The 56,797-nt window shown below is 52.3% G+C and carries 58 protein-coding genes and 1 other RNA gene (2 of these 59 only partly in view); 27 read left to right on the forward strand and 32 right to left on the reverse strand.

Annotated features, from left to right (window positions below):
* The 7 genes from truB to mtr all read left to right on the forward strand — a co-directional run.
* Positions 1–442 carry the 3' portion of a tRNA pseudouridine(55) synthase TruB gene (gene truB, locus ACLJQD_RS00565; protein WP_000089678.1) on the forward strand. The gene continues 503 nt to the left of window position 1, outside the view, so 442 of the gene's 945 nt are visible here — the last part of the coding sequence; its start codon lies off the left edge, out of view; its stop codon occupies positions 440–442.
* A gap of 150 nt (positions 443–592) precedes the next feature.
* Positions 593–862 carry a 30S ribosomal protein S15 gene (gene rpsO / locus ACLJQD_RS00570; RefSeq protein ID WP_000059465.1) on the forward strand — a complete coding sequence of 90 codons (270 nt, stop codon included), beginning with the start codon at positions 593–595 and terminating at the stop codon, positions 860–862.
* Positions 863–1,103: 241 nt separating this feature from the next.
* Entirely contained in the window at positions 1,104–3,239 is a 2,136-nt protein-coding gene (gene pnp / locus ACLJQD_RS00575; RefSeq protein ID WP_001670767.1) for a polyribonucleotide nucleotidyltransferase, read from the forward strand.
* A gap of 109 nt (positions 3,240–3,348) precedes the next feature.
* The gene (gene nlpI, locus ACLJQD_RS00580; protein ID WP_000802069.1) at positions 3,349–4,233 is read left to right on the forward strand and encodes a lipoprotein NlpI; all 885 of its coding nucleotides are present in this window, start codon (positions 3,349–3,351) and stop codon (positions 4,231–4,233) included.
* A gap of 105 nt (positions 4,234–4,338) precedes the next feature.
* Complete coding sequence (yrbN, locus tag ACLJQD_RS00585) at positions 4,339–4,419, forward strand: protein YrbN (protein WP_010723222.1); 81 nt, start codon at positions 4,339–4,341, stop codon at positions 4,417–4,419.
* Positions 4,412–6,301 carry an ATP-dependent RNA helicase DeaD gene (gene deaD / locus ACLJQD_RS00590; RefSeq protein ID WP_000807244.1) on the forward strand — a complete coding sequence of 630 codons (1,890 nt, stop codon included), beginning with the start codon at positions 4,412–4,414 and terminating at the stop codon, positions 6,299–6,301. Before yrbN ends, deaD begins: the two co-directional genes overlap by 8 nt.
* A gap of 153 nt (positions 6,302–6,454) precedes the next feature.
* Positions 6,455–7,699: a tryptophan permease gene (mtr, locus tag ACLJQD_RS00595; RefSeq protein WP_017441476.1), complete on the forward strand. Its 1,245-nt coding sequence runs from the start codon at positions 6,455–6,457 to the stop codon at positions 7,697–7,699.
* A gap of 90 nt (positions 7,700–7,789) precedes the next feature.
* Here the strand turns inward: mtr and ACLJQD_RS00600 are convergent, their stop codons facing one another.
* From ACLJQD_RS00600 to ACLJQD_RS00610, 3 genes are all read right to left on the reverse strand, one after another.
* The gene (locus ACLJQD_RS00600) at positions 7,790–8,797 is read right to left on the reverse strand and encodes a luciferase-like monooxygenase (protein ID WP_017441477.1); all 1,008 of its coding nucleotides are present in this window, start codon (positions 8,795–8,797) and stop codon (positions 7,790–7,792) included.
* 177 nt (positions 8,798–8,974) lie between these two features.
* The gene (locus ACLJQD_RS00605; protein WP_001540959.1) at positions 8,975–9,871 is read right to left on the reverse strand and encodes a U32 family peptidase; all 897 of its coding nucleotides are present in this window, start codon (positions 9,869–9,871) and stop codon (positions 8,975–8,977) included.
* A complete protein-coding gene (locus tag ACLJQD_RS00610; protein WP_000421309.1) occupies positions 9,862–10,857 on the reverse strand; it encodes a peptidase U32 family protein in 996 nt (331 codons plus the stop codon). The genes ACLJQD_RS00605 and ACLJQD_RS00610 overlap by 10 nt, the downstream gene beginning before the upstream one ends.
* Before the next feature lie 216 nt (positions 10,858–11,073).
* Between ACLJQD_RS00610 and ACLJQD_RS00615 the strand changes: the two genes are divergently transcribed.
* On the forward strand, positions 11,074–11,598 hold the full coding sequence (locus tag ACLJQD_RS00615; RefSeq protein ID WP_000884721.1) for an SCP2 domain-containing protein: 525 nt from the start codon (positions 11,074–11,076) through the stop codon (positions 11,596–11,598).
* Positions 11,592–12,095 carry a GNAT family N-acetyltransferase gene (locus ACLJQD_RS00620; RefSeq protein ID WP_000908562.1) on the forward strand — a complete coding sequence of 168 codons (504 nt, stop codon included), beginning with the start codon at positions 11,592–11,594 and terminating at the stop codon, positions 12,093–12,095. The genes ACLJQD_RS00615 and ACLJQD_RS00620 overlap by 7 nt, the downstream gene beginning before the upstream one ends.
* On the opposite strand, the gene ACLJQD_RS00625 is transcribed toward ACLJQD_RS00620, so the two are convergent.
* Positions 12,082–12,399 (reverse strand): GIY-YIG nuclease family protein, encoded by a 318-nt coding sequence (locus tag ACLJQD_RS00625; protein WP_000928379.1) that lies wholly within the window; start codon positions 12,397–12,399, stop codon positions 12,082–12,084. The two genes, ACLJQD_RS00620 and ACLJQD_RS00625, sit on opposite strands and share 14 nt — an antisense overlap.
* Before the next feature lie 37 nt (positions 12,400–12,436).
* Between ACLJQD_RS00625 and ACLJQD_RS00630 the strand changes: the two genes are divergently transcribed.
* On the forward strand, positions 12,437–12,880 hold the full coding sequence (locus tag ACLJQD_RS00630) for a YhbP family protein (protein ID WP_000380404.1): 444 nt from the start codon (positions 12,437–12,439) through the stop codon (positions 12,878–12,880).
* Here ACLJQD_RS00630 and yhbO read toward each other — a convergent pair.
* Complete coding sequence (gene yhbO / locus ACLJQD_RS00635; RefSeq protein ID WP_000037599.1) at positions 12,860–13,378, reverse strand: protein/nucleic acid deglycase; 519 nt, start codon at positions 13,376–13,378, stop codon at positions 12,860–12,862. The genes ACLJQD_RS00630 and yhbO overlap by 21 nt on opposite strands.
* 130 nt (positions 13,379–13,508) lie before the next feature.
* Between yhbO and ACLJQD_RS00640 the strand changes: the two genes are divergently transcribed.
* A complete protein-coding gene (locus tag ACLJQD_RS00640) occupies positions 13,509–14,144 on the forward strand; it encodes an NAD(P)H-binding protein (protein ID WP_001530791.1) in 636 nt (211 codons plus the stop codon).
* Between the two features lie 66 nt (positions 14,145–14,210).
* Here ACLJQD_RS00640 and dolP read toward each other — a convergent pair whose 3' ends face one another.
* From dolP to ACLJQD_RS00660, 4 genes are read right to left on the reverse strand one after another with little or no spacing between them, the layout of a single operon-like run.
* Positions 14,211–14,786: a division/outer membrane stress-associated lipid-binding lipoprotein gene (gene dolP / locus ACLJQD_RS00645; RefSeq protein ID WP_001650801.1), complete on the reverse strand. Its 576-nt coding sequence runs from the start codon at positions 14,784–14,786 to the stop codon at positions 14,211–14,213.
* A 9-nt stretch (positions 14,787–14,795) separates the two neighbouring features.
* Positions 14,796–15,386 (reverse strand): DnaA initiator-associating protein DiaA, encoded by a 591-nt coding sequence (gene diaA / locus ACLJQD_RS00650; protein ID WP_000893481.1) that lies wholly within the window; start codon positions 15,384–15,386, stop codon positions 14,796–14,798.
* Between the two features lie 21 nt (positions 15,387–15,407).
* On the reverse strand, positions 15,408–15,803 hold the full coding sequence (locus ACLJQD_RS00655) for a YraN family protein (RefSeq protein ID WP_000057285.1): 396 nt from the start codon (positions 15,801–15,803) through the stop codon (positions 15,408–15,410).
* Positions 15,761–17,803, reverse strand: a complete 2,043-nt coding sequence (locus tag ACLJQD_RS00660) for a penicillin-binding protein activator (protein WP_017441478.1) — start codon at positions 17,801–17,803, stop codon at positions 15,761–15,763. Before ACLJQD_RS00660 ends, ACLJQD_RS00655 begins: the two co-directional genes overlap by 43 nt.
* 63 nt (positions 17,804–17,866) lie before the next feature.
* On the opposite strand from ACLJQD_RS00660, the gene rsmI reads away from it, so the two are divergent.
* Positions 17,867–18,730: a 16S rRNA (cytidine(1402)-2'-O)-methyltransferase gene (gene rsmI, locus ACLJQD_RS00665; protein WP_000812290.1), complete on the forward strand. Its 864-nt coding sequence runs from the start codon at positions 17,867–17,869 to the stop codon at positions 18,728–18,730.
* Positions 18,731–18,887: 157 nt separating this feature from the next.
* Here rsmI and ACLJQD_RS00670 read toward each other — a convergent pair whose 3' ends face one another.
* The 8 genes from ACLJQD_RS00670 to garD form a co-directional block, all read right to left on the reverse strand.
* Positions 18,888–19,661: a DeoR/GlpR family DNA-binding transcription regulator gene (locus ACLJQD_RS00670; protein ID WP_001083899.1), complete on the reverse strand. Its 774-nt coding sequence runs from the start codon at positions 19,659–19,661 to the stop codon at positions 18,888–18,890.
* Positions 19,662–19,771: 110 nt separating this feature from the next.
* Entirely contained in the window at positions 19,772–20,815 is a 1,044-nt protein-coding gene (gene gatD, locus ACLJQD_RS00675) for a galactitol-1-phosphate 5-dehydrogenase (protein ID WP_000844174.1), read from the reverse strand.
* A gap of 46 nt (positions 20,816–20,861) precedes the next feature.
* Complete coding sequence (locus tag ACLJQD_RS00680; protein WP_017441479.1) at positions 20,862–22,235, reverse strand: galactitol-specific PTS transporter subunit IIC; 1,374 nt, start codon at positions 22,233–22,235, stop codon at positions 20,862–20,864.
* Positions 22,236–22,238: 3 nt separating this feature from the next.
* Complete coding sequence (gatB, locus tag ACLJQD_RS00685) at positions 22,239–22,523, reverse strand: PTS galactitol transporter subunit IIB (RefSeq protein ID WP_000824293.1); 285 nt, start codon at positions 22,521–22,523, stop codon at positions 22,239–22,241.
* Between the two features lie 30 nt (positions 22,524–22,553).
* Positions 22,554–23,018 carry a PTS galactitol transporter subunit IIA gene (gene gatA, locus ACLJQD_RS00690; RefSeq protein ID WP_000080445.1) on the reverse strand — a complete coding sequence of 155 codons (465 nt, stop codon included), beginning with the start codon at positions 23,016–23,018 and terminating at the stop codon, positions 22,554–22,556.
* 14 nt (positions 23,019–23,032) lie between these two features.
* Positions 23,033–24,304, reverse strand: a complete 1,272-nt coding sequence (gene gatZ, locus ACLJQD_RS00695; protein WP_023181568.1) for a tagatose-bisphosphate aldolase subunit GatZ — start codon at positions 24,302–24,304, stop codon at positions 23,033–23,035.
* A 119-nt stretch (positions 24,305–24,423) separates the two neighbouring features.
* Entirely contained in the window at positions 24,424–25,278 is an 855-nt protein-coding gene (locus tag ACLJQD_RS00700; RefSeq protein WP_000469979.1) for a tagatose bisphosphate family class II aldolase, read from the reverse strand.
* A 257-nt stretch (positions 25,279–25,535) separates the two neighbouring features.
* The gene (gene garD, locus ACLJQD_RS00705; RefSeq protein WP_001273722.1) at positions 25,536–27,107 is read right to left on the reverse strand and encodes a galactarate dehydratase; all 1,572 of its coding nucleotides are present in this window, start codon (positions 27,105–27,107) and stop codon (positions 25,536–25,538) included.
* Between the two features lie 529 nt (positions 27,108–27,636).
* Here garD and garL point away from each other — a divergent pair.
* The 4 genes from garL to rnpB all read left to right on the forward strand — a co-directional run bounded on the left by garL (position 27,637) and on the right by rnpB (position 30,973).
* Complete coding sequence (gene garL / locus ACLJQD_RS00710) at positions 27,637–28,407, forward strand: 2-dehydro-3-deoxyglucarate aldolase (RefSeq protein WP_001057715.1); 771 nt, start codon at positions 27,637–27,639, stop codon at positions 28,405–28,407.
* 25 nt (positions 28,408–28,432) lie between these two features.
* Complete coding sequence (garR, locus tag ACLJQD_RS00715) at positions 28,433–29,323, forward strand: 2-hydroxy-3-oxopropionate reductase (RefSeq protein WP_000178106.1); 891 nt, start codon at positions 28,433–28,435, stop codon at positions 29,321–29,323.
* Positions 29,324–29,420: 97 nt separating this feature from the next.
* Complete coding sequence (gene garK / locus ACLJQD_RS00720; RefSeq protein ID WP_000706459.1) at positions 29,421–30,566, forward strand: glycerate 2-kinase; 1,146 nt, start codon at positions 29,421–29,423, stop codon at positions 30,564–30,566.
* A gap of 32 nt (positions 30,567–30,598) precedes the next feature.
* Positions 30,599–30,973: RNase P RNA component class A (rnpB, locus tag ACLJQD_RS00725), an RNA gene on the forward strand.
* 683 nt (positions 30,974–31,656) lie between these two features.
* On the opposite strand, the gene ACLJQD_RS00730 is transcribed toward rnpB, so the two are convergent.
* Both ACLJQD_RS00730 and ACLJQD_RS00735 read right to left on the reverse strand, forming a co-directional pair.
* On the reverse strand, positions 31,657–33,126 hold the full coding sequence (locus ACLJQD_RS00730) for a HEPN domain-containing protein (protein ID WP_017441481.1): 1,470 nt from the start codon (positions 33,124–33,126) through the stop codon (positions 31,657–31,659).
* 128 nt (positions 33,127–33,254) lie between these two features.
* Positions 33,255–33,833 carry a recombinase family protein gene (locus tag ACLJQD_RS00735; protein WP_017441482.1) on the reverse strand — a complete coding sequence of 193 codons (579 nt, stop codon included), beginning with the start codon at positions 33,831–33,833 and terminating at the stop codon, positions 33,255–33,257.
* Between the two features lie 257 nt (positions 33,834–34,090).
* Here ACLJQD_RS00735 and ACLJQD_RS00740 point away from each other — a divergent pair, with 257 nt between their 5' ends.
* The gene (locus ACLJQD_RS00740) at positions 34,091–34,735 is read left to right on the forward strand and encodes a hypothetical protein (RefSeq protein WP_017441483.1); all 645 of its coding nucleotides are present in this window, start codon (positions 34,091–34,093) and stop codon (positions 34,733–34,735) included.
* Positions 34,736–34,942: 207 nt separating this feature from the next.
* Here the strand turns inward: ACLJQD_RS00740 and ACLJQD_RS00745 are convergent, their stop codons facing one another.
* Complete coding sequence (locus ACLJQD_RS00745; RefSeq protein ID WP_026080905.1) at positions 34,943–35,533, reverse strand: hypothetical protein; 591 nt, start codon at positions 35,531–35,533, stop codon at positions 34,943–34,945.
* Between the two features lie 214 nt (positions 35,534–35,747).
* On the opposite strand from ACLJQD_RS00745, the gene ACLJQD_RS00750 reads away from it, so the two are divergent.
* From ACLJQD_RS00750 to ACLJQD_RS00790, 9 genes are all read left to right on the forward strand, one after another.
* Positions 35,748–35,957, forward strand: a complete 210-nt coding sequence (locus ACLJQD_RS00750) for a hypothetical protein (protein WP_024137325.1) — start codon at positions 35,748–35,750, stop codon at positions 35,955–35,957.
* A 957-nt stretch (positions 35,958–36,914) separates the two neighbouring features.
* Positions 36,915–37,853 (forward strand): transcriptional regulator TdcA, encoded by a 939-nt coding sequence (gene tdcA / locus ACLJQD_RS00755; protein WP_001094907.1) that lies wholly within the window; start codon positions 36,915–36,917, stop codon positions 37,851–37,853.
* A gap of 97 nt (positions 37,854–37,950) precedes the next feature.
* A complete protein-coding gene (gene tdcB, locus ACLJQD_RS00760; RefSeq protein ID WP_000548366.1) occupies positions 37,951–38,940 on the forward strand; it encodes a bifunctional threonine ammonia-lyase/L-serine ammonia-lyase TdcB in 990 nt (329 codons plus the stop codon).
* Positions 38,941–38,960: 20 nt separating this feature from the next.
* Positions 38,961–40,292, forward strand: coding sequence for a threonine/serine transporter TdcC (gene tdcC / locus ACLJQD_RS00765; protein WP_000108129.1), 1,332 nt, complete (start codon positions 38,961–38,963; stop codon positions 40,290–40,292).
* Positions 40,293–40,358: 66 nt separating this feature from the next.
* Positions 40,359–41,567, forward strand: coding sequence for a propionate kinase (gene tdcD, locus ACLJQD_RS00770; RefSeq protein WP_001001855.1), 1,209 nt, complete (start codon positions 40,359–40,361; stop codon positions 41,565–41,567).
* 33 nt (positions 41,568–41,600) lie between these two features.
* Positions 41,601–43,895 carry a formate C-acetyltransferase gene (gene pflB, locus ACLJQD_RS00775; RefSeq protein ID WP_017441485.1) on the forward strand — a complete coding sequence of 765 codons (2,295 nt, stop codon included), beginning with the start codon at positions 41,601–41,603 and terminating at the stop codon, positions 43,893–43,895.
* Positions 43,896–43,964: 69 nt separating this feature from the next.
* A complete protein-coding gene (tdcG, locus tag ACLJQD_RS00780) occupies positions 43,965–45,329 on the forward strand; it encodes an L-serine ammonia-lyase (RefSeq protein ID WP_017441486.1) in 1,365 nt (454 codons plus the stop codon).
* A gap of 313 nt (positions 45,330–45,642) precedes the next feature.
* Positions 45,643–46,974, forward strand: a complete 1,332-nt coding sequence (locus ACLJQD_RS00785; RefSeq protein WP_000443189.1) for an amino acid permease — start codon at positions 45,643–45,645, stop codon at positions 46,972–46,974.
* A gap of 25 nt (positions 46,975–46,999) precedes the next feature.
* Positions 47,000–48,310, forward strand: coding sequence for a serine dehydratase subunit alpha family protein (locus ACLJQD_RS00790; protein WP_000463071.1), 1,311 nt, complete (start codon positions 47,000–47,002; stop codon positions 48,308–48,310).
* A gap of 112 nt (positions 48,311–48,422) precedes the next feature.
* Here the strand turns inward: ACLJQD_RS00790 and ACLJQD_RS00795 are convergent, their stop codons facing one another.
* Entirely contained in the window at positions 48,423–48,587 is a 165-nt protein-coding gene (locus ACLJQD_RS00795) for a hypothetical protein (protein WP_000039326.1), read from the reverse strand.
* Positions 48,588–48,610: 23 nt separating this feature from the next.
* Positions 48,611–49,312, reverse strand: a complete 702-nt coding sequence (locus tag ACLJQD_RS00800; protein ID WP_000633549.1) for a pirin family protein — start codon at positions 49,310–49,312, stop codon at positions 48,611–48,613.
* A gap of 104 nt (positions 49,313–49,416) precedes the next feature.
* Between ACLJQD_RS00800 and yhaJ the strand changes: the two genes are divergently transcribed.
* Positions 49,417–50,313, forward strand: coding sequence for a DNA-binding transcriptional regulator YhaJ (gene yhaJ / locus ACLJQD_RS00805; RefSeq protein ID WP_001041026.1), 897 nt, complete (start codon positions 49,417–49,419; stop codon positions 50,311–50,313).
* A gap of 38 nt (positions 50,314–50,351) precedes the next feature.
* Here the strand turns inward: yhaJ and ACLJQD_RS00810 are convergent, their stop codons facing one another.
* The 10 genes from ACLJQD_RS00810 to sstT all read right to left on the reverse strand — a co-directional run.
* Positions 50,352–50,717 carry a DUF805 domain-containing protein gene (locus ACLJQD_RS00810; RefSeq protein WP_000384139.1) on the reverse strand — a complete coding sequence of 122 codons (366 nt, stop codon included), beginning with the start codon at positions 50,715–50,717 and terminating at the stop codon, positions 50,352–50,354.
* Between the two features lie 123 nt (positions 50,718–50,840).
* Positions 50,841–51,827 (reverse strand): glutathione S-transferase family protein, encoded by a 987-nt coding sequence (locus ACLJQD_RS00815; RefSeq protein ID WP_000531160.1) that lies wholly within the window; start codon positions 51,825–51,827, stop codon positions 50,841–50,843.
* Between the two features lie 67 nt (positions 51,828–51,894).
* Positions 51,895–52,287: a DoxX family protein gene (locus ACLJQD_RS00820; RefSeq protein WP_001592732.1), complete on the reverse strand. Its 393-nt coding sequence runs from the start codon at positions 52,285–52,287 to the stop codon at positions 51,895–51,897.
* A 247-nt stretch (positions 52,288–52,534) separates the two neighbouring features.
* Entirely contained in the window at positions 52,535–52,834 is a 300-nt protein-coding gene (locus tag ACLJQD_RS00825) for a YqjK-like family protein (protein WP_000095496.1), read from the reverse strand.
* Positions 52,831–53,229, reverse strand: a complete 399-nt coding sequence (locus ACLJQD_RS00830; RefSeq protein WP_000785626.1) for a phage holin family protein — start codon at positions 53,227–53,229, stop codon at positions 52,831–52,833. The genes ACLJQD_RS00825 and ACLJQD_RS00830 overlap by 4 nt, the downstream gene beginning before the upstream one ends.
* Positions 53,230–53,231: 2 nt before the next feature.
* Positions 53,232–53,537, reverse strand: coding sequence for a YqjD family protein (locus ACLJQD_RS00835; protein WP_000031219.1), 306 nt, complete (start codon positions 53,535–53,537; stop codon positions 53,232–53,234).
* A 41-nt stretch (positions 53,538–53,578) separates the two neighbouring features.
* On the reverse strand, positions 53,579–53,947 hold the full coding sequence (locus tag ACLJQD_RS00840; RefSeq protein ID WP_000877297.1) for a DUF1090 domain-containing protein: 369 nt from the start codon (positions 53,945–53,947) through the stop codon (positions 53,579–53,581).
* Between the two features lie 144 nt (positions 53,948–54,091).
* Positions 54,092–54,475 carry an EnvZ/OmpR regulon moderator MzrA gene (mzrA, locus tag ACLJQD_RS00845; protein WP_000917516.1) on the reverse strand — a complete coding sequence of 128 codons (384 nt, stop codon included), beginning with the start codon at positions 54,473–54,475 and terminating at the stop codon, positions 54,092–54,094.
* A 3-nt stretch (positions 54,476–54,478) separates the two neighbouring features.
* Positions 54,479–55,141: a DedA family general envelope maintenance protein YqjA gene (gene yqjA, locus ACLJQD_RS00850; protein ID WP_000422141.1), complete on the reverse strand. Its 663-nt coding sequence runs from the start codon at positions 55,139–55,141 to the stop codon at positions 54,479–54,481.
* Between the two features lie 449 nt (positions 55,142–55,590).
* A protein-coding gene (gene sstT / locus ACLJQD_RS00855) for a serine/threonine transporter SstT (protein WP_000235363.1) crosses the window boundary here: on the reverse strand, positions 55,591–56,797 show its 3' portion. It continues 38 nt past the right edge of the window; 1,207 of the gene's 1,245 nt are visible here — the last part of the coding sequence; its start codon lies off the right edge, out of view; its stop codon occupies positions 55,591–55,593.

Below are 56,797 nucleotides of genomic sequence, written 5' to 3' on the forward strand. Positions count from 1 at the left end.
GGAGCTGGAAGTTCATTGCTCCAAAGGCACCTATATTCGTACCATTATTGATGATTTAGGTGAGAAACTGGGCTGTGGCGCGCACGTAACCTACCTGCGTCGTCTGACGGTCAGCAAGTATCCGGTGGATCGTATGGTGACGCTGGAGCACTTGCGCGAGCTGGTAGCACAGGCGGAGCAGCAGGGCGTTCCGGCGGCGCAGTTGCTCGATCCATTATTGATGCCAATGGACAGTCCAGCTTCGGACTATCCTGTTGTTAATCTGCCGTTAACATCTTCGGTATACTTCAAAAATGGCAACCCGGTTCGTACCACGGGCGCGCCGTTGAAGGGACTGGTTCGTGTGACGGAAGGTGAAGACGATAAATTTATCGGTATGGGCGAAATTGACGACGAAGGCCGTGTCGCGCCTCGTCGGCTGGTAGTAGAGTACCCAGCGTAATGTCGCTTCGTCTTGCGATAAGAGAGCGCTGCGAGTAGAATACCGCCGCTTAACGTCGCGTAAATTATTTAACAGTTTACGCGGCGTACACTGGGATCGCTGAATTAGAGATCGGCGTCCTCTCATTCTTAAATACTTTGGAGTTTTAAAATGTCTCTAAGTACTGAAGCTACAGCTAAAATCGTTTCTGAGTTCGGTCGTGACGCAAACGACACCGGTTCTACCGATGTTCAGGTTGCTCTGTTGACTGCACAGATTAACCACCTGCAGGGTCACTTTGCAGAGCATAAAAAAGATCACCACAGCCGTCGTGGTCTGCTGCGTATGGTTTCTCAGCGTCGTAAACTGCTCGACTACCTGAAACGTAAAGATGTTGCACGCTACACCGCGCTGATTGAGCGTCTGGGTCTGCGTCGCTAATTCTTTCGAGTTTCAGAAAGAGGGGGCCTTCATGGCCCCTTTTTTCCAGCAGATGGCAGCAATTCGCTGGAAACTAATGTATTGTTGCTATGAATGATCTTCCGTTGCAGAGGTTCGCGCGGCTAATGAGAGGCTTTACCCATATCAGGGTTAGGGTTGTCATTAGTCGCGAGGATGCGCAGAAGATCGGGTATTAACGACGGCGCGTATTATGCCGTCAAAAATTGGAAAGGATATTATTTTGCTTAATCCGATCGTTCGTAAATTCCAGTACGGTCAGCATACCGTTACGCTGGAAACTGGCATGATGGCGCGTCAGGCCACTGCCGCTGTTATGGTAAGCATGGATGACACCGCCGTATTCGTTACCGTTGTCGGCCAGAAAAAAGCCAAGCCAGGCCAGGACTTCTTCCCACTGACCGTTAACTATCAGGAGCGTACCTACGCTGCTGGTCGTATCCCGGGCAGCTTCTTCCGTCGTGAAGGCCGTCCAAGCGAAGGCGAAACCCTGATCGCGCGTCTGATTGACCGCCCGGTTCGTCCGCTGTTCCCGGAAGGCTTCGTTAACGAAGTGCAGGTTATTGCGACCGTCGTTTCCGTTAACCCGCAGGTTAACCCAGACATCGTTGCCATGATCGGCGCATCCGCTGCGCTGTCCCTGTCCGGCATTCCGTTCAACGGCCCAATCGGCGCGGCGCGCGTAGGTTACATCAATGACCAGTACGTGCTGAACCCGACCCAGGACGAACTGAAAGAAAGCAAGCTGGACCTGGTGGTTGCCGGTACCGAAGCGGCTGTGCTGATGGTGGAATCCGAAGCTGAACTGCTGAGCGAAGACACTATGCTGGGCGCGGTGGTATTCGGTCACGAGCAGCAGCAGGTTGTTATCCAGGCGATCAACGATCTGGTGAAAGAAGCCGGTAAACCGCGTTGGGACTGGCAGCCGGAAGCCGTCAACGACGCGTTGAACGCGCGTGTTGCTGCGCTTGCTGAATCTCGTCTGAGCGACGCGTACCGCATCACCGATAAACAAGAACGCTATGCTCAGGTTGACGTAATCAAATCCGAAACCATCGAGCAGCTTATTGCAGAAGATGAAACTCTGGATGCTAACGAGCTGGGCGAAATTCTGCACGCCATCGAGAAAAACGTGGTGCGTAGCCGCGTACTGGCAGGCGAGCCGCGTATTGATGGCCGTGAAAAAGACATGATCCGTGGTCTGGACGTGCGCACTGGCGTACTGCCGCGTACTCACGGTTCCGCTCTGTTTACCCGTGGTGAAACGCAGGCGCTGGTTACCGCGACTCTGGGTACTGCCCGTGACGCGCAGGTGCTTGATGAACTGATGGGCGAGCGCACTGACAGCTTCCTGTTCCACTACAACTTCCCTCCGTACTCCGTAGGCGAAACCGGCATGGTCGGTTCTCCGAAGCGTCGTGAAATTGGTCACGGTCGTCTGGCGAAGCGCGGCGTGCTGGCAGTGATGCCGGACATGGATAAATTCCCGTACACCGTTCGCGTGGTGTCTGAAATCACCGAATCCAACGGTTCTTCTTCTATGGCTTCCGTGTGCGGCGCTTCTCTGGCGCTGATGGACGCTGGCGTGCCAATTAAAGCCGCCGTAGCAGGTATCGCTATGGGTCTGGTGAAAGAAGGCGACAACTACGTTGTTCTGTCTGACATTCTGGGCGACGAAGATCACCTGGGCGATATGGACTTCAAAGTGGCGGGTTCCCGCGACGGTATCTCTGCATTGCAGATGGATATCAAAATTGAAGGTATCACCAAAGAAATTATGCAGGTTGCGCTGAACCAGGCGAAAGGTGCGCGTCTGCACATCCTGGGCGTGATGGAACAGGCGATCAACGCGCCGCGCGGCGATATCTCTGAATTTGCGCCGCGTATCCATACCATCAAGATCAGCACGGACAAGATCAAAGACGTGATCGGTAAAGGCGGTTCTGTGATCCGCGCGCTGACTGAAGAGACCGGCACCACCATCGAAATTGAAGATGACGGTACTGTGAAGATCGCGGCGACCGACGGTGAAAAAGCGAAATACGCTATCCGTCGTATCGAAGAGATCACCGCAGAGATCGAAGTCGGCCGTATCTACAATGGTAAAGTGACCCGTATCGTTGACTTTGGCGCGTTTGTTGCCATCGGCGGCGGTAAAGAAGGTCTGGTTCACATCTCTCAAATCGCGGATAAGCGTGTAGAGAAAGTGACCGACTATCTGCAGATGGGTCAGGAAGTCCCGGTTAAGGTTCTGGAGGTTGACCGCCAGGGCCGTGTACGTCTGAGCATTAAAGAAGCAACCGAGCAGTCTCAACCTGCGGCTGCGCCGGAAGCTCCGGCGAGCGAACAGGCCGAGTAAGGTAGCCTTTTGCCCTCCGCAGTGCGGAGGGCTTTAGACCTGGCTGGACGCCTTGTTGAGCCACCGGGGAACAGGACGTTCATTCAATCGTTGTCTTCGGGAGTGGGAAATGAAGCCTTTTTTGCGCTGGTGTTTCGTTGCGACAGCACTTACGCTTGCAGGATGCAGTAATTCCGCCTGGCGTAAAAGTGAAGTCCTCGCAGTACCATTGCAACCGACTTTACAGCAGGAAGTGATTCTGGCGCGTATGGAACAGATTCTTGCCAGTCGGGCTTTAACCGATGACGAACGCGCACAGCTTTTATATGAGCGCGGAGTGTTGTATGATAGTCTTGGTTTGAGGGCATTAGCGCGAAATGATTTTTCACAAGCGCTGGCAATCAGACCGGATATGCCTGAAGTATTCAATTACTTAGGCATTTATTTAACGCAGGCAGGCAATTTTGATGCTGCCTATGAAGCGTTTGATTCTGTACTAGAGCTTGATCCAACTTACAACTACGCGCACTTAAACCGCGGTATCGCATTGTATTACGGCGGCCGTGATAAGTTAGCGCAAGATGATCTGCTGGCGTTTTATCAAGACGATCCCAATGATCCTTACCGCAGCCTGTGGCTGTATCTTGTTGAGCAGAAGCTTAATGAGAAGCAGGCGAAAGAAGCGTTAAAAGCACGCTTCGAAAAATCGGATAAAGAGCAATGGGGATGGAACATTGTCGAGTTCTACCTGGGCGACATTAGCGAAGCAACGCTGATGGAAAGGCTCAAGGCGGACGCAACGGATAACACCTCGCTCGCTGAGCATCTCAGTGAAACCAACTTCTATTTAGGTAAGTATTACCTAAGTCTGGGGGATTTGGACAGCGCCACGGCTCTGTTCAAACTGGCGGTGGCCAACAACGTTCATAACTTTGTTGAGCACCGATACGCATTGTTGGAATTATCGCTCCTGGGCCAGGACCAAGATGACCTGGCAGAATCGGACCAGCAATAGCTGACGAACATATCAGCCCGTAATCTTTTTGATTGCCATCACCTTCGCGGGTGAGGGCGTTGTTGTTCGTTAATACACCTACTTTGAGCCGGTTCACACTTTTCAATGAAAATTGCAGATCAATTTCATGATGAGTTATGTAGACTGGCCGCCATTAATTTTGAGGCACACGTACTACATGGCTGAATTCGAAACCACTTTTGCAGATCTGGGGCTGAAGGCTCCTATCCTTGAAGCCCTTACCGATCTGGGTTACGAAAAACCATCTCCAATCCAGGCAGAGTGCATTCCGCATCTGCTGGGCGGTCGCGACGTGCTGGGCATGGCCCAGACCGGTAGCGGCAAAACCGCAGCGTTCTCTTTACCGCTGCTCAACAATCTTGATCCTGAGCTGAAGGCACCTCAGATTCTGGTGCTGGCGCCAACCCGCGAACTGGCGGTACAGGTTGCCGAAGCCATGACGGATTTCTCTAAACACATGCGCGGCGTAAACGTGGTTGCCCTGTACGGCGGTCAGCGTTATGACGTGCAGTTACGCGCCCTGCGTCAGGGGCCGCAGATCGTTGTCGGTACGCCGGGACGTCTGCTTGATCACTTAAAACGCGGCACCCTCGACCTCTCTAAACTGAGTGGTCTGGTGCTGGATGAAGCCGACGAAATGCTGCGTATGGGCTTCATCGAAGACGTTGAAACTATTATGGCGCAGATCCCGGAAGGTCATCAGACCGCTCTGTTCTCCGCCACTATGCCGGAAGCGATTCGTCGCATTACCCGCCGCTTTATGAAAGAGCCGCAGGAAGTGCGCATTCAGTCCAGCGTGACTACCCGTCCTGACATCAGCCAGAGCTACTGGACTGTCTGGGGTATGCGTAAAAACGAAGCGCTGGTGCGTTTCCTGGAAGCGGAAGACTTTGATGCGGCGATTATCTTCGTACGTACCAAAAACGCGACCCTGGAAGTAGCAGAAGCGCTGGAACGTAGCGGCTACAACAGCGCCGCGTTGAATGGCGATATGAACCAGGCGCTGCGTGAGCAGACTCTGGAACGCCTGAAAGATGGTCGTCTGGACATCCTGATCGCCACCGACGTTGCGGCACGTGGTCTGGACGTTGAACGTATCAGCCTGGTGGTGAACTACGATATCCCGATGGACTCCGAGTCCTACGTTCACCGTATCGGTCGTACCGGCCGTGCGGGTCGCGCCGGTCGCGCGCTGCTGTTCGTTGAGAACCGCGAGCGTCGTCTGCTGCGCAACATCGAACGCACCATGAAGCTGACCATTCCGGAAGTGGAACTGCCGAACGCAGAACTGCTGGGTAAACGCCGTCTGGAAAAATTCGCCGCGAAAGTTCAACAGCAACTGGAAAGCAGCGATCTGGATCAGTACCGTGCGCTGCTGGCGAAAATCCAGCCGTCTGCTGAAGGTGAAGAGCTGGATCTCGAAACGCTGGCCGCCGCACTGCTGAAAATGGCGCAGGGCGAGCGTCCGCTGATTCTGCCGCCGGATGCGCCGATGCGTCCCAAGCGTGAATTCCGTGACCGTGACGACCGTGGTCCGCGCGATCGTAATGACCGTGGCCCGCGTGGCGACCGTGAAGATCGTCCGCGTCGTGAACGTCGTGACGTTGGCGATATGCAGTTATACCGCATTGAAGTGGGCCGTGATGACGGCGTTGAAGTTCGTCATATCGTGGGCGCTATCGCTAACGAAGGCGACATCAGCAGCCGTTACATTGGTAACATTAAGCTGTTCGCGTCTCACTCCACCATCGAGCTGCCGAAAGGTATGCCGGGCGAAGTGCTCCAGCACTTCACGCGTACCCGCATTCTGAACAAGCCGATGAATATGCAGCTGTTGGGTGATGCGGTTCCGCACGCGGGCGGCGAACGTCGCGGCGGTGGTCGTAGCTTCAGTGGCGAACGTCGTGAAGGCGGTCGTAATTTCAGCGGCGAACGTCGTGAAGGTGGTCGTGGTGATGGTCGTCGCTTCAGCGGCGAGCGTCGTGAAAGCCGTGGTCCGCGTCGTGATGACTCTACCGGTCGCCGTCGTTTCGGCGGTGATGCGTAACTCACGCTGACCTGCGCATTCACAGCGTAAAGTAAAATATACAGCCCCGATCGTCACAATCGGGGCTTTTTTTATTTCTTTTGTACTCATGTACTGGTACAGTGCAGCGTATTGAGAGATAGTCACATTATAAATGACTGGAGAGAGAGCTGAATGGCAACACTTACCACCACCCAAACGTCACCTTCGCTGCTTGGCGGCGTGGTGATTATCGGCGGCACCATCATTGGCGCGGGGATGTTCTCCCTGCCGGTGGTCATGTCCGGGGCGTGGTTCTTCTGGTCGATGGCGGCGCTGGTCTTTACCTGGTTTTGTATGCTGCACTCCGGGCTGATGATCCTCGAAGCCAACCTTAACTATCGCATTGGTTCGAGTTTTGACACCATCACTAAAGACCTGCTGGGCAAAGGCTGGAACGTTGTCAACGGCATTTCTATTGCCTTTGTGCTTTACATCCTGACCTATGCCTATATCTCCGCGAGCGGTTCGATTCTGCATCATACCTTTGCTGAGATGTCGTTGAACGTTCCGGCGCGAGCGGCAGGTTTTGCCTTTGCGCTGCTGGTGGCGTTTGTTGTGTGGCTGAGTACGAAGGCGGTCAGCCGGATGACGGCGATTGTGCTGGGCGCGAAAGTGATTACTTTCTTCCTGACCTTCGGCAGCCTGTTAGGGCACGTTCAGCCTGCCACGTTGTTTAACGTGGCTGAAAGCCACGCGTCATATACGCCGTACCTGCTGATGACGCTGCCATTTTGTCTGGCCTCTTTTGGTTATCACGGTAACGTACCGAGCCTGATGAAATATTACGGCAAAGATCCGCGTACCATCGTGAAATGCCTGATTTATGGGACGTTACTGGCGCTGGCGCTCTATTCCGTCTGGCTGCTGGGGACGATGGGCAACATCCCGCGTCCGGAATTTATCGGCATTGCGCAGAAAGGCGGCAATATTGATGTGCTGGTACAGGCGTTGAGCGGCGTGCTGAACAGCCGCAGCCTGGATCTGCTGCTGGTGGTGTTCTCTAACTTTGCGGTCGCCAGTTCCTTCCTTGGCGTGACGCTGGGGCTGTTTGACTATCTGGCGGATCTGTTTGGCTTTGATGACTCGGCAATGGGGCGTTTTAAAACGGCGCTGCTGACGTTTGTGCCGCCAATTGTCGGTGGTCTGCTGTGGCCGAACGGTTTTCTGTACGCCATTGGCTATGCAGGTTTAGCTGCAACTATCTGGGCGGCCATTGTGCCTGCGCTGTTGGCGCGTAAATCTCGCGAACGTTTCGGCAGCCCGAAATTCCGCGTCTGGGGCGGCACGCCGATGATTGTACTGATTCTGGTCTTCGGTGTCGGCAACGCGGTTATCCATATTCTGTCGAGCTTTAATTTGCTGCCGGTGTACCAGTAACGTTATTGTGCCGGATGGCGGTTGCACCTTATCCGGCCTACTTGATGCTGTAGGCCCGGTAAGCGAAGCGCCACCGGGCAAAACAACGCACTACCCCAACAATTCCTGCTTAACATCCATCGCCAAATCAAACGAATGCAGCCGCGCCTGATGATCGAAAATCTGCCCGTTTACCATAATTTCATCCGCCTGGGTCTCCCGCAGGATGGATTCCAGCCCGTGGCGGACTTTCGCCTTATCGCCCACCAGCGACATGCTCAGCGCCTGTTGCACGCCATACTGCTCGGATGGCGACCAGAAGGTCTCCATATTCTCAATCGGCGGCGGCAGTTGCCCGGTTTCCCCACGGCGTAGCTTCACAAAAGCCTGCTGCATGGAGGTAAACAGGAATTCGGCGTCGCGGTTGCTGTCGGCGGCGATAATATTGATACACACCATCGCGTACGGTTTTTCCAGCCGCGCTGAAGGTTTGAACTGGGTACGGTACAGATGCAGCGCCTGGAACAACATATCCGGCGCGAAATGCGAAGCAAAGGCGAACGGCAGGCCAAGCTGGGCCGCCAGTTGCGCACTATACAGGCTGGAGCCCAACAGCCAGACCGGGATCTGCTCGCCGTAGCCGGGCACCGGGCGCACATGCGGATTAGGGTCGCGAGCGTCGAACCAGTCCACCAGCTCTGCGACATCGCGTGGAAAGTTATCGATATCGCCGCTCATATGGCGACGCAGCGCGCGCATCGTCGGCTGATCGCTACCCGGCGCGCGTCCCAACCCTAAGTCGATACGTCCCGGGTAGAGCGTATTCAGCGTGCCGAACTGCTCGGCAATCACCAGCGGTGAATGGTTAGGCAGCATCACGCCGCCGGAGCCAAGATGTAATGTTGTGGTATTGGCCGCCAGATAACCAATCAATACCGAGGTCGCCGCGCTGGCGATACCGGTCATGTTGTGATGTTCTGCCAGCCAGTAGCGGTGATAACCGCGCTTTTCAGCCAGCCGTGCGAGATCAAGCGAGTGCGTGAAGGCTTCTTTTGCCGAAGCTCCTTCAGGGATCGGCGCCAGATCCAGCACCGAGAACGGAATAGTTTTGTCAGTCATAACGGCTCACTTTGTTACCGGTTAATCTTTTAATACTGCATTAAAGATTAGCGAATGTTGTTAACAAAGTGAGCTTTATGAGACTGACGGCAAAAACAATGCCCGATAGCGCTGCGCTTATCGGGCCTACGGGAGCGCTATTTGTAGGCCGGATAAGGTATTGATGCCGCCATCCGGCTAGGCCTGTAGCTCCAGCCCGGCCAGCCGCTTCCAGTAGCCGTTACAGTCGCTATGGGCGGCAAGCGGTAATGGCGCGCCGCCGTTTTCGTTAGCGCGAAAGGCATCAAGCATGGCAAATGTCTCCGTCCCCAACGGCGACAGGCGCACGATATCGACCAATCCCTGCATTGACGTCAGTTCGTTGCCAAGGTTATAGACATAGCCGCTCATGGTCTGAATACCGTTAAGCACAAACACCTGCTGATTCTCTTGCGAGAGCACGTCACGACCGTTTGGATACTTGATACAGCAGGTTTCGCACTCATCTTTCGGACGGTCTTCCGAACGGGCGGTAAAGCAGCGAGCGGAGTAGGCCAGCGGCAGATGCCCGTAGCTCAACACTTCCACTTCAAACTGATTGCGAATGCCCAGTTCGTCGCACTGATTAAGCAAATTCACCAGCCAGTCGCGGGACAGCTCCACCGGCATACACCAGCGTACCATGCCTTCTTTCAGCAACCGGCGCAGCGTGACCGCGTTGTAGCAATTCAGCGCATGGCCAGCGACAAACGGCAGTTTGCGCTCGGCGCACAGATTCACCACGCCAAGATCGCTGGCTTCCAGCAGAAAATCGCCGTTGTCCACATAGCGTTTCAGCTCGCTTAATTCAGATGACGCCTGTACCAGCGCCAGGGTGGAGAGCGCCACCTGCTTACCGCTGGCGGCGAGGGATTTCGCCATTTCCAGCCAGTCGCCGACTTTGGTCGCGCGACGCTTGCTGCACACCGCTTCGCCCAGATAAATGACATCAGCGCTGCTTTTTGCGGCCTGCTGATAAAAATCTTCCAGCGTCTCTTTCGGCCAGTAATAAAGCACCGGTCCTAAGGAATATTTCATAGCTCCTCTCACTGCCATTTACGGTGATATGCGCCAAGCGTGGTTTGGGTGCCTTCGGACATCGCGCCGAGCGTCTCCATCCAGTCGCGCTGTGGAACGAAGTTTTGCGGGGCGGCTTTGCAGCGATCGATCGCCTGGCGCCACACTTTCGCCACCTGGCTGACATAGGCCGGGCTGCGCTGGCGGCCTTCGATCTTCACCGAAGCGATGTTCGCCGCCATGAGCTCCGGCAGCAGTTCCAGCGTGTTCAGGCTGGTTGGCTCCTCCAGCGCGTGATAGCGCTCGCCGTCCACTAAATAGCGGCCTTTGCACAGCGTTGGGTAGCCCGCGTTTTCGCCATCCTGGTAACGGTCAATCAGGACATCATTCAGGCGCGATTCCAGTCCCTGCGGCGTTTGCTGCCAACGGACAAAGCGGGCGGGAGAGCAGGCGCCGACGGTATTGGGCGACTCCCCCGTCAGGTAGGAAGAAAGATAGCAGCGACCTTCCGCCATAATGCACAAGCTGCCAAACGCGAATACCTCCAGCGGCACCGGCGTGACGCGGGCCAGTTGTTTTACCTGGTGAATCGACAGTACACGCGGCAGTACTACACGGTGGACATCAAAGTTGCGGTGATAAAAGCGAATCGCCTCTTCGTTGGTTGCCGAAGCCTGAACGGAAACATGGCGCTCAATATGTGGGTAACGCTCTGCGGCATATTCCAGCATAGCGAGGTCGGCAAGAATCAGCGCGTCGGCGCCAAGCTGCGCCGCCATATCCACGGCGCGCTGCCAGCGGGCATAGCCGTCCGGATGCGCAAAAGTATTAATGGCGATGTGTAATTTGCGGCGATGCTGGTGAACAAAACTCACCGCTTCCTGCAATTTTTTTTCGGTAAAGTTAAGGCCGGCAAAATGACGGGCATTGGTATCGTCTTTTAACCCGATATAAACGGCGTCAGCGCCGTTTTCGATGGCCGCCTTCAGCGCCGGGAGATTTCCGGCAGGGCAGAGCAGCTCCATAATTTATCCTGAGGGTTACGTCTGAGACGCAAAATTGTTAACGAACAGGGATTTTAGTTAACCTTGCTGCGACAATTTTTGATTTAAGGCAGTTAAAGGCGTATTGGTAACACCAATAATGGGGTAGAAAATCAGACCCAATTGTTGATTTACGCCGCCATGTGATTTATTGGATATGGCAAAATAACAGGACTATTGAAACAGGGAGTAAAGCTCGTGTTAGATAAACTGCGTTCACGATTAGTCCATGCTGGCCCGTCTCTGATGAGTGTACCGGTTAAACTGACGCCCTTTGCGCTAAAGCGCCAGGTTCTGGAACAGGTTCTGAGCTGGCAGTTTCGTCAGGCGCTGGCCGATGGAGAGCTGGAATTCCTCGAAGGTCGTTGGTTAAGCATTCATGTTCGTGACATCGACTTAAAATGGTATACCACAGTTGAAAATGAAAAGCTGATCGTTAGCCAGCAGGCGGATGCCGACGTCAGTTTTAGCGCCGACGCCAGCGATCTGCTAATGATCGCCGCCCGTAAACAGGATCCGGATACGCTCTTTTTCCAGCGTCGACTGGTCATTGAAGGCGATACTGAGTTAGGGTTGTATGTGAAGAATCTGATGGACGCCATCGAACTGGAGCAGATGCCGAAAGCGTTACGCGTTATGCTGCTGCAACTGGCGGATTTTGTTGAGGCGGGAATGAAAAACTCGCCGGAAACCAAACAGACCTCGGTAGGTGAACCATGCTAATTCGAGTAGAAATTCCCATTGATGCGCCTGGTATTGATGCGCTGTTACGCCGTTCATTCGAAAGCGATGCGGAAGCGAAGCTGGTTCACGATTTGCGTGAAGATGGTTTTCTGACGCTCGGACTGGTGGCCACGGATGATGAAGGCCAGGTGGTGGGCTATGTCGCCTTTAGCCCGGTTGATGTGCAGGGCGAAGATTTACAGTGGGTCGGCATGGCGCCGCTGGCGGTCGATGAAAAGTATCGCGGGCAAGGACTGGCGCGCCAGTTAGTGTATGAAGGGCTGGATTCGCTCAATGAGTTCGGCTACGCGGCGGTCGTGACGCTGGGCGATCCGGCGTTATATAGCCGCTTCGGTTTTGAACTGGCCGCGCATTACGATCTTCACTGCCGTTGGCCCGGTACGGAAAGCGCTTTCCAGGTACACCGTTTGGCTGAGGATGCGCTGGAAGGCGTGACGGGGCTGGTGGAGTATCACGACCACTTCAATCGTTTTTAAGCACCGGCGTTTGCAGGCTGGACAGCAGCGCCTCAAACGCTTCGCGTTCCGTCACAAGGCGCTCTTTCTGGCGCTTTGTGAGCTGTTTGATGCGATACTCTATGCGCAGGGCCAGCGAGCGATCGCCGACCTGCGCCGCAAACGCCAGCGTTAACTCGCCTTTTCCCCGTAATGCTTTTGCGCCTTTTCCCGTTTGATGCTGCCTGTAACGACGCGCCACATCGGTGGTTATTCCGGTGTAAAGCGCATTGTCTGCGGTACGAATCAGATACAGATACCAGGGTGTCATTGTCGCCATCAGCATGATAATTTTCAGGTTCCCAGTATAAGCGAGAATAAAGATGGACACACTTACCGCTATTGGCCGTTGGCTGGCGAAACAACACGTGGTGACCTGGTGCGTACACCATGAGGGAGAGCTGTGGTGCGCCAATGCGTTTTATTTGTTCGATGCGCAAAACGTCGCGCTGTATCTGTTAACGGATGATAAAACCCGCCATGCGCAAATGTCTGGCGCGTGCGCGCCAGTTGCGGGAACGGTCAATGGTCAGCCGAAAACGGTGGCGCGCATTCGCGGCGTACAGTTTAAAGGGGAAATTCGCCGTCTGGAGGGGCAGGAGAGCGACGCCGCGCGTAAAGCTTACCTTCGTCGCTTCCCGGTCGCCAGGGTGCTGCCAGCGCCGGTATGGGAAATTCGGCTGGATGAAATTAAATTCACCGACAACACGCTGGGGTTTGGTAAAAAACTGCACTGGTTACGCGACTCACGCGCCCAGCAGGCGTAGCGCCTCGCGGTTAAATGCCGGCAGGTCGTCAGGCGTGCGGCTGGTCACCAGCTGATCTTTATCGACGACGACTTCCTGATCGTAAAATTCCGCGCCCGCATTCTTCACATCGATAATAATCGGTTTCACCGCCGTGAGTTTGCGCCCACGAATGACATCGGCGCTGATCAACAACTGTGGGCCGTGGCAAATGGCAAAAACCGGTTTACCGCTGTTAACGAAATCGCGGGTAAAATCCACGAAACGGCTGTCGCCGCGCAGGTAGTCCGGCGAATGGCCTCCCGGCAATAGCAAGGCGTCGAACTCGTCGGGACGAACGTCATCAATAGCCTTATCAATGGTGACGCTGGCCTCGCCTTTTTTTCCTTTCACCGTTTTACCCGCCTCTTTTTCGATGGTGATGACCTCATGGCCGGCCTGACGGAATTCTGCTGCCGGCGAGGTAAATTCTGAATCTTCAAATTCATCGGTAATCAAAACGGCAATTTTCTTACTCATGCGTTTCCTCCGCAGTGGTGGCGTCGGGTAAGGCAAATTTTCCACAATGATGGATACTTACCTCGTAGACTATTAAGCCTGGTCGATAGGGCCGAGAGTGCAAGGTGGACAAATCTGTAAAGGAGCGAGGATGAGTCAGGTACTGATTACCGGCGCGACCGGACTGGTCGGCGGACATCTGCTGAGAATGTTAATCAACACGCCGCAGGTGAGCGCTATCGCCGCGCCGACGCGTCGCCCGCTGACGGATATTGTCGGCGTTTATAACCCTCACGATCCGCAGCTTACCGACGCGTTAGCTCAGGTGACCGACCCGGTAGATATTGTTTTTTGCTGCCTGGGCACGACCCGGCGTGAAGCGGGAAGTAAAGCGGCGTTTATTCATGCGGATTATACGCTGGTGGTTGATACCGCGCTGACCGGGCGTCGACTGGGCGCGCAGCACATGTTGGTGGTCAGCGCAATGGGAGCAAACGCGCACTCTCCGTTTTTCTACAATCGGGTGAAAGGAGAAATGGAGGAGGCGTTAATCGCGCAAAATTGGCCTCGTTTGACGATTGCCCGGCCTTCTATGCTGCTCGGCGACAGAACAACGCGGCGGGTGAATGAAACGCTTTTCGCTCCGCTATTTCGGCTGTTGCCAGGAAACTGGAAATCGATTGATGCGCGGGATGTGGCGCGGGCCATGCTGGCGGAAGCGCTGGCGCCAGCACAAGAAGGCGTGACGATTCTGACCTCATCGCAACTGCGGGAAAAAGCGGAGTAGCGAAGCCGGATGATTTACCGGATGGCGACGCGGTTTACACATTTTTATCGCCACCCGGCACACCGGTTACTTAATATACGTAAAGGCGGTGGTCACGCGTTTCACGCCGCTCACCCGGCTGGCGATGTCCGCTGCCGCTTTACCTTCACGTTCAGTTACCAGGCCCAGCAGGAACACTTCGCCATTTTCGGTGGTGACTTTCACGTTTGACGATTTTACCTGATCGCTGGTCAGTAGCTGTGAGCGAACTTTCGTAGTGATCCAGGTATCGTTAGAGGCGGTCCCCAGGCCGATAGGCTCACCCTGGCGAATCTCGTTATAGACCTCGGTGGTGCCTTCAACGCCCATCGCTATCTGTTTCGCGCGTGCGGAGAGTTCGCTGTTTGGCGACTGCCCCACTAACAAAACTTTGCCCTGATAAGCCGTGACATTGATGCGCGTCTCTTTTTTGATTTGCTCATCTTTCGACAGCGCGCTGCTGACACGCAGTTCCAGCGTTCCGTCATCCACCTGGGTGCCCACGCTACGCGGGTCGGTTGCGGCTTTGGTGCCGACGGCTGCCGTACCCACTACCGCGGCGGCGACGCAACCTTGCAATAGCAACGCAGAAATAAGGACTGCGAGCGGCGAAAATGCCTTCATGTGTACTCCTTAATCATCCTGGTGAGGAAAAAGCGTGTTATCGATCAAATCGCACAGGCAGTTTACCGTCAGCATATGCATTTCCTGAATGCGCGCGCTGTGGTGTGAAGGGATACGAATTTCGACATCCTGCGGCCCTAATAGTCCGGCCAGCTCACCCCCGTCATACCCGGTTAGCGCCACAATGGTCATGTCACGTGTGACGGCTGCTTCAACGGCTTTTACGATATCGCGACTATTACCACGCGTAGAGATCGCCAATAAAACATCGCCTGCATGTCCCAGCGCCCGGACTTGTTTTGCATAAACTTCATCGTGCAGGCGATCGTTAGCGATCGCAGTTAAGACCACATTATCGGTATTTAGTGCAATGGCGGGTAAACTGGGTCGCTCCGTTTCAAAGCGGTTAATCATGCTGGCAGCAAAATGCTGTGCGTTGGCCGCGGACGTCCCGTTTCCACAACAGAGGATTTTGTTGCCGTTAAGCAGGGAATGAACCAGCGTCATGGCGGCGCGGGAAATGGCATCCGGAAGCGCTTCCGCCGCAGCAATTTGAGTTTGAATGCTTTCTGTAAAGCAAACTTTGATTCTTTCGAGCACGCTAATCCTTAAAATCTTCAATTATGAGTGGTCGTTAAACGCATCCCGAAACCACTCAATCTCATTTCCGGTGAAGGCTAACACATCGAACCGACAATCCACAGTATCAAAACTCCCATTCTGGCGGGCGAGCCACAAGCGGGCAGTATGTAATAATTTGTGTTGCTTGCTGCGGGTCACACTAGCCGCCGCGCCGCCATAAAGCCCGGAGCGCCGATAGCGGACCTCAACAAAAACCGTCGTTTTTCCGTCGCGCATGATCAGATCGATTTCGCCGCCGCGCTCGCGCACGTTGGCGGCGATAAACCGCAGTCCTTTGCTTTCCAGCCAGCGACGCGCGGCAGCTTCCCACGCGTCGCCAGCCTGTTTACGCGTTAGCTGGCGGGAACAATCTCCCCTTGCTGGTATTTGAGCCATGATAACTTCCTGTTAATCACACAATCCGGGCTGGCGGTTAATGCGCCGGTATTACCATTGATCTCAAACCCCTGCACCTGACGCATCTGCGAAAAGTGGTTCGCCAGCGTCCAGGCATCCACGCCCATGGCGTACATCCGCGCCAGAGAATAGTCGTTATGTACAGCGCTCAGCGCCTGCTGCATCAACGGCATATTGCCGCCTGCCAGCATAGGAATTTCACTGTATTGTAAACCTTCCATCTCCAGACGGAAGTCGGGGCCGGAGGTGCCTTGCGCGCTGCGGGAGCTGGCATACAGCGTCGCGCCGCTCTGGGTGCCGTTACGCATGGCGATCATCGGTTTGATAAAGCCAATCTCTTCCGGCGTAGCCAGAATATAGACCGCGTCTACGCGTCCGCCGCCGGTGATTTGCGCGTCGGTCGGCGGCGCAGGGATGGTCAGACCGCCAATGGTGACGCCCGGTTGCGCAGGCACGCTGGCGGCGACCGGACTGCCCGTCAACGCGATACCCGCGCCGCCGTTCACGCCCATTTTCAGCTCGGCTACGGAGCCGAATTTTTGCTGTAACACGATGCCGCCGCCCAGTTTTTGCCACTCCTGGGTGAAGGCGTTCGCCACGCGATCGCCAAGCGTGCTGCGTGGGATCAACAGCAGCGGCGACTGCTTGCCCTGGTCATAAATATGATGCGCCGCGTCACGGGCTTCATCTTCTGGAGAGAGCGCGAAATAGCAGATATTAGGGAAGCTACGTACCGTTTCCGGCTGGTTGAGCGCCAGCACGTTGAGCGGCGTGTTGCTTTTCATCAGCGCTTCCACATTGTTTTTCAACAGCGGCCCGACCACGATACTGGCGCCGTCTTGCTGAACCTGAGCAAGCACCTGATCCAACGGCTGGGAAGAGGTATCGTAGATTTTTAATTCAGCGGAGGGATCCGCCGGCGCGCTTGCTGTAGCAGGGGGAGTTTGTGGCGCGCTGACTGGCGTAGCGGACTGGGATGGAGCGTCATCAGTCAGATCGCTCACCGAGGCCTGCGACGGACTGGCGACGCCGTTGGTCATTTGTGGCTGCGTCTCCTCCACGCCAGGTTCGACCGGCGCGTCAGGCGCGGCGGCAGGCTGCATCTCTACCGCCTGGGTGCCGAGGTTTTTCGCGGCTTCGAAACCTTGCTGGATGGTACGGCCAAACACGGCAGCCTGACCGTTCAGCGGCAGCAGCAGAGCGATTTTGCTGGTGGAAGCTGGTTTAAAACGTTGTACATTGACGAGCTGCGTCGGCAGCATTTTCGCCCCCGGATTTTGCGGGTAGCGTTTTTGCCAGTCGGCGATCCCGGCTTTCAGCATGTCCGGATCGTTGCGGTTGTCAAACCAGACGCGTTGCAGATCCAGCCAGCCCTGAAGCACATTTTCATCAGCGTTGATAACCAGCGTCCTGGCCTGATCCGGCGTCATGGCGGAGAGCGCCTGCCAGGTGGCGTCGATATTTTTTTGTTTCTCTTTCGCCGCCAGTAGCGGTTCCTGGGCGATTAACGCCCGCAACAGGGTAAGCGACGGGCGTCCCTGGCTGGCAACGATCTGCGCCTGCCAGTAACGCGCTTGCTGATTTGGCGCAAAGTCGGCGGGTTTTAGTTTATCCAGCAAGGCCTGCGCGCCTGCGACATCTTTTTGCGCCAGTTTGATTTCTACCGCTAATAAAGACTGTTCGCGACGCTGGGTATCGTTCAGATTTTGCGGGAGTTGGTTGAACAGGTCGACGGCCTGCTGGCTTTTTCCTTCTTTCAGCAGTGCATGAATGGCGAGTAATTGCCAGTTGGTCTTGCTATCATCTGCGCTTTGCTGCATCTGATGCAGGTAAAAGGCGGAGTCAGCTTGCGCTGAACCCTGCATATAGGCTGCGCTTTGATCTGGCGCCTGGGTGCCGCACCCGGCGAAAAGTAGCGCAGCCAGGACGACAGGCAGCGCGCGTGCGGCGTTCAAACGAGAAAATGTTGAGGGTACCATACTGTATCCAGTGATATTTTTTTACGCAATGCTCAATATTAAATCGGCAATACGGACGACACAATGAAACAAAACGAATCGGCGGATAATTCTCAGGGCCAACTCTTTATTGTACCTACTCCTATCGGTAATCTGGCGGATATTACCCAGCGTGCGTTGGAGGTGTTACAGGCTGTAGATCTGATTGCCGCCGAGGATACTCGTCACACCGGTTTATTGCTGCAACATTTTGGGATTAATGCCCGATTGTTCGCGCTGCACGACCATAACGAACAACAAAAAGCGGAAACGCTGGTCGCGAAGCTAAAAGAAGGGCAGAACATTGCGCTGGTTTCCGACGCCGGTACGCCACTGATTAACGATCCGGGCTACCACTTGGTGCGTACTTGTCGCGAAGCGGGGATTCGCGTGGTGCCGCTACCGGGGCCGTGTGCGGCGATTGCCGCCCTGAGCGCCGCTGGCCTGCCATCCGACCGTTTCTGCTATGAAGGCTTTTTACCGGCGAAATCCAAAGGCCGCCGTGATGCGCTAAAAGCCATTGAAACGGAACCGCGAACGCTGATTTTTTATGAGTCAACCCACCGCCTGTTAGATAGCCTGGAAGATATCGTAGCGGTATTGGGAGAATCCCGCTACGTGGTGCTGGCGCGTGAGCTGACCAAAACCTGGGAAACCATTCACGGCGCGCCGGTCGGCGAGCTGCTGGCGTGGGTCAAAGAAGATGAAAACCGCCGTAAAGGCGAGATGGTGTTGATTGTCGAAGGGCATAAAGCGCAAGAAGACGACCTGCCCGCCGACGCGCTGCGCACGCTGGCGCTGCTACAGGCAGAACTGCCGCTGAAAAAAGCGGCGGCGCTAGCAGCAGAAATTCACGGCGTGAAGAAAAATGCGCTGTATAAGTATGCGCTGGGGCAGCAGGAAGAGTAAAAGCGAGCGCCCGGGAACCGCCTTTTATCGCCATCGTGTTAATACTCAATCAGGTGATTGATGTGGGTAAATTGATGGGGGCATTGGGCGGTGATAGCGGGCCGGGCCTTTCCTTCGGGCTTACTCTCGCGATCAGCAACGCATAACCGACTCCTTTTTAGACGATCATTAATTCCACGCCTGTTTTCGCTAATGCCGCTTTATCCTGTTTGCTGATGGTGTCATCGGTTATCACACAATCGATCTTGTCCATCGGCAATACCTGGTTAAAGCCGCGACGGTTAAATTTGGTCGCGTCCAGTACCGCGATAACTTTGTGTGCCGCCGCCGCCATGACGCCGCTAATGGAATAACCTTCGTTAAACGTGGTAATACCGTTTGTCGCATCAATGCCATCCGCCCCGACAAACATGACATCGGCGCTGATGCCGTGTAGCGATCGTTCCGCAATCGTGCCGTGCATTGAGTGGGTTTTATGCCGTACCGTACCGCCGCAGACCACCAGCGTGAGATCTTTATTTTCTGATAGCGTAAAAGCGGCAGGCAAGCTGTTAGTGATCACCGTAATATTGCTTTTTCGCGCGAGCGCTTCCGCAATCAGTAACGTTGTGCTCCCGCTATCCAGAATGATGGTCATTCCTTCTTCAACCATTGCCGCAGCCGCCTGGGCAATCCGCTTTTTCGGATCGCTGGCGAGTTGATACCGATCTTCCAGAATGACTTCCTGATTGTCGCCTTCCGCCAGATGACTTCCCGGTTTTGCCGCGCCGCCATGAAAACGGGTGACAAGGCCTTTCTCTTCCAGCAGACGCAGGTCAGCACGGATAGTCACTTCAGAAATACCAAAGGTATTTGAAAGGTCCATCACCAGCACGCTGCCTTGCGTATTAATCAGGTCGACAATTTTATTTCTTCGCTCAAATGAGTTCATATTGATTTGCCTGATAATTAACTGTAACTAGTTTAAACGAAGGATTGCGAAAGGTGAACGCTAAATTTCGAAAGGAAATGTGAGCCAGCGCAGGTTGCTGGCTCGTACCATCAGGAAAGTTGAAGTAGGATTTTGCCCTGCATGGGCGCGCCATTAAGCGCTTTGACTGCTTCTGCAAAGCTTTCCGCATCGCCGCGATGGGCAATGAGAGGGGTCAGTTGAAGACGTTTTTCAGCCAACAGGCGCGCTGCGGTTTCCCATTCTTCTCCTGGCCATGGTGCGGAGTAGTTCATCCAACTGCCGAGGAGCGTGAGCTCTTTACGCAAAATTAGCCCGAATGTACGCGTTGTCAGGGTGAGATCGTGATGTAACGTCCCCACCAGCGCCAGTTGCGCGCGCGGCCCGGCGATATCGATAGCCAGCGAGACGGTCTGGGGAGTTCCTGCCGTTTCGAGAACCAGTTGATCAAACTGAATGTCGGACAACGCGGTCTGGATGTCGTCGGCGGTCATTTCCCGGCTATTACAGGTATGCGTTGCGCCGAGCGCTTTCGCCAGTTCCAGTTTCTGCGGATTGATATCAATCGCCGTTACGCTTCGCGCGCCCAGTTCCCGCGCGCACTGTAAGGCCAGCAGGCCAATTGTCCCGGCACCAACGATAATTACGTTTTTCCCCTCGCAGCCCTGCGCCAGATGAAAGGCGTGTAAGCCCACGGTAATCGGTTCGATAAACGCGCCATCTTCAATCGGCATATCAGACGGCAAGCGGAAAAGATTGGCCCGTTTGACCACCACATATTCCGCATTACCGCCTTCGCTGCGCGATCCTACAAACTGATACTGTTTGCATAAAGAAAAGTAACCGCGTTCGCATTGCGGACAGTGAAAGCAGGGAAGAAGCGGGACGCAAGCGACGGCATCGCCGGGCTGCATATCCGTTACGCCTGTGCCGTAGGATTCAACGTAGCCGCTGAATTCATGACCTAACGTAATAGGATAATAATGGGCGCCCTGCGCGAAAATACGCGGGATATCCGACCCGCAAAGCCCTGAGCTAACGACTTTGACCAACACATCGTCCTCGGCTTGCAGTTGTGGTAAGGGACGTTCTTCAACGCGCACGTCTCCCTCAGCGTGAATAACCACTGATTTCATAACATTCTCCAGGAAGGTGGTGAGGGGAGCGATTGCTCCCCTAAAATTAAGAGGCGATTTGACTTTGCTGTAGCGCCGTGGCTTTCTCAGCCGCGACAAATTGTCGGGCGCGACGCCAGGTCAGCAGTACACCGGCCAGATAGATAATGGCAATGACGGCGAAGCCGACGATATTCTGCCAGGTAAAAAGTTGAATCAGCAGCCAGGTGATGGGGGAACCGCCCTGATCCAGCGAGGCGACTTGTCCGCCAGCTTTTAGCGCTCCGGCATTGGCAGCCAGTTGGGTATGCAGGCCAATCGTCTGGGTGGCTATCCACAGGGTGATACCCATGATAATGACACCTGAAATCAGCGTGCGGAACAGGTTGCCCTGGTGTACCGCGACCGCCATCGCAATAAAGAAACCGATGGTGGCGAGGTCGCCGAACGGCAGCACCTGGTTCCCCGGTACTAAGACGGCAATCAGGATGGTCAGCGGAATGAATATCAGGCTCGCGGAGACAACAGAGGTATGACCGAGCAGTAGCGCTGGATCAAGGCCTATCAGGAACTCCTGCCCGCCAAATTTAGCCTGTAGACGTTTACGCGCATGTTTCGCGATAGGCGTTAGGCCATCCATAATAGGTTTAATGACGCGTGGCATAAGCAGCATCACCGCTGCGGTTTTGACCGCCAGTTGCAGAACGGCTTTGGCGTCGTAGCCTGCCAGTACACCAATCACCAGCCCCATCACGAAGCCGACAGTCACCGGCTCGCCAAACGGTCCGAAGCGTTTCTGAACATCGTCTGCGCTAAAGTGAATACGATTGAGACCCGGAATTTTTTCGATAATGGTATCAACGAGCACCGCCACGGGGCCCAGGTACGCGGATGAGCCGTGTGGGATAGCAATCCCCTCGAGGCCAAAATAGTCGCGGGTATCTTTGGCAAACCAGTCCCCCAGTTTGTAGACAAAGGCGGCATGAACCACAACGCCCAGAATCCCCAGCCAGTATGAACCGGTCGCCAGATGCAGCATGGCGCCCGTAAAGGTCATGTGCCAGATATTCCAGATATCGACATTCACCACGCGGGTCATGCGGGTCACCAGCATCAGGACGTTAACCCCGATGGCGACAGGGATCGCGACCAGCGCGATTTGTGACGCCCAGGTCATGGGCGATGAACCCGGCCAGCCGATGTCAATAACGTGGAGATTGATTTGGAAATGTTCCGCCATGGCTTTCGCCGCGGGGCCGATAGAATCCAGCATCAGGCCGATGACCAGACCAATACCCACGAAGCCGATACCAATATGCAAACCCGATTTAAAACAATCCCCAAGCTTCATTCCCAGCAGTTTAGAGAACACGATGATCACCAGAGGCAACATCACCGTTGGGCCTAAGTCGAGGATATAACGCATTATTTCGCTAAACATACGTTACCCCATGAGAATGGACAGAATTTTTTGCTGTAATGCTTCAATACCCACGCCGGAAACAAAAGGCATACCGTGAACGACGGGAATATCGCCAAAGGCGCGATCGACCCTGGCAGTGGTACAGATAAGATCGGCGCCGTCCATATAGGTTTCGATTTCGGTGACCCGGCATTGCACTAAGTCGAGCTCAATATGGTTGGCATCACACAGCTCTTTAATTTCTTCCGCAGCCATCGTTGAGGTTGCAACCGCACCGCCACAGGCCACAATTACTTTACGTTTCATAGGGTATTCCTCATTATTATCAATTTATTATCAAACCTGGACGCACTGCTCAGGCTCAAGGATGGTTTCCTGAAAGCGTATCGCCAGTTCGGCATCCGGCGCGCTTAACAGGGCATCGAGGGTGCTCGGGTTCTGTAGCTCACTAAACAGGCGGCGCAGAAGTTTTAGCTGTGCCGCCGGGTTTTCAACGATTAAGGCGATGATTAACGAAACGGCAATCTCTTCGTCATCATCCGCCTGTTGAAACATGACCGGCTTATCTGGACGAATCAGATAGATAGCGGGTGATTTCGCATGAACCGCCTCGCAATGAGGGATAGCGACGGCGTGACGCTCCAGCGCAATGCCGGTAGGAAAAGACGCTTCACGTTCCACCAGCGCCTGCGGATAACTATCATGTACCACGCCTTTCGCCAGCATCTCTTTGCCAATGTGCGCCAGCGCCTGTTGGCTCGAGTCGAATGTGATTCCGGTTCGGACAAATAGTTGGCTCATAAATTCTCCATTATTCAGGCGACATCCGGCGTGCAACCGAAGCGATAAGCGCGCAGAACATCCTGAATTTTGTCAATAATCAGGTTATGCGGCGTGGGGGTGAGCACGCCCTCAGACAGACGTTCAAACTGTACGGGCATAAACTGGCTAATTAATCCCAGCGGCAATGTGACGTTATTCAGATTGGCGATTAACTTCTCTACGCTTTGACGAATACGCGGGTGCGGCCAGTAATAGCGAATACGGTCAGACAAACTAAAGTGGATGTCGACCATCGCCTGGCTCCAGGTTGGACGGTAGTATTTTTTCCAGTAGCCCGGTTCGTTTAGCATAACTTCATCAATGACCTCCAGTACCCGACTACGTTGTTCCGGGGAGATCAGCTCGTTTTCCATTTGCGCAAGTGCGAAAATGGCTTCGCGCAGCGCGAAAGTGAGCGCCGGGCCGACCTTCAGAATGGCGTAATGATCGCGTACCAGCGCACGGTAGGCCTGTCGCGTCTGATAATCAGTCGAATGCGCTTCATAGACCATCGGCGTTTCTTTTATCCAGTCGGAAAGCGCTTTAGCGGCCTGCGGTTGATAGTGGATAATCTGTGTATGGTCGAATTCTACGCCCGGCTGTACGACAATCGCGATAACCCGGTTTAATGCCTCATCCAGCCCCAGGGCGCGAAAAGCAGCCTGATGCGTTTGCAGCGTGCGGGCCGCATCCTGTTCGCGGGTAACATGCACGGCGTTAATGGCGCTGGCTTCCCCGCCCGGAACCGGAACTTCAGTGCCGATAACATAAGTTAAATGGCGTTTTTGTTCGTTGGTCGCCGTCGTTTCCGCTGCCTGGCAAAGCAGGGCGGCGCGTTTAGCGACAACCATTGGGTCCAGCGGCGTCGGGTCGTCAGCGCAGGACATAGAGGCATCAAGATGGATTTTGCTAAACCCGGCAGCGACGTAAGCCTTAATGAGTTCGACGGATTTTTCCATCGCCGTATCTGCAGGTTCGTTTTGCCAGCAGTTAGGTCCCAGGTGATCGCCGCCTAAAATAAGCCGTTCTCGTGGAAAACCCACTTCCTGGGCGATGCCATAGACAAAATCACGAAAGTCAGCCGGTTTCATGCCGGTATAACCGCCAAACTGATTAACCTGGTTAGAGGTCGCTTCGATCAGAACTTTGTTCCCGCTATTCAGATCAAAACGTAATGCGGATTCAATCACCAGCGGGTGTGCTGAACATACGGAACAGATCCCTATCTGTTCTCCTGCTTTGTGACGAGAAATTATTTCTTTCACTTCTGGCTCCGATATCTTTTGTTTATCTTCATAATATTTTTGGTTTGAAGGCAAAGGATAATAATGGCTTTCGTGATCCAGCTATGAAAACGCCCTTTGCCGTGCTAAATCCGGGGGCTTTAGAGCTTCCCTTCACAACCGCAGTCGGCAATCACTTTACGTACAACCTCTTTCATGGCCGCTTTCGCCGGGATCATGTAATGGCGGGGATCGCTGGCCTCTGCGTGTTGCGTTAAATAGTTTTTAAGCGCGCCGGAAAAGGCGATTTTAAGCTCGGTCGCGACGTTAACTTTGCAGATGCCCAGCGAAATAGCGCGGGTAATATCGCGGGTCGGCAGGCCAGAGGCGCCGTGAAGGACTAAGGGGACATCAACCCGCTGACGAATTTCCGTCAGTCGTTCAAAATCAAGTTTTGGTTCAGCGGTGTAGAGGCCGTGAGCGGTGCCGATAGCAATGGCTAACGAGTCGATACCCGTTTTTTCTACAAATTCCCGGGCCTGTTCCGGATGGGTATAAAGCGCATCTTTACCGTCAACGATAAGATCGTCTTCCTGCCCGCCGAGACGCCCAAGTTCAGCTTCAACGCTGACATCGTAGCGATGACAGTAATCAACCACGCTTTTCACCAGCGCAATATTGTCGGCAAAGGGGAAATGCGACCCGTCGATCATGACCGAGCGTACCCCGGCGGCGACTTTCATTTTGATGTCGGCCAGTTTTTCATGATGATCGAGATGTACCGCGAGAGGATGGTTCCAGCTTTTCGCCAGTTCTGCGGCGATGGCCACGATATTACCGACGCCTGCGTAGCTAAAGGTGCCTGGCGTACCGGCGACAATCAGCGGAGAGCGCAATTCTGCGGCGGTTTCCACCACCACTTGCAATGTCTCCAGGTTGTGGATGTTAAACGCCGGCACAGCATAGCCTTCCTGCTGCGCCTTCTTTAGCATTGTTCTGCCTGAAATGATAAACATCCTTCCTCCGAAATCTTTCGTTTGTTTTCTTTGAAAGAATTTATAGGCTTTCGGAATGTTTTTTTGTGATTTTGATCTGATAAATGAAAGTTTCGAAATAAAATGGAAGTTATCGAAAGTCAGGAGTAAAAAAAGCATGTCGGGCAGACATACTTCAGGCTACAGACTAAGGGCGAAAAAATACCGGGTAGCGCTGGCGCTTACCCGGTCTACAGATTATGCGGTTATACCCTGGTCAGAGAATGGCATCGCCTGGATCAGGTCACTGGCGCCGGGTTAAATATCGCCAGTTGGTTATGTAGGCCCCACTGATCTGAGAAAGTCTTTTTCCGGCCGCTGGCGACATCGAGAATAAAGTGAAATAGCTTCCAGCCCACATCTTCGATTGTCTCTTCACCCGTGGCGATGGTGCCTGCATTGATATCCATTAAGTCATACCAGCGGTTCGCCAGCTCGGTACGCGTCGCCATTTTAATGACCGGCACCGCCATCAGCCCGTACGGCGTGCCGCGTCCGGTGGTAAAGACCTGTACGGTAATGCCGGAAGCGACCTGCTGCGTGCCGCAGACGAAATCGCTGGCGGGCGTCGCGGCGTAAATCAGGCCGCGTTTGGTGGGGCGCTGGCCCGGCGACAATACTTCGACAATGGCGCTCTTACCCGATTTAGCGATAGAGCCCAACGCTTTTTCCACGACGTTCGCCAGGCCGCCTTTTTTGTTGCCAGGGGACGGGTTAGCGCTGCGATCGGTTTTCCCCATATCAAGATAGTTATCGTACCAGGCCATTTCATCCAGTAGGCGTTTACCCACGGCTTCGTTGATGGCGCGCGGCGTCAGAAGATGAATGGCATCGCGCACTTCGGTGACCTCCGAGAACATGACGGTCGCGCCGCAGCGTACCAGCAGATCGGAAGCATAACCCACCGCCGGGTTTGCCGTGACGCCGGAAAACGCATCGCTGCCGCCACACTGCATCCCGACGACCAGCTCGGAGGCCGGGCAGGTTTCGCGCTGGCGCTGGTTCAGTTTCGTCAGATGGCGTTCGGCGACCCGCAAAATATCGTCGACCATTGATTTAAAGCCGACATGCTGCTCGTCCTGTAAACGCACAATACTGGCGCTTTCAACGGCGATGGCGGGGACATCCTCGGTGCCTTCCAGCAGTCGTTCCGGCTGCAGTTTTTCGCAACCGAGGCCAATCACCATCACTTCGCCGCCAAAATTGGGGTTGAGCGCGATATTATGAATCGTGCGAATCGGCACGACCGCCGCCGGCGCGTTGATTGCCACGCCGCAGCCGTACAGATGGTTTAGCCCTACAACGCCATCGACATTCGGGTATTTGGGCAGCAGATCGCGCTCAATTACTTTCACCACATAATCGACCACGCCCGCCACACAGTGCACGCTGGTGGTAATGCCAAGCAGATTTTTGGTGCCGACGCTGCCATCGGCGTTACGATAGCCCTCAAACGTGTAGCCTTCCAGCGGCGGCAGCGGTTCCGGTACTTTGGTCGCCAGCGGTAGCGTATTCAGCGGCGGCGCTTTTGGCAGTTCAACCAGCGACTCGTCGATCCAGCTTCCGCGCGGGATGTCGCGTACCGCATAACCGATGACTTCGCCATAACGGATGATTTCGCCGTGAGCGGGGATATCCGTCAGAGCGACTTTATGGCCTTGCGGAATATGTTCAGTCAGTTCCAGGCCATCCGGAAAACGTGTTCCGGCTTTAAGACCGTGGTCATTAACAATAATTGCGACATTATCGGTTTCATGTACTTTTATATAAAATGCCGATGGCGATTCCTGGCGAATTTCGATATTGGCCATTGTTCAACATTCTCCAGCCTGGATGATAGAAATAGGATTATCTATTTTGGTTATGGTTAAATCATTAAATCTCAATATAAGAAATAAAGTTCATGCATAATGAAATAAGAATGACAGGAGTATAAATATAAGAATGTGATCCAGATCACCGCAAATTATGAAATTTTTTATGCAGGCCGGGTAAAGCGTAAATGTGTGCATTAGCGCCCAGTATCATGGGCGTATGCTCAAAAATAAGCGTTAAATAATCCCTTTTTAATGAGCGTTTGCACAATGATTATCCGCCATAGGCTGTTTATACTGAATGGCGAATTCAGTGTATCTGACGAGTTATTTGAAAATACCATGATAATAATAAAATACGATAAAGATATCAGAACGGTATATTGTGCTACAGGATGTGTACCACATTAGAAATAGAATGCGGAGACCCATTCTGATTTCAGATAAGCATTTTATTGTCGTTGCTATAAGTTATGGTGGCGGCATCACATGTAGAGAATTAAAGAAATAAGCGAAGGTATAAGCGATGAATAACGCTATTTTCCCGAATAAGTTTAAAGCGGCGCTGGCGGCGCAACAGGTGCAGATTGGCTGCTGGTCTGCACTGGCAAGCCCAATCACCACCGAAGTTCTTGGTCTGGCGGGATTTGACTGGCTGGTGCTGGATGGCGAACATGCGCCGAACGATGTGACCACCTTAATTCCGCAGTTAATGGCATTGAAAGGCAGCGCCAGCGCGCCTGTGGTACGTGTGCCAACCAATGAACCGGTCATTATCAAACGGATGCTGGATATTGGGTTTTATAACTTCCTGATCCCCTTTGTTGAAACGCAAGAGGAAGCGGCTCGCGCCGTCGCCTCGACGCGTTACCCGCCGGAAGGCATTCGCGGCGTCTCCGTTTCTCACCGCGCGAATATGTTCGGTACGGTGCCTGATTACTTTGCGCAGTCGAACAAAAACATCACCATTATTGTTCAAATCGAAAGCCAGTTGGGTGTCGACAATGTTGATGCCATCGCCGCAACGGAAGGCGTTGATGGCATTTTTGTCGGCCCAAGCGATTTGGCCGCCGCGCTGGGTCATCTCGGCAATGCTTCTCACCCTGACGTGCAGCAGACGATTCAACATATTTTCGCCCGCGCTAAAGCGCACGGTAAACCGTGCGGCATTCTGGCGCCGGTAGAGGCGGATGCCCGCCGTTATCTGGAATGGGGCGCGACCTTTGTCGCCGTTGGCAGCGATTTAGGCGCCTTCCGCGCCAGCACGCAGAAGCTTGCCGACACCTTTAAAAAATAATCCTGGTATGGAAAGAGAGAACGCTATGACGATGAAAGTTGGTTTTATTGGCTTAGGCATCATGGGTAAGCCCATGAGCAAAAACTTACTGAAAGCAGGGTATTCGCTGGTGGTGTCCGATCGTAATCCTGAAGCGATTGCTGACGTCATTGCCGCAGGCGCGGAAACGGCCTCTACGGCGAAGGCGATCGCTGAACAGTGTGACGTCATCATCACGATGCTGCCTAACTCTCCGCATGTGAAAGAGGTTGCGCTGGGCGAGAACGGTATCATCGAAGGCGCGAAGCCGGGAACCGTATTGATTGATATGAGTTCTATCGCGCCGCTGGCAAGCCGTGAAATCAGCGATGCGCTGAAGGCGAAGGGCGTTGAGATGTTGGATGCGCCGGTCAGCGGCGGCGAGCCGAAGGCGATTGATGGCACGCTGTCGGTGATGGTGGGGGGCGATAAAGCCATTTTCGACAAGTACTACGACCTGATGAAAGCGATGGCGGGTTCCGTGGTGCATACCGGCGATATCGGCGCAGGCAACGTCACAAAACTGGCTAACCAGGTGATCGTGGCGTTGAATATCGCCGCCATGTCTGAAGCGCTGACGCTGGCGACTAAAGCGGGCGTCAACCCGGATCTGGTCTATCAGGCGATTCGCGGCGGTCTGGCTGGCAGCACGGTACTGGATGCGAAAGCGCCGATGGTCATGGACCGAAACTTTAAGCCAGGTTTCCGTATCGATCTGCACATTAAAGATCTGGCGAATGCGCTGGATACCTCCCACGGCGTTGGCGCGCAGCTCCCGCTGACCGCCGCCGTTATGGAAATGATGCAGGCGTTACGCGCGGATGGACACGGTAATGACGACCATAGCGCGCTGGCGTGCTACTACGAAAAACTGGCGAAAGTGGAAGTCACTCGCTAACGACGTTGTGCCCGGATGGCGTGTAGCGATCCGGGCCTGAATTTCAGGCTGGATAAGTGAAACGCCATCCGGCGTTGTGCAGTAACAGGCTACCACTATGAAAATCGTAATTGCCCCCGACTCCTATAAAGAAAGCCTTTCTGCCGCCGAGGTAGCGCAGGCGATAGAAAAAGGATTTCGGGAAATTTTCCCCGATGCGCAATATGTCTCTGTTCCGGTTGCCGATGGCGGCGAAGGAACGGTCGAAGCTATGATTGCCGCGACGCAGGGCGTTGAACGCGCCGCTTGGGTGACCGGGCCGTTGGGTGAAAAAGTGAAAGCCTGCTGGGGAATGTCCGGGGATGGTAAAACCGCGTTTATTGAAATGGCGGCGGCCAGCGGACTGGCGCTGGTTCCGCCAGAAAAACGCAACCCTTTGATTACTACCTCGCGGGGAACGGGGGAGCTGATATTGCAGGCGCTGGAAAGCGGCGCAAGCAATATCATTATCGGCATTGGCGGCAGCGCGACAAATGACGGCGGCGCAGGGATGATGCAGGCGTTAGGCGCAAAACTGCGCGATGCAAACGGCGCGGATATCGGTTACGGTGGCGGAAGCCTTCATTGTCTAAGCGACATTGATATTTCAGAGCTCGATCCCCGTTTAAAACTCTGCGCTATTCGTGTCGCTTGCGATGTCTCTAATCCTCTGATCGGCGACAACGGCGCATCACGAATTTTTGGGCCGCAGAAAGGCGCGACCGAAGAGAACATTGTTGAGCTGGACAGAAATCTTGCTCACTATGCCGACATCATAAAAAAATCGCTGAATGTCGACGTAAAGACGGCACCCGGCGCAGGCGCGGCAGGCGGTATGGGGGCGGCGTTAATGGCTTTTCTCGGTGCGGAATTACGCAGCGGGATCGAAATTGTCACGGCGGCACTGAACCTGGAGGAGCATATCCACGACTGTACGCTGGTGGTGACGGGAGAAGGGCGGATTGATAGCCAAAGTATTCGCGGTAAAGTGCCGATTGGCGTCGCAAATGTGGCGAAAAAATATCATAAGCCAGTAATTGGCATTGCCGGCAGCCTGACGCACGATGTAGGGATAGTACATCATTATGGCATCGACGCTGTCTTTAGCGTACTCACGCGCATCGTGACGCTGGAGGAGGCTTTTCGGGGCGCTTTTGACAATATTTATCGGGCATCCAGAAATGTTGCTGCCGCTCTGGCGATAGGAATGCGCAGCGCAGGGTGACAAAGTCGCGCGAACCCACTATACTGCGCGCCGAAGCTGACCAGACAGTCGCCGCTTCGTCGTCGTCCTTTCGGGGAGACGGGCGGAGGGGAGGAAAGTCCGGGCTCCATAGGGCAGGGTGCCAGGTAACGCCTGGGGGGGAAACCCACGACCAGTGCAACAGAGAGCAAACCGCCGATGGCCCACGCAAGTGGGATCAGGTAAGGGTGAAAGGGTGCGGTAAGAGCGCACCGCGCGGCTGGTAACAGTCCGTGGCACGGTAAACTCCACCCGGAGCAAGGCCAAATAGGGGTTCATAAGGTACGGCCCGTACTGAACCCGGGTAGGCTGCTTGAGCCAGTGAGCGATTGCTGGCCTAGATGAATGACTGTCCACGACAGAACCCGGCTTATCGGTCAGTTTCACCTCATTCTAAAACAATACGTTGGTGTGCCTCAGCCCTTCCTGGGTGAAAATGTGACACAGACTGTGATACAAACGAGGCACACCAACGGTTGTTCCATCCCGAATATCCTAAAGCGTGGCAACCGTTACTTCCTTCATTTCCGACTACCTTCAGGCGGCTTTTTTCTCATTTCTCTGGGTTGCGATTCAGCCAGTAGGGCAAGGTTTATATCTTCCCGTCTCACTATGTTCATTTCTCTTGTAAAATCGTCCAAGATGGAGTCAGCCCAACCAAACGGATTTCATATCTTGCCAAGAATCGCGGGAAGTATTCTAATGGTAAAGGGCAGAAAACATTCTCTGCGTCGAGGGTAAAATTTAAGACGGCTAATACGCTGCATTAGAATCCTTCACAGGAAGCTCTGTATTATCACACATTACCTATATAGTAAAACCCTCTCAGGGAGCTACACGGACTGCTTGGCAGACTGCTTTATACATCACCTCGACTTGCATTTAAATTACTAAGCATTATTCTCAATCATGCTTAGCAAATGACCTGAGGGCTGCCGCTCACATCGGCGTAGCCCTTTTTGTTTTCTCAGTTTATCCCTTGGATAATCCGCGATATTATACAAAAGTATAACAAAAATAATGTAATTAAGAGCACTAAACAATCACTACGTACTTTAGTCAGCACTAGCTTTCACTTATGAAATCCCGCAGCATCTACCAGCCAATCTAAACCCTCAGCACCAATACGTTTCATTATTTCTTCTAAGGCGAGAGCATCTGGATTATCAAACGCATTTTGCATCATTGAATACAGCTGAGCAGAACAGAGAAGGCACATCCTGCTCAGTGATGAAGCAAGGCAAATACTTTCATTTGCTTCATCTTCGGTCTGATATATCTCTCCATGAACCAAAATAGAACGGGCTCTGTATACTTTGAGGGCCTGATCGTAGACTTGGTGATCGCCGTCACAACCGAATGCGTCCAGAATATACTTGATTCTTCCTGCAAATACTTTAGTGCGTCCCGACTCAAATTTTCCGAAGAACAATCGCTCAATTGCAGATACGTACTTAACAATACTCGAAGACGGGTTTGAATCCGTTGCCGCGTCTCCAAACCAATTAATAGCATCAATGAGACGTTGATGGAGATGATTGGTTTCTATGGGATTGACTATTGGTAACAAGGCAGAACCAAGGATTTCTAACTCTAAATCGCATTTCATCAATGCCTTATACCAATTGATTATCCCGACAGGTCCTAAAGAATTAGCGCCGACACTTGCGTGAATTACACCATCCGCGTCAGAGTATAAATGAGCTGTATTTAAGGCATTACTTCGAGACCATGCTAGTCTGATTTTCCGAGTTGGTTCAGCTCCCAAGAGGATACGGATAATATGAATTGCCAATTCAGTTGCTTGGATGGCCCGTTCTTGAGAGGTCACTTCGTCACAATCAGTGACTTTAATACTTGCAACCCACGGATAGTCTTTATATATCTTGATAGCGCGTTTCTGAAATTCTCCAACAAATTTTCTTGATTCATCTGGGGTGGGCACATTCTCTCGAAAGAATCCTTGAGTGATCGCAGAAGTTACACTCTTAATATGAGCATTCGTGTTTATATCAACGCTATGTCTGAACACTGACTTTTTGTCCCTGAAGAACATGGCGTTTTGAGTGAATGTGACTGGACCAACGGTAAACTCTGTAGGAGCATCATCGCCGAAGAGTACGCATGGTAGGTAGTGTTCCCTGACTACGAGCTTATTTCTTAAAATTGCCAAAGCATCTTGGAGAACCATCATCGCCGTCTCCTGATTAGCTTCACGTGCTTCCTGCAATACCTTTGATACAAAAGCATCAGTTACGGCTTTTCTTGCTTGTTGGCTACTTACGCGACGACCTAGGCAGGTGTCCAATTTAAGAGCCAAATCTGCAAGTTCACCTAACTTGTTCCATGCGATAGAACCACACTGGAGGTTACCATTTCCTTTCGGATGGGGGATTTGGCAGAAAGCCTCTCTGGGATGTTTGCGTAAGTAGGCCATCAGTTCATTGGGCGGCATTTTTGCAAATCGAAGGAGTTGTCGATTAATAAATTCAATACATTTCAACGCTCGTTTAGCAATATTTTCTTTCGTCACTGCGTTCATTTGATAAATATACACTCCACTGAAAATGACCTGAGTATGGATTAGATGCGAAAGAGGTGTAATTTTAAGCTATATTCACGGCTAAAATATATCAGCAACAGTACAATCCAGTAGATTTTATAGCTATATTATTCCGCTACGATGTTCCAGTTCCGCTTTATGGTTGGAAGGCTTACACCTAATTCAAGAGCTGCTTTGGACTGGCTCAAACCTTTAGCTTTGGCTCTTTGAACACGTTCTCGTGTGTCTGTAGCAACAGGACGGCCTAACCGTTTTCCTTCCTGTTTTGCACGATCAAGACCTTCTTTGGTTCGTTCTATTATTCGGGATTTTTCGAACTCAGCGAAAGCAGAGAACATTTGTAGCATTAACTTTCCTTCTGCACTCGTGAGATTACGAACGGGCAGATCCAATGAAACAACTTCAATGCCACGCTTAACAAGCATATCAATAGCTTGTTGTACGTCTATGTTATCACGGCCCAAACGGTCTAGTTTGAGCACGATAAGCCGATCACCTGACTCCAGCTTGTGATTTACCATATCGGCAAAAGCTTTACGCTTCATTGCCTGTACCCCACCGGAAACAACTTCCGACACTACACGGTTATCGAGTACATCATAACCCGCCTGACGGATCGCTATGATTTGGTTTTCGGTCGCTTGCTCGCTGGTGGACACACGACAATATGCAAAAGTACGGCTCATAACATCCTCTCAAGTGGTATCAAAAACGGAACGTTTTACGATACCAATCTATCTCCTACAAATCTGGTATCAATAAATTACCATATTGACTTAAAGATACCAGCGATCAATTATGATTCAATTGTTGATACCAAGTACATTTCCTCCTCCACCTGCCAAAAATACCTCAACGCACTATTAACTAAATGTGCCAACTACTTACCTCTAGACTTGCGTGATAGCATGTACCTGTCATGTTCAACTGAGGTGCATTATCAATGAGCTATCCCCACCGCTTTATGAATGGCGAAGAAGACAAAACGGAAGAAATAATAAACACCATCCTTCGCTTCGGAATAAAAGAGGAAATGCTTACCAGAATTAGCGGGCTGCTGATTTTGCAACTTTACGGTTCTTTCATATCCAGAAGCGAAAACCCGTTCATTATCGTTGATGAAATTTCTTGCCTGGAAGGCAATCCTTTACGGGGCGAAAGCAGAACCAAACCACCAACAATGTTTAACCGGAAGCCTTATCTTCGGGGACTATGGCACAAGCACTATCACAGTGCTGGTATAGATGTTATGGCTAGGAATATACAAATCGCCCTGAAAAATTACGGTTTACCGCGATTAGAAGCAGAGGTTGAAAAAGTTATTGAATCAGGTGAAGAACGGTATTTTACAGCCGAAGATGCGGCCCTGATCGCCCATGAGGCTGTGAAGGAGAATTGGTTGCGACGCTCCAACGAACAAAAAATCACTGGACACTGGATTATTTATGCCATCCATGAAGGTAAAAATTACTATCTGAGCCTTGGTCGGCACACCGATGATGAGGCGGAACTTCGGCGGCAAATCGAAACCGCGTGCCTGTACCAGTTCCCTTTTTTGTCGGACATACTTTGCCCTGTTACGGATTAACTTTAAACGTTACTCGTCTCAATCACTAACACCCGTTACAGATATTTGCCAAAGATCCAGTGCGGCTATTGCGATCAGAGAAAATCCGTTAGGCCGTGCTGAGGATGCGACTGTGATATTTGCACCGCTGGCTGTGTACAAGGTGGGGGGACTTCGCGGACCCGCTCTGCGGAGGGGCGGGGGGATGACTCCCCCTGTGTCGGTCAACTACTCAAGCAAACCACTCAACGGCGCTAACGTCACGTAAATGTAATTGTCATCGCGTTCTTCAATGGTGATGGGCATATCAATGCCATTACTCAACACCGCTTTCGCTCGATAGTTTTTGTCTGAAACCTTCTTCACGTCCTCCACAACCAGACACTTCACCTCACTCCCCTTGTCTTTGAATATTGAAGTCGTAATCTCACACGCGCTCGTCTTTAGTGCTTCGCTGTTATCCCAAACAACGGCAATGGAGGAGCAACCCAACGCAATTGCAATATATGCGAGGAACCACGCCCATCGTTTACTCAAATTTTCGCCAGCAGCTTTAACCCTGCCGTAAACGTAAAGAGGTGGAAAAACCATAATCCCCAGAGCCGACCCGACAAATTGTGGTTCGGATTCGTAGCCAGCCTTAACCATCTCCTTTTGGTCGAAAATCATACAGGCGATGGCGGTTACATAAAAAACAGCAAGAGCGGCCTTATCATTCATGGTGAGAAAGTAAGTAGCCGGGAACAGTAGCGGGATTGCCATGTAGAGATAGAAGTACAGATTCTTTTTTTTCAGTTGGTTAGTAGTCAAAGCCATCATCCTTTCATGCTGTGATATAGAACTTTCAGGTTTTCACACCGACTTGGAGTTGTAAAACAAAACGGCAAAAGCCAATCCACATTCAATTGGTTAAATCGATATAAATTTTAAAATCGATTGTTAAAATTGATTAATGTGATTACTATAATTGCCTGTGCGAGAGAAGGCTACTAAATAGTCATGATTGATGAACAATGACATTGAGAGGTTAGGGGTGAAAGGTAATCTATTGATATTTTGCAGTTTATTGTTGTCGTTCAGCGCCAATGCAGGGCGTATAACCATGCGTAACCCGGAACAGACCACCACAGAGAATAGTCGTACCCTGTGCGTCTACTCAAACAGCATTTACACGTTTACTTACATCACCAAGTCGAAGCACTGTCCATACAGTAGGACTTTCGATACTGTTGATAGGGAGTAAGATCTTAGGACTTCTGTTGCGATACAAAATGCGATACAGTCTGCGACACAACACAATCTAAGCGCTGTAGATACCTAGCGTATAGTTGAACGAAGCCGCCTTATCGGTCAGTTTCACCTCTTCATGCAAAAACCCGTCAGTGTAAGCTGGCGGGTTTTTGCTTTTACAGGGCGACAGGATGAATGACTGTCCACGACGCTATATCCAAAAGAAAGCGGCTTATCGGTCAGTTTCACCTCTTCATAAAACCCGTCAGTGTAAGCTGGCGGGTTTTTGCTTATCAGGCCGGTGAGGGGTATAGAGGTTCCAGAAGACGCCAGCGTCACCATTCGGCAATTAATTGACAGCCGTGGTGACATAATATTATTCGTTTTTGTGATGAGAAACACAAAACGCTATAGACTGCGCTCTTTTTAGTTGAAGTGAAAAGCAATCGATTTCTTTCACAAAATTACATCCTGAAAAACAGCAAGAAAGCGGTGTAAATTATTTGTTGTAAATGAAAATTAAATGTATGAAATATTTTGGTTAAAATTTTATTAAATGTTTCTTTACAAACAAATAAGGTAAAAAAATGTGACGCGTAACGGTTTTTAAGCGCATTTACCTCCGGTTTATACTTAAATTTGAGAAATTACACTTTAAATTTAACGCTGGAATTGTCGATAAAATGTCCCGTAATTGATTGAAATATCGTCTTCACAGGACGTCGAAAATAGGAGGTAAAATAGACTGGTTATCGCCATAATATATCGTTATCCCGACCCTGTTTTTTGATTGAAATCAGACTAAGTTACTGCTTTGTTTTTGCAACTTATTGAAATAATAGGTTTTATTTATTTAATAAAAACCATGTAAAAATTGCGGCAAGTTAATTTGTGAGTGGTCGCACATAACCTTTAAGATTTAATTTGCTACACTTCCTGCCGTTCACAATGTTATTTCAGAGCGGTAGATATGAATACTCTTGTTCTCCCTAAAACACAGCATTTGGTGGTCTTTCAGGAAGTCATTAGAAGTGGTTCTATCGGTTCTGCCGCAAAATCGTTAGGGTTAACCCAACCCGCCGTCAGTAAAATCATTAGCGATGTTGAGGCCTATTTTGGCGTTGAGCTAATTGTACGTAAAAATACCGGCGTTACGTTGACCGAAGCGGGACAGGTACTGCTTTCCTGGTCTGAATCTATCACCCGCGAAATGAAAAACATGATCAACGAGATGAACAGTATGACGTGCAATACCGTTGTCGACGTCTCGTTTGGCTTTCCTTCGCTGATTGGCTTTACCTTCATGTCCGATATGATTCATAAGTTCAAAGAGGTATTTCCAAAAGCGCAGGTATCCATGTACGAAGCCCAGCTCTCTTCATTCCTGCCGGCCCTGCGCGACGGGCGGCTGGACTTTGCTATCGGTACGCTCAGTAATGAAATGCAACTACAGGATCTGCATGTCGAGCCGCTGTTTGAATCAGAGTTTGTCCTGGTAGCCAGCAAGTCCCGAACATGCACCGGCACCATCACACTGGAATCGTTAAAAGACGAACAGTGGGTGTTGCCGCAAACGAATATGGGCTACTACAGCGAATTACTCACCACTCTACAACGAAATGGTATCAGCATCGAAAACATTGTTAAAACAGATTCCGTTGTCACAATATATAATCTTGTTCTCAATGCTGATTTCTTAACTGTTATTCCCTGCGATATGACCACGCCTTTTGGCTCTAATCAATTTATCACGATACCCATAAAAGACACGTTACCCGTCGCACGTTATGCGGCGGTATGGTCTAAAAATTATCGTATCAAAAAAGCCGCTTCAGTATTAGTAGAATTGGCTAAACAATATTCATCATATAATGGATGCAGACGCAGGCAGTTAATAGAAATTGAATGATATGGAATAAACATATTTAGCGAAATTGACGTCACCTGTTTCTTTTGAACAGTGGGCAACGGTAACTTATTTTTAATACCCAGGTTAAGAGGTTATAATGCACATTACATACGATCTCCCGGTTGCAATTGAAGATATCCTCGAAGCGAAAAAAAGACTGGCGGGGAAGATATATAAAACGGGAATGCCTCGCTCTAACTATTTTAGTGAACGTTGCAAAGGCGAAATATTTCTCAAGTTTGAAAATATGCAGCGTACGGGTTCATTTAAAATTCGTGGCGCTTTTAACAAACTTAGCTCGTTAACGGAGGCGGAAAAACGTAAAGGCGTCGTGGCCTGTTCCGCAGGTAATCATGCACAGGGCGTTTCTCTTTCTTGCGCAATGCTGGGTATTGACGGCAAAGTCGTGATGCCGAAGGGCGCGCCAAAGTCAAAAGTGGCGGCCACCTGTGATTATTCGGCGGAAGTGGTGCTCCACGGTGACAACTTCAATGACACCATTGCTAAGGTGAGTGAAATTGTCGAAACCGAAGGCCGCATTTTTATTCCGCCTTACGACGATCCAAAAGTTATTGCCGGACAGGGTACTATTGGTCTGGAAATTATGGAAGATCTGTACGATGTCGATAATGTCATCGTGCCTATTGGCGGCGGCGGTTTAATTGCAGGTATTGCCATTGCGATTAAATCGATTAACCCGACCATTAAAGTTATCGGCGTACAGGCCGAAAATGTTCACGGTATGGCGGCGTCTTATTACGCTGGCGAAATAACCGCGCACCGAACGACCGGCACCCTGGCGGATGGTTGTGATGTCTCCCGCCCGGGTAATTTAACCTATGAAATTGTTCGTGAATTAGTCGATGACATTGTTCTGGTTAGCGAAGATGAAATTCGTAACAGCATGATCGCTTTAATTCAGCGCAATAAGGTTATTACTGAAGGCGCTGGCGCACTGGCCTGCGCCGCACTATTAAGCGGGAAATTAGATAGCCATATTCAGAACAGAAAAACGGTCAGTATTATTTCTGGCGGCAATATCGATCTTTCTCGTGTATCACAAATTACGGGTTTAGTTGACGCTTAATCTTTTCGTGAGGATAGGATATGAGTACTACTGATAGCATTGTATCCAGCCAGGCAAAACAGTCGTCATGGCGTAAATCGGACACGACGTGGACGCTGGGTTTATTTGGTACCGCCATCGGCGCCGGGGTGCTGTTTTTCCCTATCCGCGCCGGGTTTGGCGGGCTTATCCCCATTCTGCTGATGCTGGTTTTAGCTTACCCCATTGCGTTCTATTGTCACCGGGCGCTGGCGCGTCTGTGTTTATCCGGGTCTAATCCGTCCGGCAATATTACGGAAACGGTCGAAGAGCACTTTGGTAAAACGGGCGGGGTAGTTATCACGTTCCTTTACTTCTTTGCGATTTGTCCGCTGCTGTGGATTTATGGCGTCACCATCACTAACACGTTCATGACGTTTTGGGAAAACCAGTTGCAGATGCCAGCGTTGAACCGCGGTTTCGTGGCGCTGTTCTTGCTGCTGCTGATGGCCTTTGTGATCTGGTTTGGTAAAGATCTGATGGTTAAGGTGATGAGTTACCTGGTATGGCCGTTTATCGCCAGTCTGGTGCTAATCTCATTATCGCTGATTCCTTACTGGAACTCGGCGGTTATCGATCAGGTTGATCTCAGTAATATCGCGCTGACCGGGCACGATGGCATACTGGTTACGGTGTGGCTGGGCATCTCTATCATGGTGTTCTCCTTTAACTTTTCGCCCATCGTCTCTTCCTTCGTGGTGTCTAAGCGTGAAGAGTATGAGAAAGAGTTTGGTCGCGAATTTACCGAGCGTAAATGTTCACAGATCATCTCGCGCGCCAGTATGCTGATGGTCGCCGTGGTGATGTTCTTCGCCTTTAGCTGTCTGTTTACGCTCTCCCCGCAGAACATGGCGGATGCGAAAGCGCAGAACATTCCGGTACTTTCCTACCTGGCCAACCATTTCGCCTCTTTGTCGGGGACAAAATCCACTTTTGCAACGGTGCTGGAGTATGGCGCGTCTATCATCGCGCTGGTTGCTATTTTCAAATCTTTCTTCGGCCACTACCTGGGGACGCTGGAAGGGCTGAACGGTCTGGTGCTGAAATTCGGTTATAAAGGCGATAAAACCAAAGTCTCTATGGGCAAGCTTAACACCATCAGCATGATCTTCATTATGGGGTCTACCTGGGTCGTAGCTTACGCAAACCCGAACATTCTGGACCTGATTGAAGCGATGGGCGCGCCGATTATCGCCTCGCTGTTATGCCTGCTGCCGATGTACGCCATTCGTAAAGCGCCGTCGCTGGCGAAGTACCGTGGTCGTCTGGATAACGTGTTCGTCACCCTGATTGGTCTGCTGACCATCCTGAATATTGTCTACAAATTGTTCTAATCCTCACGTTTAGCCTGCGTTCCGCCCCAGGGCGCGGACGCAGGCTGACATCGACGGAGGCACTACATGAATGAATTTCCGGTCGTTCTGGTCATTAATTGCGGATCATCTTCTATCAAATTCTCTGTACTGGATGTCGCTACCTGTGATGTTTTAATGGCGGGAATAGCAGATGGAATGAATACTGAAAACGCCTTTTTATCTATTAATGGCGATAAGCCGATAAACCTCGCGCACTCTAATTATGAGGACGCGTTAAAAGCCATTGCCTTTGAGCTGGAAAAACGTGATTTAACGGATAGCGTGGCATTAATTGGTCACCGTATCGCGCACGGTGGAGAGCTATTTACGCAGTCCGTCATTATTACCGATGAGATTATCGATAATATTCGTCGGGTATCACCTTTAGCGCCGCTGCATAATTACGCTAATTTAAGCGGCATTGACGCGGCGCGGCACCTTTTCCCGGCCGTGCGTCAGGTGGCGGTATTTGATACCAGTTTCCACCAGACGCTGGCGCCGGAAGCCTATTTATACGGATTGCCGTGGGAATATTTTTCCAGCCTGGGTGTGCGTCGCTACGGCTTTCACGGTACGTCGCATCGCTATGTTTCGCGGCGCGCGTATGAACTGCTTGACCTCGATGAAAAAAACTCGGGTCTGATTGTCGCGCATCTGGGCAATGGGGCGTCTATCTGCGCGGTACGCAATGGTCAGAGCGTGGATACCTCAATGGGGATGACGCCGCTTGAGGGGCTGATGATGGGCACTCGCAGCGGCGACGTTGATTTCGGCGCGATGGCGTGGATAGCCAAAGAAACCGGGCAGACGTTGAGCGATCTGGAGCGAGTGGTGAATAAAGAGTCCGGTTTGCTCGGCATCTCCGGGTTGTCATCCGACCTTAGAGTCCTGGAAAAAGCCTGGCACGAAGGACATGAGCGCGCCCGGTTAGCGATAAAAACATTTGTCCACCGTATCGCCCGTCATATTGCCGGACACGCGGCATCGTTACATCGGCTGGATGGCATTATTTTTACCGGCGGTATTGGTGAAAATTCAGTATTAATTCGCCAGTTGGTGATTGAACATTTGGGCGTACTGGGGCTTACGTTAGACGTTGAAATGAATAAGCAGCCGAATTCTCACGGCGAACGCATTATTTCCGCTAACCCTTCTCAGGTTATTTGCGCTGTTATTCCCACGAATGAAGAGAAAATGATTGCCCTTGATGCCATTCATTTAGGCAACGTGAAAGCACCAGTGGAATTTGCATAACTTAACGGCTGTTCTGTAGAGAGATTATTTTTCATGAAGGTAAATATCGATACCAGCGATATGCTGTATGCCGAAGCATGGCGTGATTTTAAAGGTACGGACTGGAAAGAAGAAATTAATGTCCGTGATTTTATTCAGCATAACTATACGCCCTATGAGGGGGATGAATCTTTTCTCGCCGACGCGACGCCAGCGACCACGGCGCTGTGGGAAAAGGTGATGGCGGGAATACGTATCGAGAACGCGACCCATGCGCCGGTGGATTTCGATACCAACATCGCGACGACGATTACCGCGCACGATGCGGGATATATTGAAAAAGAGCTGGAAAAAATCGTCGGTTTACAAACGGATAAGCCGCTTAAACGCGCTTTGCATCCGTTTGGCGGCGTTAACATGATCAAAAGTTCATTCCACGCTTATGGCCGCGAAATGGACGACGATTTTGAATATACCTTTACCGACCTGCGGAAAACCCATAATCAGGGCGTATTCGATGTTTACTCGCCGGATATGCTGCGCTGCCGTAAATCCGGCGTATTAACCGGTTTGCCGGATGGTTATGGTCGCGGGCGCATTATTGGCGATTATCGCCGCGTCGCGCTGTATGGCATCCGTTATCTGGTGCGCGAACGCGAGCTGCAATTCGCCGACCTGCAGTCGAATCTGGAGCGGGGACAGAATCTTGAGGCGACGATTCGCCTGCGTGAGGAGTTGGCGGAGCACCGTCGCGCGCTGCTGCAAATGCAGGAGATGGCGGCGAAATACGGCTATGATATCTCCCGCCCGGCGCGGAACGCGCAGGAAGCGGTACAGTGGCTCTACTTCGCTTATCTGGCGGCGGTAAAATCGCAAAATGGCGGTGCAATGTCGCTGGGAAGAACCGCCTCGTTCCTTGATATCTACATTGAGCGCGATTTCAACGCGGGCCTTCTGACAGAGCAGCAGGCGCAGGAACTGATCGACCATTTCATCATGAAGATCCGCATGGTGCGCTTCCTGCGCACGCCGGAATTTGATTCACTCTTTTCCGGCGATCCGATCTGGGCCACCGAAGTTATTGGCGGGATGGGGCTTGATGGCCGCACGCTGGTGACGAAGAACTCCTTCCGTTATCTGCATACCCTGCACACGATGGGGCCAGCGCCGGAGCCGAACCTGACCATACTGTGGTCAGAAGCGTTGCCGGTGGCATTCAAGAAATATGCTGCGCAGGTCTCCATCGTGACCTCATCTTTGCAGTATGAAAACGACGATTTAATGCGTACCGACTTTAACAGCGACGATTATGCTATCGCTTGTTGCGTCAGCCCGATGGTCATCGGTAAGCAGATGCAGTTCTTCGGCGCGCGCGCCAACCTTGCCAAAACGTTGCTGTACGCTATCAATGGCGGCGTTGATGAGAAACTGAAAATCCAGGTTGGGCCGAAAACCGCGCCGTTAACGGATGAGGTGCTGGATTACGACGTGGTAATGGAGAGCCTAGACCATTTTATGGACTGGCTGGCGGTGCAGTACATTAGCGCGCTGAACATCATTCACTACATGCACGATAAGTACAGCTATGAAGCTTCGCTGATGGCGCTGCACGACCGTGATGTGTATCGGACGATGGCGTGCGGCATCGCCGGACTGTCGGTGGCGGCGGATTCCCTGTCCGCTATCAGGTACGCTCAGGTGAAGCCGATCCGCGACGAAAACGGCCTTGCCATCGACTTTGCTATTGAAGGCGAGTATCCGCAGTACGGCAACAACGATGAGCGCGTGGACAGCATCGCCTGCGACCTGGTGAAACGCTTTATGCAAAAAATTAGCGTGTTGCCGACGTATCGCAATGCGGTGCCGACGCAGTCCATTTTGACCATCACCTCGAACGTCGTGTACGGGCAGAAGACCGGCAATACGCCGGATGGACGCCGCGCCGGAACGCCGTTCGCGCCGGGGGCGAACCCGATGCATGGTCGTGACCGCAAAGGGGCGGTAGCCTCGCTGACGTCGGTGGCGAAACTGCCGTTTACCTACGCCAAAGACGGTATTTCGTACACCTTCTCGATTGTGCCTGCGGCGCTCGGGAAAGAAGATGCGGTGCGGAAAACCAATCTTGTCGGCCTGCTGGACGGCTATTTCCATCATGAAGCACAGGTAGAAGGCGGGCAGCATCTGAACGTCAATGTCATGAACCGTGAAATGTTGCTGGATGCGATTGAACATCCGGAAAACTACCCGAACCTGACGATCCGCGTTTCCGGCTATGCCGTGCGCTTCAATGCGCTGACTCGTGAGCAGCAACAGGACGTTATTTCGCGCACCTTTACTCAGGCGATGTAACGTGAACGGGGCGATCGTGTGGATCGCCCCGCGACGGATCTTCACTGAACGGTAATCTTAGGGGGAGATATGATTAGCGCATTTGATATTTTTAAGATTGGCATTGGACCTTCAAGCTCCCATACCGTTGGGCCAATGAATGCAGGAAAATGTTTTATCGATCGGCTGATCGACAGCGGCGACCTGCCGCGAACGACGCGCATCACGGTTGATCTTTACGGATCGCTATCGCTGACGGGCAAAGGCCACGCGACCGATACCGCCGTCATTATGGGCCTGGCGGGCAATACGCCGCAGGATGTCAATATTGATAGCATTCCGGCGTTTATCCAGGAGGTTGCCCGCAGCAGCCGTTTATCGGTGGCGGGTGGCGCGCATGTGGTGGATTTTCCCGTCGCCGACAGTATTCTCTTTCACGCTGAAACCCTGGCGCGCCATGAAAACGGTATGCGAATTACCGCCTGGCACGGGCAAACGCCGCTTTTACACAAAACGTATTACTCTATTGGCGGCGGCTTTATTGTCGAAGAGGAACGCTTTGGCCAGTCGCACGACGTAGAAAAGTCGGTGCCGTATGATTTTCATTCCGCCAGCGAACTGTTGACGCTGTGTGAAAGACAGGGGCTCTCGATTTCCGGCCTGATGATGCAAAATGAACTGGCGTTGCGGAGCAAAGAGCAGATTGACGCTGGCTTTGCCCGCATCTGGCAGGTGATGGCGACCGGAATTGAACGTGGCATGAATACTGAGGGCGTGCTGCCGGGGCCGCTGAACGTTCCACGCCGCGCGGTAGCGTTACGGCGTCTGCTGGTCTCCAGCGATAATCTCTCCCGCGATCCGATGAACGTCATCGACTGGATTAACATGTTCGCCCTGGCCGTGAGCGAAGAGAACGCGGCGGGCGGGCGAGTGGTCACCGCGCCGACCAACGGCGCGTGCGGCATTATTCCTGCGGTGCTGGCCTATTACGACAAATTCCGTCGCCCGGTCAATGCCAACTCTATCGCCCGTTATCTGTTGTCGGCAGGGGCAATTGGCATGCTGTACAAGATGAACGCCTCGATATCCGGCGCGGAAGTGGGGTGTCAGGGCGAGGTTGGCGTCGCGTGTTCGATGGCGGCGGCGGGGCTGACAGAACTGCTGGGCGGCAGCCCGGCGCAAGTCTGTATTGCGGCGGAAATTGCGATGGAGCATAACCTTGGCCTCACCTGTGACCCGGTGGCGGGTCAGGTGCAAATCCCTTGTATTGAACGTAATGCGATTAACGCCGTTAAAGCGGTAAATGCGGCGCGAATGGCGCTACGCCGTACCTCTGAGCCGCGGGTTTCGCTCGATAAGGTGATCGAAACCATGTACGAAACGGGTAAAGACATGAACGACAAATATCGCGAGACGTCGCGCGGCGGTCTGGCGATTAAAGTCGTTTGTGGATAGGCCCGACAGGCGCAGAGTGAGCAGGCTATGGGATAACGCAGAAGACAGAAGCTGAGAAAAGGGCGCACCAACGTGCGCCCTTTTTTGTTGTGATATGCGTCAAATAGAGAAAATAACAACATTAAACCAATAGTAAATAGAAAATAATTCTTAACCCACAATAAATGCAGGCGTTTTATTGGTAAGTTTTTCTCTTATCGTGCGCGTATGATTTTCTTATTACAAGAAAGTACCTGCACCTCACGTTCTGCATATCGCCTTGCTGCGGCACGAAAATAAAAAAACCTCTACCTACACATTGAGCGAGAATTCTATGGAATCGGCTAGTAATACCAGCGTAATCCTCGACGCATCAGCCCCGGCGCGTCGGGCAGGGATGACAGAAAGCGAATGGCGTGAAGCCATCAAATTTGATAGTACCGACACCGGTTGGGTCATTATGAGTATCGGGATGGCGATCGGCGCAGGGATCGTTTTTCTTCCTGTCCAGGTTGGCCTGATGGGACTTTGGGTCTTTTTACTCTCTTCTATTATTGGCTATCCGGCCATGTACCTGTTCCAGCGGCTGTTTATTAATACGCTGGCGGAATCCCCGGAATGTAAAGACTACCCCAGCGTGATCAGCGGCTATCTGGGCAAAAACTGGGGTATTTTATTAGGCGCGCTGTACTTTGTGATGCTCGTCATCTGGATGTTCGTCTATTCTACGGCGATTACTAACGACAGCGCCTCTTATCTGCATACTTTCGGCGTAACGGAAGGATTACTTTCCGATAGTCCATTTTATGGTCTGGTGCTGATCTGCATCCTGGTGGCGATTTCCTCACGCGGTGAAAAATTACTGTTCAAAATCTCCACCGGCATGGTGCTGACCAAGCTACTGGTAGTGGCGGCGCTGGGCGTCTCTATGGTGGGTATGTGGCATCTGTATAACATTGGTGCGCTGCCGCCGATGGCCCTGCTGATTAAAAACGCCATTATTACCCTGCCATTTACGCTGACCTCGATTTTGTTTATCCAGACGTTAAGCCCAATGGTGATCTCTTACCGTTCACGCGAAAAATCTATTGAGGTCGCACGTCATAAAGCGCTGCGCGCCATGAATATCGCGTTTGGCGTCCTGTTCGTTACCGTCTTTTTCTATGCGGTTTCCTTTACCCTGGCGATGGGGCATGACGAAGCGGTGAAAGCCTATGAGCAGAATATTTCCGCCCTGGCGATCGCCGCGCAATTTATTAGCGGCGATGGCGCAGGCTGGGTCAAAGTGGTTAGCGTAATTCTGAACATCTTTGCCGTCATGACCGCCTTCTTTGGCGTTTACTTAGGATTCCGCGAAGCGACGCAAGGCATTGTGATGAATATCCTGCGCCGCAAAATGCCCGCCGAGAAGATTAAGGAAAATCTGGTACAGCGCGGCATTATGATTTTCGCTATTTTGCTGGCCTGGAGCGCCATTGTGCTCAACGCGCCGGTACTGAGCTTCACCTCTATTTGTAGCCCTATCTTCGGTATGGTGGGCTGTTTAATTCCGGCATGGTTGGTCTACAAGGTTCCCGCATTGCACAAATATAAAGGCGCTTCGTTGTACCTGATTATTATTACCGGTCTGCTGCTATGCGTTTCTCCGTTCCTGGCATTCTCTTGATATACCTGAGATTAAGGTTGTTGTTATGTTTGAATCTAAAATAAATCCATTGTGGCAAAGTTTTATCCTGGCCGTACAGGAAGAAGTAAAACCGGCGCTGGGGTGTACTGAGCCAATTTCACTGGCGCTGGCGGCAGCGGCGGCGGCGGCTGAACTTGACGGCACAGTTGAACGCATTGACGCGTGGGTTTCGCCTAATCTAATGAAAAATGGTATGGGCGTTACCGTTCCAGGAACGGGAATGGTAGGGCTACCGATCGCCGCGGCGCTTGGCGCGTTGGGCGGTGATGCGAAAGCCGGGTTGGAGGTGTTAAAAGACGCTTCCGCTAAAGCCGTTGCCGATGCAAAAGCGATGCTGGCCGCCGGACATGTCGCAGTGATGTTGCAGGAGCCATGTAACGATATCCTGTTTTCACGGGCGAAAGTGTATAGCGGCGATAGCTGGGCATGTGTCACGATCGTCGGCGATCATACAAATATTGTGCGGATAGAAACCGACAAGGGCGTGGTATTTACCCAGGCCGATAATGCGCAGGAAGAAGAAAAAACCTCGCCGCTGGGAGTGCTGTCTCATACCTCGCTGGAAGAGATCCTGGCGTTTGTGAATGCGGTGCCCTTTGACGCTATCCGCTTTATTCTGGATGCGGCCAGGCTAAACGGCGCGTTGTCGCAGGAGGGACTGCGTGGTTCCTGGGGGCTGCATATCGGTTCGACGCTGGCCAAACAGTGCGATCGCGGTCTGCTGGCGAAAGATCTCTCCACGGCGATTTTGATCCGTACCAGCGCGGCGTCAGACGCCAGAATGGGCGGCGCCACGTTGCCCGCGATGAGCAACTCCGGCTCCGGCAACCAGGGGATTACCGCCACGGTGCCAGTCATGGTGGTTGCTGAACATGTCGGCGCCGATGACGAGCGTCTGGCGCGCGCGCTAATGTTATCGCATTTGAGCGCTATCTATATTCACCATCAGCTTCCGCGTTTGTCGGCGCTGTGCGCGGCAACCACGGCGGCGATGGGCGCGGCGGCGGGTATGGCGTGGCTGATAGATGGTCGTTATGACACTATCGCAATGGCTATCAGCAGTATGATCGGCGATGTCAGCGGGATGATTTGCGATGGCGCGTCGAATAGCTGTGCGATGAAAGTCTCTACCAGCGCGTCGGCGGCGTGGAAAGCCGTACTGATGGCGTTGGATGATACGGCGGTGACCGGAAACGAAGGGATTGTGGCGCACAATGTCGAACAATCTATTTCGAATTTGTGTTCGCTGGCGTGTCGCTCAATGCAGCAGACAGACAAGCAGATCATCGAGATTATGGCCAGTAAAGCGCATTAATAATAACGCCCCGGCATGACGTCGGGGCAGCGTGTTGCCCGATGGCGCTGCGCTTATCGGGTCTACCTGTTCTAAGCCGGATCGGGCGCTTGCGCCGCCATCCGGCATGATTTCAGGCTGCGGCCTCTTCTTCTGCCAGCCGGGCTTCGGCGTCCGCCACGATGGCTTCCAGTTCGGTTAGCATCTCTTCATAGCCCAGCGGCACAGTGGCGCTCATCGCCTCCTGTACGGCAGGTTTTACCACGGGCTGACGTTTCTTCGCCGATTTTTTGCTCATCTTGCGACTCCTTTTCTGGCTGGCTACACCGGTAAATCTACCAGTAATGCGCGCAGCGGCGTATCGGCAACCAGCGTAATGTTAGGTTCATCACGAATAAATGCGCCATCTCCGCAGGTTAACGCCTCGCGTTCTTCGTTGTGCGTCATCGCGTGGAACGTACCGTGAATCGACTGCAAATAGGCGCGCGGCCCGTGAAGCTGGAAATTAAGCGATTCGCCTTTCTCCAGCGTAATATGATGTACCCAGACCTGTTGGCGCAGTTGTAAGCTGTTTTGCTCACCGTCGGGCGAGGCAAGAAGCTGTTGTTGCGCCGCCAGGAGTGGGATTTTTTGTACCAGCGCGTTTTCCCGTTCAGGACAGGCGTCAAGCCACAGTTGCATTCGGGTTAACGGCTTAACTTTGCTGAGATTATGTTCGCTGTAGCTAATGCCCGGCTGCGCGGCGAGCAGTAACGCTTCGCCCGCTTTAGCCTGTACATGGTTGCCGTCGCTGTCGCGGTATTCCGCTTCGCCGTCCAGAATCAGGTTTAAAATATCCACCTTTGGATAAGTTCGAGGCTGAAAAGAGGCGCCCGGCGCCAGCACTTCCTGGTTCAGTACGCGCAACGACGCGTAGCCCAGCAGTGTAGGGTCGAAATAGTGTCCAAAGGAGAAGGTATAGCGGGCCTGTAGCCATCCGTAGTCTGCCTGTCCACATTGTTTGGCGGTTCGGGTCGTAATCATCGTTATTAACCTCTCTTTACTTCCTTTTATGTTAAGGGGCTGGACGCTGCATTGTTAGCCAGATATTCTGCCCGGTATGTTCAAATTTCCTGAATGAGAACGTTATGGCTAAAGAGAGAGCGCTGACGCTTGAAGCATTGCGTGTGATGGACGCCATTGACCGCCGGGGCAGTTTTGCCGCAGCGGCTGATGAGTTGGGGCGGGTGCCCTCCGCGCTGAGTTACACCATGCAGAAGCTGGAAGAAGAGTTGGACGTTGTACTGTTCGATCGCTCCGGCCATCGTACAAAATTCACCAACGTCGGACGTATGCTGCTGGAACGCGGGCGGGTATTGCTGGAAGCGGCAGACAAGTTAACGACGGATGCTGAAGCGTTGGCCCGCGGTTGGGAAACGCATCTGACGCTGGTCACTGAAGCTCTGGTACCAACGCCTGCTTTTTTTCCGCTGATCGACCGGCTGGCCGCTAAAGCCAATACGCAGCTTTCATTGATTACCGAAGTACTGGCTGGCGCATGGGAGCGGCTTGAGCAGGGACGGGCGGATATCGTTATCGCCCCGGATATGCATTTTCGATCGTCGTCGGAAATTAACTCCCGTAAGTTGTATACGTTAATGAATGTGTATGTCGCCGCGCCTGACCACCCTATTCATCAGGAGCCGGAGCCGCTTTCGGAAGTGACGCGGGTTAAATACCGCGGCGTAGCGGTAGCGGATACCGCGCGCGAGCGGCCGGTATTAACGGTACAACTGCTGGATAAGCAGCCACGTCTGACGGTAAGCACGATTGAAGATAAACGTCAGGCGCTGCTGGCCGGGCTTGGCGTCGCGACTATGCCATATTCGATGGTGGAACAGGATATTGCCGAAGGGCGGCTACGCGTGGTCAGCCCGGAATCGACCAGCGAAATCGATATTATTATGGCCTGGCGGCGCGACAGTATGGGGGAGGCAAAAGCCTGGTGCCTGCGGGAAATACCTAAGCTATTCGCCGGAAAATAAATAGCGCGCGGCGCTTTAAAAGCGGCGCCGCGCCGCCATCAGGAAAAACGTTTCGGATCGGGGCCGAAGCGGTTGTCGCCCGGCGTACCATTCTGGCAGTTGAACGCGATGATGATAAGCCAGCCGATAATGGGGATAAGTAGCAACAGTAGCCACCATGCGGAGCGGTCAGTGTCATGCAGACGACGGAACTGCACGGCCCACCACGGTAAAAAGATCAGAACGCCGTAAATGGTGGTCAGAACGCCTTCACCCCCGGCGCGTTGCCAGCCAAGCATGGCGTCCAGCAGGCCCAACACAAAGGTAAAGATGATATTGACCAGAATAAACATCCAGTACTCTTTGCGTCGCGCGCGGCCGCCAAATCCCAGATAATTTTTTAAAACCTTTAAATACCAATCCATTTTCGCCTCAATAATGGTTCAATCACTTGTTTTTAAAGTAATCAAACTAAGAATAGCCGCGAATGAAATGCTGGTAAATATTTGTGGTATTAATTAATAAAGCGTCCCGGAGGACGCCTGAAATTAGCCAAAGCGCACGTCGCGTCCGTGAGGTTCGAGCAGATCCTGCCACGGTCCGATAGAAATGATACCTGTGGGGTTAATCGTTTTATGGCTACGGAAATAGTGGTGACGAATATGGTCCATATTAACGGTTTCAGCAATGCCCGGTATTTGATAGATATCGCGCAGGAAACCGTACAGATTCAGGTAGTCGCTGATTCGGTATTTGTCGCACTTGAAATGAGTCACGTAAACCGGATCAAAGCGTACCAGGGTCGTCCATAAGCGGATATCCGCCTCGGTCAACTGGTCGCCCGTCAGATAGCGGTGCTGTCCGAGAATCTGTTCCAGGCGCGCCAGCGCAGTAAATACCTTGTCTACCGCTTCATCATACGCTTGCTGGCTGGTGGCGAAGCCTGCTTTATAAACGCCGTTATTAACGTTGTCATAAATCCAGCCGTTTAACTCGTCAATTTTGCTTTGCAGCGCGGGGGGATAGTAATCCCCGGCTTTAGCGCCCAGCCCATCGAAGGCGGAGTTAAACATACGAATGATTTCGGCGGACTCGTTGCTGACGATAGTATGATTTTTTTTATCCCATAAGACCGGTACGGTGACGCGGCCGCTGTAGTGTGGATCGGCGTGCAGATACAACTGGTAGAGAAATTCATGCTGATAGAGGGTATCGCCGGTGGCCGCCGGAAAAGTATCATCAAACGTCCAGCCGTTTTCCAGCATCAATGGATTCACGACGGAAACCGGAATAAATGGCTCCAGACCTTTCAGTTTACGGAAAATGAGCGTGCGATGCGCCCAGGGGCAGGCAAGGGAAACGTACAGATGGTAACGATCTTTTTCTGCGGCGAATCCGCCTTCGCCGGAAGGTCCGGGCGCGCCGTCAGCGGTAAGCCAGTTGCGGAAAGCCGACGCTGAACGCTGAAATTTCCCCCCGGAAGATTTGGTGTCATACCAGGTGTCGTGCCAGACGCCATCGATCAGTTGTCCCATGTCTCTCTCCTTCAGATGACAAAAGCGAGGCGCTATTCCCTCGCTTTTTTAATTGAGTATAGATTGCTTACCACTTTTTATTCAGCAGACGGTCAAGGCTGAACGCGCCAGGCCCGGTTAACGCCAGTAATAAGAATCCGCCGGCAATGGTCAGGTTTTTCATAAACATCAGCGAGTTTACACCTTCTGCAAAATTGCTATGGAAGATCAATGCCGTCAGCAACGTAAAACCAGCGGTAAAAAGCGCAGTGGTGCGGGTGAGGAACCCCAGCAGAATCGCCAGACCGCCGCCGAACTCAAGCAGTATGGTGAGCGGCAGCAGGAATCCTGGTACGCCCATCGCTTCCATATACTGTTGTGTGCCCGCATAGCCGCTAATTTTTCCCCATCCTGCGGTAATAAACAGGACTGGCATTAAAATACGCGCTATCAGTACACCAACATCTTCTAATTTTTTCATTTTATTCTCCAGGAGGCCGATTCGGCGGCTGCTGCTATTTTCATGAGCAATGGCGCGGTTTAGCGCGTCATTGTTATCGCTGGAGAGAATCATAAACGTGGCGTACAGGAATTGTTAGCAAGGAAAATTGCCAAATTTTTTCAAAAAATTTGAGTGATTGATAAAGAGACGATATGCATAAAAGTATCGCGCCACCAGGGGTAATCGGGCGATAACCTGATGGCGCGATGCTATAAAAGAAAAGATATTAACCGCGGAGCTGTTGTTGACGGAGGGTAGTTTTTACCAGGCGCCAGGCGCTCCAGATACCCAGACCGCGTTTCGCCCAGCGTACCAACATATTAGGATGACGGATGGTCCAGATGGCCATTACGCTGCTACCGACCAGCGCCCAGGAGCGCAGGCTTAACACCGTATTCCAGCCGCGATCGTACGCGCCGGTGGTCTCCAGCCAGTCGCGACGGCTGGCGGACAGATCCAGCCGTTGCTGCTGGATCTGACTGAGAAGCAGCGCTTTACGTTTTTCGCGTTCGCCTTTGCTGCTCACGACTGATCGTCCTCCAGAATTTGCCGATCGTTAGCCAGTTCGTGCCGCGTATGGCGCAATAGCGTGGACTGACGCGCTTTGCGCAAAGTCCAGATGCCGCCGATTAGCGCAAGCACTAACAGCACAACTGTGGTAGCGATCATCGCGTTCAAACGGTACTGAGGATCGATAGCCCAGATGACCAGAACCATCAGGCTCATTAAGCCAAACGCCGCGAAGAGCATGGTAAGACCTACCATCAGCAAAAGCTGAAAGAGGTTCGCTTTCTCTTCTTCCAGTTCTACTACCGCCAGTCGCAGCCGGGTTTCCACCATCTCAACGATAATGGTGACAATCCGCTGCCCGATACCCAGTACGCTTTTGCCTGGTCCTTGTGCCTGTCGAGAGTCCGCCATAATTAACGACGCGTCAGCAGTACGCCCAACACCAGACCGACAGCGGCGCCAATGCCTACGCCTGTCCAGGGATTTTCGCGCACATAATCATCGGCGCGGGCGGCGGCGACGCGAGTCTGTTTGGCAATCACATCACCCGTTTCGCCCAGGCGGTAACGGCTCTCTTTCAGCGCGCGCTCGGCTTTGCTACGAATCTTACTCAACTCTTCTTTCGACTTTTCGCCCGAAGAGCTCAGCACTTCTTCAAGCGTATCGGTCAGGGATTTCAACTCAGCGCGCAGATGTTCCGTAGTGTTATCTTTCGACATAGTTTTCTCCAGGTGAGTGAGTATTTACATTCGGCGTTAATTTAGTAGTCTCTGGCCTCAAGTTTTTTTAGCTCATCCTGAGCCTCGGCCAGCTTACGTTCACGTTTGTCTATTTTATCCGCATCGCCTTTTGCTTTTGCCTCGGCTAAATCACGTTGGCGTTCGGCTACCTCTTCTTTTTGCTCAGCGATCTTTTTCTGATGCTCGGCGCGCAGCTTGCTGTCAGTACAATTGGCGCGTACTTCGCTGAGCGCCTTGTTCAGACCCTCAATACGGCGCTGATTGTTGTGCTTTTCAGCGTAGCTAATTTCCTTTTGTATATCCTGCTCTTTTTCCTGACAAAGCGAATTAGCGTAGCTACCGGCGCTAAGTGTAAAAAGCGTGATAGCCAAAGCGATGCGGTATTTCATTCCTGAACTTTCCCTTATGTTCGGACCCGTTGTCCGGGGCGGTGATCCCGATAATAACGCGGTGGGTTAAACACCGCTTTATTAATCATAGTCATTAAACAATGAAATCACCAAAGTGAGTGATATGATTCGGATTCCTGGAGATTAGCCAAAGCGGTGTGAGCTTTCCCGTAAGCGGGACAGCCACTGTACCGTTTCGTTGTCATCGTCCTGCTGAGCGACGACATAACCGTGTGGTAACGTTTGATCAAGCACTGTTTTTGCTGCGGCGCTTTGCGCAGGGGAATCGAAGGTAATGAGCAACATGTCATTTTTAGGCGTAATGCTTTTAAAATGAATGCCGTTCGCATCCAGATGATGCAGAACTGAGAAGCCGTCTGGCATACTGGCGCCCTGGTTAACCGCGCGAATGGCCAGCGTCGACTCTTGCTGACGCAGCGTTGACCACGTCATCATGAGTATGGTCAGCATCAGTAGAAAAGCGCTGATCCAAATAAGTTGTCGGGCAGTTATGCGTGGTTTAAGCATAAGTTATCCCCGGCTCCCATACTTCTTTTTCCACAGCATGACCAGTGAACCCGCCAGGCCAAAAAAGAGCAGCACCACGGGCAGCAGCATCAGGCATGACATTAGCTGATCTTCATACTTCATAAAGACGGGCGTTTTGCCCAGCAGATAGCCCAGCGACGTCAGGATAAGCACCCACAACAAGCCGCTCATCCAGTTGAAGAACTGAAAGCGCGCGTTATTCAGGCCGGATATGCCGGCAATGGTGGGCAGCAGCGTTCTGACAAACGCGATAAAACGGCCTATCAATAGTGCCGACAGGCCGTGTTTATGGAAAAGGTGATGGGCGCGTTGATGATAATGTGCGGGGAGATGAGAGAGCCAGTTTTGCACGGTGCGGGTATTCCCCAGCCAGCGGCCCTGAATATAGCTCACCCAGCAACCCAGGCTGGCCGCGACGGTAAGCAGCAAAATGGTTTGTGGAAAACCCATCGCGCCTTTGGCGATCAGCACGCCGACCAGGATCAACAGGCTGTCGCCAGGCAAAAAGGCGGCAGGGAGCAGCCCATTTTCCAGAAACAAAATCATAAACAACACAAAATATAACATGCCAATCATGGAAGGATTGGCCAGTGTTTCAAAGTCCTGAGCCCACAGGGCATTCAGCAATTGAGTCAGTAGTTCCATTCAGTATTCCTGGAGAATCGGTTAACGTCACGCCGGTGATCTGAGGTTTGCACTGCCGCAACAGAGTTGGAGTTTTTATCAGCGTTGCGGAAACGGCAAATTCGCGGCCTGAACTATTCCTTGTTAAGTTGTGAAGTAAGCAAGCACTAACACACAAAAATTCAAAATGCATCTAATTGTAACAAAGGTCAACGAAGTCCGTTATAGAAATTACGCGTCGTTGAGCTTTGATTTTGCTTATCGCAAGGGAGGGTGGCGAGAGGATTTACACAGGCTGACACTTTATACTTTACGCTGACCGAGCGCCGCGGCAGACGCCATCTACATATAACGTTACGCGAGGATGTTGCGCGTGAACATCAATTCGCTTTAGGTCACAGCCTACGGATTGGGAGATTCAGATCTATCGTCACGCCGGATGGCACGCGCCATCCGGCATCGATAATCACTTAGCTACGCAAGGCGTTATTCGCCAGACGTTCGTCCTCTGCCTGGCAGGCTGCCGCAGTGAACAGAACATCGGTAGATGAGTTCAGCGCCGTTTCACACGAATCCTGCAATACGCCGATAATAAAGCCGACCGCTACTACCTGCATCGCGATATCGTTCGGGATGCCAAACATGTTGCACGCCAGCGGGATCAGCAGCAATGAACCGCCTGCCACGCCGGAGGCGCCGCAAGCACACAGCGAGGCCACCACGCTCAGCAGCAACGCTGTAGGCAGATCCACCGGGACGCCTAACGTATGGACTGCCGCCAACGTCAGAACCGTAATGGTAATTGCCGCGCCGGCCATATTGATGGTGGCGCCCAGCGGAATGGAAACGGAGTAAGTATCTCTGTCCAGATTCAGTTTTTCGCACAGCGCCATATTCACTGGAATATTGGCGGCAGAGCTGCGGGTAAAGAAGGCATAAACGCCGCTTTCACGCAGGCAGGCGAACACCAGCGGATAAGGGTTGCGACGAATTTTCCAGAATACCAACAGCGGGTTGACCACCAGCGCGACCAGCAGCATACAGCCAATCAAGACGACCAGCAGGTGCGCATAGCCCCACAGGGTGGAGAAGCCGGTGGTTGCAAGCGTTGATGAAACCAGACCAAAAATACCTACTGGCGCGAAACGGATCACCAGTTTCACCATAAAGGTCACGGCGTTAGACATATCGTTCACGAGGTTTTTGGTGGTTTCATTGCCATGACGCAGGGCAAATCCCAGACCGACGGCCCACACCAGAATCCCGATATAGTTAGCGTTCAGCAGCGCGTCGATGGGGTTCGACACCATGCTCATCAGCAGACCGCGCAGGACTTCTACAATGCCGGACGGCGGCACGATATCCTGGGCGCTACTGGACAGATGCAGCGTTGAAGGGAAGGCGAAGCTGAACACAACGGCCGCCAGCGCGGCTGAAAAGGTGCCTAGCAGGTAAAGAAAGAGAATAGGGCGAATATTGGTTTTTTGACCGTGCTGGTGGTTGGCGATCGAGGCCATGACCAGCATCAGCACCAGAACGGGGGCGACCGCTTTTAAGGCGCCGACGAACAGGGTGCCAAGCAAGCCAACCGCTTCCGCCGCAGGCTTAGAAATCCATGCCAGTAAAATCCCCAGTACCAGACCCACTAAAATTTGTTTAACCAGACTGCCTTGCGCT

This window comes from Salmonella sp. SAL04214 (genome assembly GCF_046550615.1).
GTDB classification, from domain to species: Bacteria; Pseudomonadota; Gammaproteobacteria; order Enterobacterales; family Enterobacteriaceae; genus Salmonella; species Salmonella enterica.

Bases quoted from the DNA above. Each gene is read 5' to 3' on its own strand.
- rpsO (WP_000059465.1), top strand. From the start codon at position 593: ATGTCTCTAAGTACTGAAGCTACAGCTAAAATCGTTTCTGAGTTCGGT.
- nlpI (WP_000802069.1), top strand. From the start codon at position 3,349: ATGAAGCCTTTTTTGCGCTGGTGTTTCGTTGCGACAGCACTTACGCTT.
- yrbN (WP_010723222.1), top strand. From the start codon at position 4,339: ATGAAAATTGCAGATCAATTTCATGATGAGTTATGTAGACTGGCCGCC.
- deaD (WP_000807244.1), top strand. From the start codon at position 4,412: ATGGCTGAATTCGAAACCACTTTTGCAGATCTGGGGCTGAAGGCTCCT.
- mtr (WP_017441476.1), top strand. From the start codon at position 6,455: ATGGCAACACTTACCACCACCCAAACGTCACCTTCGCTGCTTGGCGGC.
- ACLJQD_RS00600 (WP_017441477.1), bottom strand. From the start codon at position 8,797: ATGACTGACAAAACTATTCCGTTCTCGGTGCTGGATCTGGCGCCGATC.
- ACLJQD_RS00605 (WP_001540959.1), bottom strand. From the start codon at position 9,871: ATGGCAGTGAGAGGAGCTATGAAATATTCCTTAGGACCGGTGCTTTAT.
- ACLJQD_RS00610 (WP_000421309.1), bottom strand. From the start codon at position 10,857: ATGGAGCTGCTCTGCCCTGCCGGAAATCTCCCGGCGCTGAAGGCGGCC.
- ACLJQD_RS00620 (WP_000908562.1), top strand. From the start codon at position 11,592: ATGCTAATTCGAGTAGAAATTCCCATTGATGCGCCTGGTATTGATGCG.
- ACLJQD_RS00625 (WP_000928379.1), bottom strand. From the start codon at position 12,399: ATGCTGATGGCGACAATGACACCCTGGTATCTGTATCTGATTCGTACC.
- ACLJQD_RS00630 (WP_000380404.1), top strand. From the start codon at position 12,437: ATGGACACACTTACCGCTATTGGCCGTTGGCTGGCGAAACAACACGTG.
- yhbO (WP_000037599.1), bottom strand. From the start codon at position 13,378: ATGAGTAAGAAAATTGCCGTTTTGATTACCGATGAATTTGAAGATTCA.
- ACLJQD_RS00640 (WP_001530791.1), top strand. From the start codon at position 13,509: ATGAGTCAGGTACTGATTACCGGCGCGACCGGACTGGTCGGCGGACAT.
- dolP (WP_001650801.1), bottom strand. From the start codon at position 14,786: ATGAAGGCATTTTCGCCGCTCGCAGTCCTTATTTCTGCGTTGCTATTG.
- ACLJQD_RS00655 (WP_000057285.1), bottom strand. From the start codon at position 15,803: ATGGCTCAAATACCAGCAAGGGGAGATTGTTCCCGCCAGCTAACGCGT.
- ACLJQD_RS00660 (WP_017441478.1), bottom strand. From the start codon at position 17,803: ATGGTACCCTCAACATTTTCTCGTTTGAACGCCGCACGCGCGCTGCCT.
- rsmI (WP_000812290.1), top strand. From the start codon at position 17,867: ATGAAACAAAACGAATCGGCGGATAATTCTCAGGGCCAACTCTTTATT.
- ACLJQD_RS00670 (WP_001083899.1), bottom strand. From the start codon at position 19,661: ATGAACTCATTTGAGCGAAGAAATAAAATTGTCGACCTGATTAATACG.
- gatD (WP_000844174.1), bottom strand. From the start codon at position 20,815: ATGAAATCAGTGGTTATTCACGCTGAGGGAGACGTGCGCGTTGAAGAA.
- ACLJQD_RS00680 (WP_017441479.1), bottom strand. From the start codon at position 22,235: ATGTTTAGCGAAATAATGCGTTATATCCTCGACTTAGGCCCAACGGTG.
- gatB (WP_000824293.1), bottom strand. From the start codon at position 22,523: ATGAAACGTAAAGTAATTGTGGCCTGTGGCGGTGCGGTTGCAACCTCA.
- gatA (WP_000080445.1), bottom strand. From the start codon at position 23,018: ATGAGCCAACTATTTGTCCGAACCGGAATCACATTCGACTCGAGCCAA.
- ACLJQD_RS00700 (WP_000469979.1), bottom strand. From the start codon at position 25,278: ATGTTTATCATTTCAGGCAGAACAATGCTAAAGAAGGCGCAGCAGGAA.
- garD (WP_001273722.1), bottom strand. From the start codon at position 27,107: ATGGCCAATATCGAAATTCGCCAGGAATCGCCATCGGCATTTTATATA.
- garL (WP_001057715.1), top strand. From the start codon at position 27,637: ATGAATAACGCTATTTTCCCGAATAAGTTTAAAGCGGCGCTGGCGGCG.
- garR (WP_000178106.1), top strand. From the start codon at position 28,433: ATGACGATGAAAGTTGGTTTTATTGGCTTAGGCATCATGGGTAAGCCC.
- garK (WP_000706459.1), top strand. From the start codon at position 29,421: ATGAAAATCGTAATTGCCCCCGACTCCTATAAAGAAAGCCTTTCTGCC.
- ACLJQD_RS00730 (WP_017441481.1), bottom strand. From the start codon at position 33,126: ATGAACGCAGTGACGAAAGAAAATATTGCTAAACGAGCGTTGAAATGT.
- ACLJQD_RS00735 (WP_017441482.1), bottom strand. From the start codon at position 33,833: ATGAGCCGTACTTTTGCATATTGTCGTGTGTCCACCAGCGAGCAAGCG.
- ACLJQD_RS00740 (WP_017441483.1), top strand. From the start codon at position 34,091: ATGAGCTATCCCCACCGCTTTATGAATGGCGAAGAAGACAAAACGGAA.
- ACLJQD_RS00745 (WP_026080905.1), bottom strand. From the start codon at position 35,533: ATGATGGCTTTGACTACTAACCAACTGAAAAAAAAGAATCTGTACTTC.
- tdcA (WP_001094907.1), top strand. From the start codon at position 36,915: ATGAATACTCTTGTTCTCCCTAAAACACAGCATTTGGTGGTCTTTCAG.
- tdcB (WP_000548366.1), top strand. From the start codon at position 37,951: ATGCACATTACATACGATCTCCCGGTTGCAATTGAAGATATCCTCGAA.
- tdcC (WP_000108129.1), top strand. From the start codon at position 38,961: ATGAGTACTACTGATAGCATTGTATCCAGCCAGGCAAAACAGTCGTCA.
- tdcD (WP_001001855.1), top strand. From the start codon at position 40,359: ATGAATGAATTTCCGGTCGTTCTGGTCATTAATTGCGGATCATCTTCT.
- pflB (WP_017441485.1), top strand. From the start codon at position 41,601: ATGAAGGTAAATATCGATACCAGCGATATGCTGTATGCCGAAGCATGG.
- tdcG (WP_017441486.1), top strand. From the start codon at position 43,965: ATGATTAGCGCATTTGATATTTTTAAGATTGGCATTGGACCTTCAAGC.
- ACLJQD_RS00785 (WP_000443189.1), top strand. From the start codon at position 45,643: ATGGAATCGGCTAGTAATACCAGCGTAATCCTCGACGCATCAGCCCCG.
- ACLJQD_RS00790 (WP_000463071.1), top strand. From the start codon at position 47,000: ATGTTTGAATCTAAAATAAATCCATTGTGGCAAAGTTTTATCCTGGCC.
- ACLJQD_RS00795 (WP_000039326.1), bottom strand. From the start codon at position 48,587: ATGAGCAAAAAATCGGCGAAGAAACGTCAGCCCGTGGTAAAACCTGCC.
- ACLJQD_RS00800 (WP_000633549.1), bottom strand. From the start codon at position 49,312: ATGATTACGACCCGAACCGCCAAACAATGTGGACAGGCAGACTACGGA.
- yhaJ (WP_001041026.1), top strand. From the start codon at position 49,417: ATGGCTAAAGAGAGAGCGCTGACGCTTGAAGCATTGCGTGTGATGGAC.
- ACLJQD_RS00810 (WP_000384139.1), bottom strand. From the start codon at position 50,717: ATGGATTGGTATTTAAAGGTTTTAAAAAATTATCTGGGATTTGGCGGC.
- ACLJQD_RS00815 (WP_000531160.1), bottom strand. From the start codon at position 51,827: ATGGGACAACTGATCGATGGCGTCTGGCACGACACCTGGTATGACACC.
- ACLJQD_RS00820 (WP_001592732.1), bottom strand. From the start codon at position 52,287: ATGAAAAAATTAGAAGATGTTGGTGTACTGATAGCGCGTATTTTAATG.
- ACLJQD_RS00830 (WP_000785626.1), bottom strand. From the start codon at position 53,229: ATGGCGGACTCTCGACAGGCACAAGGACCAGGCAAAAGCGTACTGGGT.
- ACLJQD_RS00835 (WP_000031219.1), bottom strand. From the start codon at position 53,537: ATGTCGAAAGATAACACTACGGAACATCTGCGCGCTGAGTTGAAATCC.
- ACLJQD_RS00840 (WP_000877297.1), bottom strand. From the start codon at position 53,947: ATGAAATACCGCATCGCTTTGGCTATCACGCTTTTTACACTTAGCGCC.
- mzrA (WP_000917516.1), bottom strand. From the start codon at position 54,475: ATGCTTAAACCACGCATAACTGCCCGACAACTTATTTGGATCAGCGCT.
- yqjA (WP_000422141.1), bottom strand. From the start codon at position 55,141: ATGGAACTACTGACTCAATTGCTGAATGCCCTGTGGGCTCAGGACTTT.